50 protein-coding genes, 2 tRNA genes and 1 pseudogene (1 of these 53 cut by a window edge) are annotated in these 50,359 nt (G+C 65.7%); 33 read left to right on the top strand and 20 right to left on the bottom strand.

The annotated features are described in order from the left end of the window. The 7 genes and pseudogenes from N7607_RS16190 to N7607_RS16160 all read left to right on the top strand — a co-directional run. Window positions 1–1,054: pseudogene (locus N7607_RS16190) on the top strand (hypothetical protein); the annotation flags it as partial. Continuing rightward, on the top strand, window positions 1,054–1,290 hold the full coding sequence (locus N7607_RS16185) for a hypothetical protein (RefSeq protein ID WP_279867648.1): 237 nt from the start codon (window positions 1,054–1,056) through the stop codon (window positions 1,288–1,290). The pseudogene N7607_RS16190 and the gene N7607_RS16185, both read left to right, overlap by 1 nt. Window positions 1,291–1,374: 84 nt before the next feature. Next, entirely contained in the window at window positions 1,375–1,920 is a 546-nt protein-coding gene (locus N7607_RS16180) for a glycoside hydrolase family 19 protein (RefSeq protein ID WP_279867646.1), read from the top strand. Continuing rightward, window positions 1,917–2,249 carry a DUF6527 family protein gene (locus tag N7607_RS16175; protein WP_279867643.1) on the top strand — a complete coding sequence of 111 codons (333 nt, stop codon included), beginning with the start codon at window positions 1,917–1,919 and terminating at the stop codon, window positions 2,247–2,249. The genes N7607_RS16180 and N7607_RS16175 overlap by 4 nt, the downstream gene beginning before the upstream one ends. Further along, window positions 2,228–2,752, top strand: a complete 525-nt coding sequence (locus N7607_RS16170; RefSeq protein ID WP_279867640.1) for a DUF2514 family protein — start codon at window positions 2,228–2,230, stop codon at window positions 2,750–2,752. The genes N7607_RS16175 and N7607_RS16170 overlap by 22 nt, the downstream gene beginning before the upstream one ends. Before the next feature lie 146 nt (window positions 2,753–2,898). Beyond that, on the top strand, window positions 2,899–3,702 hold the full coding sequence (locus N7607_RS16165; protein WP_279867637.1) for a DNA adenine methylase: 804 nt from the start codon (window positions 2,899–2,901) through the stop codon (window positions 3,700–3,702). Window positions 3,703–3,768: 66 nt separating this feature from the next. Then, window positions 3,769–3,942, top strand: a complete 174-nt coding sequence (locus tag N7607_RS16160; protein WP_279867635.1) for a hypothetical protein — start codon at window positions 3,769–3,771, stop codon at window positions 3,940–3,942. A gap of 24 nt (window positions 3,943–3,966) precedes the next feature. On the opposite strand, the gene N7607_RS16155 is transcribed toward N7607_RS16160, so the two are convergent. Continuing rightward, window positions 3,967–4,245, bottom strand: a complete 279-nt coding sequence (locus N7607_RS16155) for a hypothetical protein (protein WP_279867633.1) — start codon at window positions 4,243–4,245, stop codon at window positions 3,967–3,969. Between the two features lie 377 nt (window positions 4,246–4,622). Here N7607_RS16155 and N7607_RS16150 point away from each other — a divergent pair, with 377 nt between their 5' ends. Together N7607_RS16150 and N7607_RS16145 are read left to right on the top strand one after the other, a co-directional pair. After that, the gene (locus N7607_RS16150; RefSeq protein ID WP_279867632.1) at window positions 4,623–4,934 is read left to right on the top strand and encodes a hypothetical protein; all 312 of its coding nucleotides are present in this window, start codon (window positions 4,623–4,625) and stop codon (window positions 4,932–4,934) included. Between the two features lie 344 nt (window positions 4,935–5,278). Then, window positions 5,279–7,177, top strand: coding sequence for a potassium transporter Kup (locus tag N7607_RS16145; protein WP_279867631.1), 1,899 nt, complete (start codon window positions 5,279–5,281; stop codon window positions 7,175–7,177). Between the two features lie 254 nt (window positions 7,178–7,431). On the opposite strand, the gene tcyN is transcribed toward N7607_RS16145, so the two are convergent. The 6 genes from tcyN to N7607_RS16115 all read right to left on the bottom strand — a co-directional run bounded on the left by tcyN (window position 7,432) and on the right by N7607_RS16115 (window position 11,134). After that, window positions 7,432–8,181: an L-cystine ABC transporter ATP-binding protein TcyN gene (gene tcyN / locus N7607_RS16140; protein ID WP_279867629.1), complete on the bottom strand. Its 750-nt coding sequence runs from the start codon at window positions 8,179–8,181 to the stop codon at window positions 7,432–7,434. Beyond that, a complete protein-coding gene (gene tcyL / locus N7607_RS16135) occupies window positions 8,181–8,849 on the bottom strand; it encodes a cystine ABC transporter permease (RefSeq protein ID WP_279867628.1) in 669 nt (222 codons plus the stop codon). The genes tcyN and tcyL overlap by 1 nt, the downstream gene beginning before the upstream one ends. Then, on the bottom strand, window positions 8,846–9,643 hold the full coding sequence (gene tcyJ / locus N7607_RS16130; RefSeq protein WP_279867627.1) for a cystine ABC transporter substrate-binding protein: 798 nt from the start codon (window positions 9,641–9,643) through the stop codon (window positions 8,846–8,848). Before tcyJ ends, tcyL begins: the two co-directional genes overlap by 4 nt. 109 nt (window positions 9,644–9,752) lie before the next feature. Further along, window positions 9,753–10,751 (bottom strand): D-cysteine desulfhydrase, encoded by a 999-nt coding sequence (locus N7607_RS16125; protein WP_279867626.1) that lies wholly within the window; start codon window positions 10,749–10,751, stop codon window positions 9,753–9,755. A 116-nt stretch (window positions 10,752–10,867) separates the two neighbouring features. Beyond that, window positions 10,868–10,944 (bottom strand) — tRNA-Met (locus tag N7607_RS16120). Between the two features lie 113 nt (window positions 10,945–11,057). Further along, window positions 11,058–11,134 (bottom strand) — tRNA-Met (locus tag N7607_RS16115). A 127-nt stretch (window positions 11,135–11,261) separates the two neighbouring features. Between N7607_RS16115 and dinB the strand changes: the two genes are divergently transcribed. After that, window positions 11,262–12,314, top strand: coding sequence for a DNA polymerase IV (dinB, locus tag N7607_RS16110; protein ID WP_279867624.1), 1,053 nt, complete (start codon window positions 11,262–11,264; stop codon window positions 12,312–12,314). A gap of 190 nt (window positions 12,315–12,504) precedes the next feature. Here the strand turns inward: dinB and N7607_RS16105 are convergent, their stop codons facing one another. Genes N7607_RS16105 through N7607_RS16090 form a run of 4 tightly spaced genes read right to left on the bottom strand, consistent with a single transcriptional unit; the run spans window position 12,505 to window position 17,130 of the window. Then, on the bottom strand, window positions 12,505–12,909 hold the full coding sequence (locus tag N7607_RS16105) for an META domain-containing protein (RefSeq protein ID WP_279867622.1): 405 nt from the start codon (window positions 12,907–12,909) through the stop codon (window positions 12,505–12,507). Continuing rightward, window positions 12,906–13,343 (bottom strand): hypothetical protein, encoded by a 438-nt coding sequence (locus N7607_RS16100; RefSeq protein WP_279867621.1) that lies wholly within the window; start codon window positions 13,341–13,343, stop codon window positions 12,906–12,908. Before N7607_RS16100 ends, N7607_RS16105 begins: the two co-directional genes overlap by 4 nt. A gap of 25 nt (window positions 13,344–13,368) precedes the next feature. Further along, the gene (locus tag N7607_RS16095) at window positions 13,369–14,367 is read right to left on the bottom strand and encodes a 2-hydroxyacid dehydrogenase (RefSeq protein ID WP_279867620.1); all 999 of its coding nucleotides are present in this window, start codon (window positions 14,365–14,367) and stop codon (window positions 13,369–13,371) included. A gap of 9 nt (window positions 14,368–14,376) precedes the next feature. Continuing rightward, on the bottom strand, window positions 14,377–17,130 hold the full coding sequence (locus tag N7607_RS16090; RefSeq protein WP_279867619.1) for a response regulator: 2,754 nt from the start codon (window positions 17,128–17,130) through the stop codon (window positions 14,377–14,379). Between the two features lie 109 nt (window positions 17,131–17,239). Between N7607_RS16090 and N7607_RS16085 the strand changes: the two genes are divergently transcribed. The 13 genes from N7607_RS16085 to N7607_RS16025 all read left to right on the top strand — a co-directional run bounded on the left by N7607_RS16085 (window position 17,240) and on the right by N7607_RS16025 (window position 32,779). Continuing rightward, entirely contained in the window at window positions 17,240–17,941 is a 702-nt protein-coding gene (locus N7607_RS16085) for a response regulator transcription factor (protein ID WP_279867618.1), read from the top strand. A 3-nt stretch (window positions 17,942–17,944) separates the two neighbouring features. Next, window positions 17,945–19,285, top strand: a complete 1,341-nt coding sequence (locus N7607_RS16080; protein WP_279867617.1) for a histidine kinase sensor domain-containing protein — start codon at window positions 17,945–17,947, stop codon at window positions 19,283–19,285. Window positions 19,286–19,411: 126 nt separating this feature from the next. After that, entirely contained in the window at window positions 19,412–21,661 is a 2,250-nt protein-coding gene (locus tag N7607_RS16075) for a FepA family TonB-dependent siderophore receptor (protein ID WP_279867614.1), read from the top strand. A 75-nt stretch (window positions 21,662–21,736) separates the two neighbouring features. Beyond that, entirely contained in the window at window positions 21,737–22,681 is a 945-nt protein-coding gene (locus tag N7607_RS16070; RefSeq protein WP_279867612.1) for an alpha/beta hydrolase-fold protein, read from the top strand. Next, window positions 22,678–22,947: an iron transporter gene (locus tag N7607_RS16065; protein WP_279867610.1), complete on the top strand. Its 270-nt coding sequence runs from the start codon at window positions 22,678–22,680 to the stop codon at window positions 22,945–22,947. Before N7607_RS16070 ends, N7607_RS16065 begins: the two co-directional genes overlap by 4 nt. Beyond that, window positions 22,944–24,479 (top strand): PepSY-associated TM helix domain-containing protein, encoded by a 1,536-nt coding sequence (locus N7607_RS16060; protein WP_279867609.1) that lies wholly within the window; start codon window positions 22,944–22,946, stop codon window positions 24,477–24,479. Before N7607_RS16065 ends, N7607_RS16060 begins: the two co-directional genes overlap by 4 nt. Before the next feature lies 1 nt (window position 24,480). Then, window positions 24,481–24,819 (top strand): DUF3325 domain-containing protein, encoded by a 339-nt coding sequence (locus tag N7607_RS16055; protein WP_279867606.1) that lies wholly within the window; start codon window positions 24,481–24,483, stop codon window positions 24,817–24,819. 83 nt (window positions 24,820–24,902) lie between these two features. Next, window positions 24,903–25,790: a cysteine synthase CysM gene (gene cysM / locus N7607_RS16050; RefSeq protein ID WP_279867605.1), complete on the top strand. Its 888-nt coding sequence runs from the start codon at window positions 24,903–24,905 to the stop codon at window positions 25,788–25,790. Between the two features lie 2 nt (window positions 25,791–25,792). Next, entirely contained in the window at window positions 25,793–27,142 is a 1,350-nt protein-coding gene (gene rlmD / locus N7607_RS16045) for a 23S rRNA (uracil(1939)-C(5))-methyltransferase RlmD (RefSeq protein ID WP_279867604.1), read from the top strand. A gap of 80 nt (window positions 27,143–27,222) precedes the next feature. Further along, a complete protein-coding gene (gene relA / locus N7607_RS16040; protein WP_279867603.1) occupies window positions 27,223–29,469 on the top strand; it encodes a GTP diphosphokinase in 2,247 nt (748 codons plus the stop codon). Between the two features lie 145 nt (window positions 29,470–29,614). After that, the gene (mazG, locus tag N7607_RS16035) at window positions 29,615–30,454 is read left to right on the top strand and encodes a nucleoside triphosphate pyrophosphohydrolase (RefSeq protein WP_279867602.1); all 840 of its coding nucleotides are present in this window, start codon (window positions 29,615–29,617) and stop codon (window positions 30,452–30,454) included. A gap of 19 nt (window positions 30,455–30,473) precedes the next feature. Further along, complete coding sequence (locus tag N7607_RS16030; RefSeq protein ID WP_279867601.1) at window positions 30,474–31,013, top strand: DUF2058 domain-containing protein; 540 nt, start codon at window positions 30,474–30,476, stop codon at window positions 31,011–31,013. 110 nt (window positions 31,014–31,123) lie between these two features. Further along, complete coding sequence (locus tag N7607_RS16025) at window positions 31,124–32,779, top strand: GGDEF domain-containing protein (RefSeq protein WP_279867600.1); 1,656 nt, start codon at window positions 31,124–31,126, stop codon at window positions 32,777–32,779. 1 nt (window position 32,780) lies between these two features. Here N7607_RS16025 and N7607_RS16020 read toward each other — a convergent pair whose 3' ends face one another. The 4 genes from N7607_RS16020 to purM form a co-directional block, all read right to left on the bottom strand. Next, on the bottom strand, window positions 32,781–33,050 hold the full coding sequence (locus N7607_RS16020; protein ID WP_279867599.1) for a Rho-binding antiterminator: 270 nt from the start codon (window positions 33,048–33,050) through the stop codon (window positions 32,781–32,783). A gap of 93 nt (window positions 33,051–33,143) precedes the next feature. Beyond that, window positions 33,144–33,863 (bottom strand): DUF3108 domain-containing protein, encoded by a 720-nt coding sequence (locus tag N7607_RS16015; protein WP_279867598.1) that lies wholly within the window; start codon window positions 33,861–33,863, stop codon window positions 33,144–33,146. Between the two features lie 8 nt (window positions 33,864–33,871). Continuing rightward, window positions 33,872–34,522: a phosphoribosylglycinamide formyltransferase gene (gene purN, locus N7607_RS16010; protein WP_279867653.1), complete on the bottom strand. Its 651-nt coding sequence runs from the start codon at window positions 34,520–34,522 to the stop codon at window positions 33,872–33,874. After that, window positions 34,519–35,577, bottom strand: coding sequence for a phosphoribosylformylglycinamidine cyclo-ligase (gene purM / locus N7607_RS16005; protein ID WP_279867595.1), 1,059 nt, complete (start codon window positions 35,575–35,577; stop codon window positions 34,519–34,521). Before purM ends, purN begins: the two co-directional genes overlap by 4 nt. Before the next feature lie 198 nt (window positions 35,578–35,775). On the opposite strand from purM, the gene N7607_RS16000 reads away from it, so the two are divergent. From N7607_RS16000 to hda, 3 genes are all read left to right on the top strand, one after another. After that, entirely contained in the window at window positions 35,776–36,801 is a 1,026-nt protein-coding gene (locus N7607_RS16000) for a DUF2066 domain-containing protein (RefSeq protein WP_279867594.1), read from the top strand. An 81-nt stretch (window positions 36,802–36,882) separates the two neighbouring features. Beyond that, on the top strand, window positions 36,883–37,977 hold the full coding sequence (locus tag N7607_RS15995) for an AI-2E family transporter (RefSeq protein WP_279867592.1): 1,095 nt from the start codon (window positions 36,883–36,885) through the stop codon (window positions 37,975–37,977). After that, window positions 37,974–38,678 carry a DnaA regulatory inactivator Hda gene (gene hda / locus N7607_RS15990; RefSeq protein ID WP_192397711.1) on the top strand — a complete coding sequence of 235 codons (705 nt, stop codon included), beginning with the start codon at window positions 37,974–37,976 and terminating at the stop codon, window positions 38,676–38,678. Before N7607_RS15995 ends, hda begins: the two co-directional genes overlap by 4 nt. Before the next feature lie 19 nt (window positions 38,679–38,697). Here hda and N7607_RS15985 read toward each other — a convergent pair whose 3' ends face one another. The 3 genes from N7607_RS15985 to arsC are packed head-to-tail and all read right to left on the bottom strand — an operon-like array spanning window position 38,698 to window position 40,053. Further along, window positions 38,698–39,105: a DUF2069 domain-containing protein gene (locus N7607_RS15985; protein ID WP_279867590.1), complete on the bottom strand. Its 408-nt coding sequence runs from the start codon at window positions 39,103–39,105 to the stop codon at window positions 38,698–38,700. Then, window positions 39,098–39,703, bottom strand: coding sequence for an NAD(P)H:quinone oxidoreductase (wrbA, locus tag N7607_RS15980; RefSeq protein WP_279867587.1), 606 nt, complete (start codon window positions 39,701–39,703; stop codon window positions 39,098–39,100). The genes N7607_RS15985 and wrbA overlap by 8 nt, the downstream gene beginning before the upstream one ends. Further along, a complete protein-coding gene (gene arsC, locus N7607_RS15975; protein WP_279867586.1) occupies window positions 39,700–40,053 on the bottom strand; it encodes an arsenate reductase (glutaredoxin) in 354 nt (117 codons plus the stop codon). The genes wrbA and arsC overlap by 4 nt, the downstream gene beginning before the upstream one ends. Window positions 40,054–40,126: 73 nt before the next feature. Between arsC and N7607_RS15970 the strand changes: the two genes are divergently transcribed. Continuing rightward, complete coding sequence (locus N7607_RS15970; protein WP_279867585.1) at window positions 40,127–41,344, top strand: YihY family inner membrane protein; 1,218 nt, start codon at window positions 40,127–40,129, stop codon at window positions 41,342–41,344. Between the two features lie 179 nt (window positions 41,345–41,523). Continuing rightward, entirely contained in the window at window positions 41,524–41,715 is a 192-nt protein-coding gene (locus tag N7607_RS15965) for a hypothetical protein (RefSeq protein WP_137971374.1), read from the top strand. Window positions 41,716–41,769: 54 nt separating this feature from the next. Here the strand turns inward: N7607_RS15965 and N7607_RS15960 are convergent, their stop codons facing one another. Then, on the bottom strand, window positions 41,770–42,162 hold the full coding sequence (locus N7607_RS15960; protein WP_137971375.1) for a hypothetical protein: 393 nt from the start codon (window positions 42,160–42,162) through the stop codon (window positions 41,770–41,772). A 344-nt stretch (window positions 42,163–42,506) separates the two neighbouring features. On the opposite strand from N7607_RS15960, the gene N7607_RS15955 reads away from it, so the two are divergent. The 4 genes from N7607_RS15955 to N7607_RS15940 are packed head-to-tail and all read left to right on the top strand — an operon-like array spanning window position 42,507 to window position 48,607. Beyond that, complete coding sequence (locus tag N7607_RS15955; RefSeq protein ID WP_279867582.1) at window positions 42,507–42,854, top strand: hypothetical protein; 348 nt, start codon at window positions 42,507–42,509, stop codon at window positions 42,852–42,854. A gap of 51 nt (window positions 42,855–42,905) precedes the next feature. Beyond that, window positions 42,906–44,201, top strand: a complete 1,296-nt coding sequence (locus N7607_RS15950) for a TolC family protein (RefSeq protein ID WP_279867580.1) — start codon at window positions 42,906–42,908, stop codon at window positions 44,199–44,201. 18 nt (window positions 44,202–44,219) lie between these two features. Continuing rightward, the gene (locus N7607_RS15945) at window positions 44,220–45,461 is read left to right on the top strand and encodes an HlyD family efflux transporter periplasmic adaptor subunit (RefSeq protein WP_279867579.1); all 1,242 of its coding nucleotides are present in this window, start codon (window positions 44,220–44,222) and stop codon (window positions 45,459–45,461) included. 11 nt (window positions 45,462–45,472) lie between these two features. After that, window positions 45,473–48,607, top strand: a complete 3,135-nt coding sequence (locus N7607_RS15940; RefSeq protein ID WP_279867576.1) for a CusA/CzcA family heavy metal efflux RND transporter — start codon at window positions 45,473–45,475, stop codon at window positions 48,605–48,607. Window positions 48,608–48,658: 51 nt separating this feature from the next. Here N7607_RS15940 and N7607_RS15935 read toward each other — a convergent pair whose 3' ends face one another. Next, window positions 48,659–50,068 (bottom strand): PilZ domain-containing protein, encoded by a 1,410-nt coding sequence (locus N7607_RS15935; RefSeq protein WP_279867573.1) that lies wholly within the window; start codon window positions 50,066–50,068, stop codon window positions 48,659–48,661. 30 nt (window positions 50,069–50,098) lie between these two features. Between N7607_RS15935 and N7607_RS15930 the strand changes: the two genes are divergently transcribed. Beyond that, window positions 50,099–50,359: the 5' portion of a TlpA disulfide reductase family protein gene (locus tag N7607_RS15930; RefSeq protein ID WP_279867571.1), read on the top strand. 207 nt of this gene lie beyond the right edge of the window; 261 of the gene's 468 nt are visible here — the first part of the coding sequence; it begins with the start codon at window positions 50,099–50,101; its stop codon lies beyond the right edge, outside the window.

Here is a 50,359-nt window from a genome sequence, read left to right as displayed (position 1 = left end):
GACCGAGCCGGACATTCTGGAGACCTACATGATCGCCAACAGCGTCAGCGTGGTGGTGTTGCCCGAGCGCACGCCGCTGGATGCGACCGACATCAAGCTGAGCCTGGACGCCGACAGCTTCGCCTGGAAGTTCAGCTGCACCCTGCACGGGGTGACTTCGCTCAACCTGGTGCGACCCTCGGGCAGTGGCCGTAAGACCATCGAGGTGACCATCAATGGTTGGGTCTGGCTGATCCTGGTTGAGCGCTACAGCCGTTCCGCGCAGTTTCCGGTGGAGCGTTTCAGCGTCAGCGGCGCCAGCCGTACCCAGCTGCTTGCAGCGCCCTATGCGCCTCGGCGCAGCGCGATGAACGCCGTGGACATCAACGCTCGCCAGGCGGCTGAGGATCAGCTGTACCTCACCGGCTTCACCCTGAACTGGGACGCCACCGGTTTCGGCCCGCCGGACTGGACGATCACCGCCGGGGCGTTGAGCTACCAGGATCAGACGCCCATGCAGGTGATCGCCCGTATTGCCGAGGCCGTGGGTGGCATCGTGCGGCCGGATATGGCGGGCGATGGCCTCACTGTGCTGCCGCGCTACCGCGAGGCGGTGTGGTGGTGGGACCAGTCGATCATGGATCGGATCATCCCTGGCGAGCTGATCACCAACATCGAGGGCGAGTGGTCACCGCAGCCGGCGTGGAACGTGGTCTACGTCAGTGGCACCACGCAAGGGGTGGCGGTGGACGTGCGGCGCACCGGCACGGCCGGCGACAACCCGGCACCGGATGTGTTCGATGACCTGATCACTGCCACCGATGCAGCCAGGTCACGGGGCATCTGCGAGCTGAGCAAGGGCGGCGATCAGGAGGTGGTGCCGCTGACCATTCCACTGATGCAGCAGGGCGGCAGTGCGCCTGGCCTAGTTCTACCTGGCCATCTGTGCGAGGTGCGCGAGTCGCCGTGGTGGCGAGGGCTGTGCCTCGGGGTGGACATCAGCGCCACCGGCACCGGGGCTAGCAAGGTCAGTCAGGTGCTGCGGCTGGAGCGGCACTACATGGAGGCAGCCTGATGTCTACGATCAATCCCTGGAAGAAGTTCATTAACCTGCTGCCTGGTGGTCGCCGGGCGGTGGGCGAGGTGATCAGCGTCAGCACCGCCACTGGCAGTAGCGTGGTCGAGCTGCGCAACGGTACGCAGATCCTCGTGCTCGGGGTGAGCGTGCCGGTGGGCAGTCTGGCCTTCGTGCTCGATGGCCAGATCACCGGGCCAGCGCCAAGCCTGCCTCAGTACGACATTGAGGTTTGACCTCGCGAGAGCCGCCTTCCTTGGCGGCAGAAGAATCCTAGACCAAGCCCGCTGCGTGCGGGCTTTTTTGTGCCTGGAGGAATGATGCGACTGACATTGGAGCAACTGCTGCAGATCCTGCCCGAGGCCGGCAGCAAGGCGGCGGCCTACCTGCCGCACCTGCTCACGGCCATGGCCCATCGGCAGATCAATAACCCGCGCCGGATTGCCGCCTTCCTGGCGCAGATCGGCCACGAGTCCGGCTCACTGCGCTACGCCCGCGAGATCTGGGGGCCGACCGAGGCGCAGAAGCGCTACGACACCCGCACCGACCTGGGCAACACACCCGAGCTGGATGGCGACGGCAAGTTGTACCGGGGGCGTGGGCTGATCCAGATCACCGGCCGGCGCAATTACCAGCTGGTGAGCCTGATCCTGTTCGGGGATGAGCGTCTGCTAGCTCAGCCCGAGCTGCTGGAGGAGCCGCAGTGGGCGAGCGAGTCGGCGGCCTGGTACTGGATGAGCCGTGGGCTCAACGAGCTGGCCGATCAGGGCCAGTTCCGCCTGATCACCCAGCGCATCAACGGCGGTCTGAACGGCTACCAGGATCGGCTGAAGCTCTACACCCGGGCGCGGGAGGTGCTGGCATGAGCGGCTATGAGTTCAAGGCGGTTTCCCATTGTTTGGCTGAGTCTGCGCCTGGCGCCTTTTCGTTCTTCTGCCTGGGCTGCGATATGCCACACACCGTCCAGACCGGGGAGGGCAATGGCCCGCGCTGGGGCTACAACGGCAACGCTGCGGCGCCTACGTTCACGCCGTCTGTACTGTGCCGTTACAACTGGAGCGATGGCGAGCGGGTGTGCCATTCGTTCATCACCGATGGGCGTATCCAGTACCTGGGCGACTGCACCCACCACCTGGCTGGCCAGACGATTGATCTGCCGAATTGGGAGGAAGCATGCGAGCGCTGGTGGAGCTAGTTCCTGCTTGGGTGTGGGCCGGGCTTGTAGGGTTGCTGCTGGCGGGCCTGGTAGGTGGCGCGCAGCAGATCCGCTTAGCCGCGGCTCATGCTGATCTTTCCGACGAGAAGGCAGCGCACAGCAGCTACCGGACGGAGGTGGCCGAACGTGATCGGCGTGCAGCGCTGGTGGCCCTGGAGGAAACCAAGCGCCGGCAGGCGCGCAACGAAGAGGTAGAGCGGAATGCAGCTGAACAACTGGAAGTGGCGCAGGCTGATGCTGCTAGCGCTGGTGATGCTCTGCAGCGCCTCGAGCTGCGTTACGCAGAGTCCGAGCGGCGTAGCCGAGCCTGCGGTGATTCCATCACTGCCCAGCTCGGCGAGGCAGCAGAAGCCGAAGCCAGAGTGCGTGCCCACGTGCTCGGCCGGGTTGGAGCGGCTGCTGGACTCTATGCTGCCGCCGCCGACGACAACCGAGTGAGGGGGCAGGCCTGCGAGGCCTCTTACGATTCGCTTACGCAATGAAGAGAGCAACCTGCCTGGGTGCGCGAACACCCGGGCAGGTTGCCGAACCCGCAGACCGTACCTGCAAGCCCAGCCAAGGCTCCCGCCTCGTGCACGAAGCGAGGGTGAGCCTAGCACTGTTTATCCATACAGTAAAAGGTTTGCACATGACCCAGCCTGTTATCCCCTGGATGGGCGGCAAGCGCCGCCTGGCCGACCGTCTTATCCCGCTATTTCCGCCCCATGAGTGCTACGTCGAAGTGTTTGCCGGCGGCGCTGCGCTCTTCTTCCTCCGGCCGCAGCCGGCCCCCGTCGAGGTGTTGAACGATATCAACGGCGACCTGGTGTCGCTTTATCGGGTGATCCAGAACCACGTCGAGGAGTTCGTGCGCCAGTTCAAGTGGGCGCTGTCCAGCCGGCAGCTGTTTGAGTGGCAGAAGATCACCCGGCCGGAAACCCTCACCGATATCCAGCGCGCCGCGCGGTTCTTCTACCTGCAGCACCATGCCTTTGGCGGCAAGGTGACCGGGCAGAACTTCGGCACGGCCACCACCGGACCGGCGCCGAACATCATGCGCATCGAGGAGAACCTCTCCGCGGCGTGGCAGCGTCTGGCTGGTGTGTACGTCGAGAACCTGCCCTGGTTGGAATGCGCCGAACGCTACGACCGCGCCCACACCTTCCTCTACATGGACCCGCCGTACTGGCAGACCGAGGGCTATGGCGTGGACTTCCCCTTCGAGCAGTACTTGGCGATGGCTGACTTCATGCGGCGCTGCAAGGGCAAGGTGATGGTCAGCATCAACGACCACCCCGATATCCGCGAAGCGTTCGCCGGCTTCCACATGGAGCGGATCGATATCCGCTACAGCAACACTAACCAGCGGCAAGGCACGGCCGACCTGACCGGCGAGTTGGTGATCATGAACTGGACGCCGGCCGCTCTCGGCGGCTTGTTCGATGGTCTCTGAAGTGCTTGCTATGGGGCGGCACCAGAGCGTTACTGGCTCCACCGAAACGGCCAAGGAGCCACCCTGATGAATCTGCTCGAGCACCTGCAACCTCTCCCGACTGAACTGCTCAAGGCCATGGCCAGGGGTGAGGTCGACGCGCAGGCGGTGGCTGCCCAGCTGATGGCTGGCCGGGGGCTTGATCGGGATGGGAAATGGGTGGGCTTCGAGAGGGCCGCCAAGGAATGGGGGGCTGAATAGCCTCCCGCTCAGCGGCCTCAGGCTTTACCTGTGCTTGCGGTAGTCCCGCATGATCATCTTCATCTGATCGAACTGCCCCTGCAGGAGCCACAGCAGGTTCCTGATGGTGGGGATGGGCAGGGCGAACTGATCGCGGTCAAGGATATCCTGGGCGAGGACGTCGACCACTGCGGCGTTGCGCTGTAGCGCGCAGAGCATGATGTCGTCGATGCTCTGCGGGTCGGTGGCGGGGTTTAGGATCAGCGCCGATTCAGGGCTGTCGACGAGTAGGGTGGTGTTGCGTTGGTCCGTGCTTTGGTCCATGTGCTTACTTCCGAGATACACGACTGCCAAAGCCCATTACATCGCCCGCGCAGGGCCTTGCGGTTAGGCGCGCGGCCGCCTCTTTCTCCGGCTCTCCAGCGCCTCCTCAATGAGCAAGGTCAATTCAGCATTGAGGCTGCGGCGATTCTTCTCTGCCTCCTGCTCGGCCGCTTGCCGCGTGGTCTCGCTCAGTCGCAATGGGTACGGTGTGATCCGCTTTTGCATAGCGTCCCCCTCGGTGGCGGTCTTCTGTGGACTCAATATGATTCCACGGTTTTTATGATGTCAAGTGGACTCATTGAGTCCAAAGGACTCCACCCTACATACTGAGCGCCTACACGATTCGTGGATTGCACAATCCAACTGTGGAAGCGCACATGTCTGACCGCCACGCCATCTCCCCTTACCCCCTCAGGATGCCGCCGGAGCTGCGGGCTGCACTCGAGCGGGCCTCCGTGGTGGCGGGCCGGTCTTTGCATGCCGAGATCCTGGCGAAGCTGGAAGCGGCACTGCAGGCTGACCGCAATGCCGCCACGGCTGAGTTGGTGGATGCCGTGTCGATGCAAGCCAGCCTCACCCTGGCCCTGGCCAGGGAGCTTGAGGGCATTGGACTAGGCGCCGATCAGCGCCAGGCGCTCGATAGCCTGGTGAAGTTCTCTCGACGGCTGCTTGATCGCCTCGGCGAGTAACCTAGAAACGAAAAGGCCCGGAGCCCCTTATTTCAGGGGCTCCGGGCCTTTTTTGTGTCTGGAATAATCGGTTTAGATAATGTGCTCTATGGGCAACCCAGGGAGACGAATCCGACTTTCGGTGTGGCGGTGGACATCGGGGGCTAACCTCAAACGGGCGCTCGGGAGGGCGCCTCTGATCAAAAAGTGCGCAATTCTAGCGGCAGCTTGCGTGCTTGAACAGCCTGGCCGGACAACTGATCTATGCTCAGCCTGGCCGCCCATAGCGAGCCGCGACGGCCCTGGAACGGGCCGAGTGGCTCGTTTACAGGCCGTACGCCCACTCGTCCGGATGGAAACCGCCCATGAGCGAAGTCGTCGCCGAGCACACCAAGTCCCCTCATGCCTCGTCCGCCATCGGCCTGCTGATTGGCGCGGTGGGCGTGGTTTACGGCGATATCGGTACCAGCCCGTTGTACACCCTCAAGGAGGTGTTCAACGGCGGATACGGCGTGCAGGTCAACCACGAGGGCGTGCTCGGCGTGCTGTCGCTGATCTTCTGGTCGCTGATCTGGGTGGTGTCGATCAAGTACGTGCTGTTCGTGCTGCGCGCCGATAACCAGGGCGAGGGCGGGGTAATGGCGCTGACCGCGCTGGCCCGGCGTGCGGCCGCGCCCTATCCGCGGTTGCGGGTGGTGCTGGTGCTGCTCGGCCTGTTCGGCGCCGGGCTGTTCTATGGCGACAGCATGATCACCCCGGCCATCTCCGTTCTGTCGGCGGTGGAGGGCCTGGAGATCGCCTTCGCCGGGCTGGAGCACTGGGTGGTGCCGCTGGCGCTGATCCTGCTGGTGGGGCTTTTCCTGATCCAGAAGCACGGCACGGCGCGCATCGGCATCCTGTTCGGGCCGGTGATGCTGCTGTGGTTCGTCACCCTGGGCGCCCTGGGCGTGTACGGTATCGTTCATCAGCCGCAGGTGCTGCAGGCGCTCAACCCCTACTGGTGCATCCATTTCTTCATCGCCCATCCGGGCATCGGCGTGGCGATTCTCGGTGCGGTGGTGCTGGCGCTGACCGGAGCCGAGGCGCTGTACGCGGACATGGGCCATTTCGGTCGCCAGCCGATTGCTCGCGCCTGGTTCCTGCTGGTGCTGCCGGGGCTGGTGCTGAACTACTTCGGTCAGGGCGCGATCCTGCTGGACAACCCTGAGGCGGCGCGCAATCCCTTCTATCTATTGGCGCCGGGCTGGGCCTTGCTGCCGCTGGTGGGGCTGGCCACCTTCGCCACCATAGTCGCCTCCCAGGCGGTGATCTCCGGAGCCTTCTCGCTGACCCGCCAGGCCATCCAGCTCGGCTACATTCCGCGCATGCACATCCAGCACACCTCGGATGCGGAGCAGGGGCAGATCTACATCGCCGCGGTGAACTGGGCGCTGATGGTCGCCGTGGTACTGCTGGTGCTGGGCTTCGAGTCGTCCGATGCCCTGGCGGCCGCCTATGGCGTGGCGGTGACCGGCACCATGCTGATCACCACGCTGTTGGCCGCGGCCGTGGTGCTGTTGCTGTGGAAGGCGCCGCGCTGGCTGGCCATTCCGCTGCTGCTGGTGTTCTTCCTGGTGGATGCGCTGTTCTTCGCCGCCAATGTGCCGAAGATCTTCCAGGGCGGCGCGTTCCCGGTGATCGCCGGGCTGGCGGTGTTCACCCTGATGACCACCTGGAAGCGCGGCCGCCACCTGCTGGTGGAGCGCCTGGACGACAACGCCTTACCGCTGCCGATCTTCATCTCCAGCATTCGCAGCCAGCCGCCGCTGCGGGTGCGCGGCACGGCGGTATTCCTCACCGCGCGCTCGGATGCCGTGCCCCACGCGCTGCTGCACAACCTGCTGCACAACCAGGTGCTGCACGAGCAGATCGTGCTGCTCACGGTGGTCAGCGAAGACCTGCCACGGGTGCTGCCGGAGCGGCGCTTCGAGGTGGAGGCCTATGGCGACGGCTTCTTCCGGGTGATCCTGCACTTCGGCTTCATGGAGGAGCCGGACGTGCCGGAGGCGCTGCGCCTGTGCCACCTCAACGAATTGGACTTCAGCCCGATGAGCACCACCTGGTTCCTCAGCCGCGAGACGGTGGTGGCCAGCAAGCGCTTCGGCATGGCGCGCTGGCGCGAGGCGCTGTTCGCCTTCCTGCTGCGCAACGCCAACAGCAACCTGCGCTTCTTCAAGTTGCCGCTGAACCGGGTGATCGAGCTGGGTACCCAGGTGGAGATCTGAAGCGAGACGTCGCCCGAGGGCGCCAGGCGTGTCAATCCCTCTCCCTCCGGGAGAGGTGCCCGTAGGGCGGGTGAGGGTGATTCAGGCGGCTCTGAGTGGCCGATGAGCCCATCACCCCCGGCCCTCTCCCGGCGGGAGAGTGGGCGTCGAGCCCGGCAGACTCGGGGCTGGTAGAGCGCAGCGAAGCCCCGCGCCTTATGCGGCCATTGCCCGACGCGCAGAAGATCGTAGACAGGTGCTTTAGGCGCAGCGGCTCAGGCCGAGCCGAGGAACTTGCTGAGAAACTGCCGCGTGCGTTCCTCCTGCGGCGCGCTGAACAGTTGCTTGGCCTCGCCCTGTTCGACTATCACGCCCTGGTCGATGAAGATCGCCCGGTTGGCCACATCGCGGGCGAAGCTCATTTCGTGGGTGACGATGACCATGGTGCGTTTCTCCTCGGCCAGGCCGCGGATGGTTGCCAGTACTTCGCCGACCAGCTCCGGATCGAGGGCCGAGGTGGGCTCGTCGAACAGGATCACGTCCGGTTGCATGGCCAGGGCGCGGGCGATGGCCACGCGCTGCTGCTGGCCGCCGGAGAGGCGCTTGGGATAGGCGTCTTCCTTGCCGGCCAGGCCGACCTTGGCGAGCAGGGCGCGGGCGCGCTCGGTGGCCTGGGTGCGCGGCTCCTTCTTCACCTGCACCGGGCCCTCGATGACGTTTTCCAGGGCGGTGCGATGCGGGAACAGATTGAAGTTCTGGAACACGAAGCCGACGTGCTGGCGCAGCTTGCGCACCAGGCTCTGCTGGGCCTTGAGCGGCTTGTCTGCATCGATGGCGATGCTGCCGACGGTGATCTGTCCACCGCTGGGCTCTTCCAGCAGGTTGAGGCAGCGCAGCAGGGTGGTCTTGCCCGAGCCGCTGGGGCCGATGATGGCCACCACCTCGCCGGGGGCGACGTCCAGGTCGATGCCCTTGAGCACTTCCTGGCCCTTGAAGGCCTTTCTCAGGTTGCGCACGGAAATCATCAGGAGTCCTGCTCGTGGCGGTTGACCCGCTCTTCAAGGCGCGCCTGGAAGTGCGCCAGGATGCTGGCCAGTATCCAGTAGATCAGCGCGGCGGCCAGGTACATGGTGAAGATCTCGAAGGTACGCGCGGTGATCAGCTGCGCCTGGCGGAACAGCTCCGGCACCTGGATGGTGGCGGCCAGGGCGGTGTCCTTGACCAGCGAGATGAAGCTGTTGCCCAGCGGCGGCAACGCGGTGCGCGCGGCCTGGGGCAGGATGGCGCGGTACAGGGTCTGCGCCCGGCCCATGCCGATGCTCGCCGCCGCTTCCCACTGACCGCGGTCGATGGAGGCGATGGCGGCGCGCAAAATCTCGGAGGTGTACGCGCCCATATTCAGCGAGAAGCCGATCAGCGCGGCAGTCAGCGGCTCCAGCTGGATGCCCAGCTGGGGCAGGCCGTAATAGATCATGAACAGCTGGACCAGCAGCGGCGTGCCGCGGAAGAACGAGACGTAGATCCGCGACAGCCACTGCAGTGGCCAGTAGCCGTACAACCGCAGCAGGGCCAGGGCAAAGCCGAGCAGCAGGCCGAAGAACATGCCACCCAGGCTCAGTACCACCGTCCACAGGGTGCCCTTCAGCAGGAAGGGCAGGGAGTCCAGCGCAAGCTGCAGGCTGGTTTCGATCATTGGGTGACGTCAGCCTTGAACCATTTCTCGGAGAGCTGTTTCAGGGTGCCATCAGCCTTGAGCTTGGCCAGCGCCTTGTCGATGGCGGCCAGCAGCTGCGGGTTGCCCTTGCGCAGGGCGATGCCGGCTTCCTGGCGGGAGAAGGCGTCACCGGCCACGGCCAGGCGGCCACCGGTCTTCTCGACCATCTCGAAGGCGGCCAGGCGGTCGACCAGGATCACGTCGATGCGGCCGACGTTGAGGTCCTGGAACTTGGTCGGGTCATCGTCGTAGGTGCGGATGTCGGCCTGCGGCACATTCTCTTTCAGCCACTGCTCGTAGTTGGTGCCGAGGCCCACGCCGACCTTCTTGCCGGCCAGGTCGGCGGCGCTCTTGATGCTGTCGCCATTGGCCTTGCGGGTCAGCGCCTGGATGCCGGAAACGGTGTAGGGGGCGGAGAAGTCGTACTTCTTCTTGCGCTCGTCGGAGATGGTCACCTGGTTGATCACCACGTCCAGGCGCTTGGACTCCAGCGCAGCGAGGATGCCGTCCCACTTGGTCGGCTGGAACTCGGCGCTGACGCCCAGTTCCTTGGCCAGGGCCTCGGCGAGTTCGACCTCGAAGCCGGTGAGCTTGCCGTTCTCGTCCTGGTAGTTGAACGGTGGATAGGTGCCTTCCAGGCCGACCTTGAGTGCGCCGTTGGCCTTGACCTCGTTCAGCAGGTCGGCGGCGAAGCTCGGGGTGGCCAGGCTGGCGCCGAGCAGCAGACTCAGGCTGCCGAGCAGGAAGTGACGACGCAGAGTAGTGAATTTCATGGAATGCCTCTTATGCAGTGGGCGGAAAGTCGGGCAACTCTAGGGTCAAATTTTTATTCGATAAAATAATTAAAAATTATCTGCTTATTCCTGAGTTAATTTACAGGTTTCAAGCGGCTCCAGCAGGATGATAGGCGAACAGCGCCGGTGCGCCGCCGGTATGCAGGAACAGCAGCGGCTCTTTGCCGGGGAAAACGCCCTGGGCGATGCCGTCGAGCAGGCCGGCGAAGGCCTTTCCGGTGTAGACCGGGTCGAGCAGCACGCCCTCCAGACGGGCCAGCAGTTGGATCGCCTCCAGGGTGCCGGCATTCGGCTCGCCGTAGCGCGGGGCGAAGTACTGGTCCCAGAGTTCGATGCGCAGAGTGTCCGGTACGTTCACTTCGAGCAGTTCGGCAGTGCGCTGCAGCAGGCCTTCGACCTTGGGGCGTTGGGTGGCGTCGGGACGCGACACGGTGACACCGACCACGCGAGTGCCGGGGCGCGCATGTTCCAGTGCCAGGGCCAGGCCGCTGTGGGTGCCGGCGCTGCCGGAGGCCAGCAGCACGGCGGCGAAATCCTGGCTGCTGCGCATCTGTTCGACCAGCTCCAGGCCGGCGCGCACGTAGCCGAGGGCGCCGAGGGCGTTAGAGCCGCCGATGGGCACCAGGTAGGGCTTGCGGCCGGCGGCGCGCAGACGCTCGCAGGCGTCGGCCAGCAACTGGTCGGCATTGTCCAGGTTGGCCACCGGCTCGATTTCGGCGCCGAACAGGTCGAGCAGCAGGCGGTTGCCATTGCTCAGATAGTTGCTGTCGGCGGTGTCGATCGGGTTTTCCAGCAGGGCCAGGCAGCCCAGGCCGAGCCGGGCGGCGGTGGCGGCGGTCTGGCGCACATGGTTGGACTGGATGGCGCCGGCCGTGACCAGCACATCGGCGCCCTGGGCCAGGGCGTCGGCGGCGAGGAATTCCAGCTTGCGTGCCTTGTTGCCGCCCAGGGCCAGCGGGGTGAGGTCGTCGCGCTTGATCCAGATATCGCGCCCCAGGTGCCGGGACAGGCGTGGCAGGTGTTCCAGCGGCGTGGCGGCGGGGATCAGTTCGAGGCGGGGAAAGCGGGCGAGGGCTTGGCGCAGCATGGTGGGAGGACCGGAGTGGAAAGTTGTCACTCTAGTCAGTGGCGAGCGCCGCCGGCAAATACGCCGCACAAAAGAAAACGCCTCGACGGGTTTCCCCATCGAGGCGTTCTTTGATCTGGTTGCGGGAGCCGGATTTGAACCGACGACCTTCGGGTTATGAGCCCGACGAGCTACCAGACTGCTCCATCCCGCGGCGGCCATTCTACTCAGGGATTGGTGTGTGTCAATCGATTTCTGTTTTTTAATCAATTACATAAATCGTAGGCAAAAAAAAGGCCACTCGTTTGAGTGGCCTTCTTCTGAATCTGGTTGCGGGAGCCGGATTTGAACCGACGACCTTCGGGTTATGAGCCCGACGAGCTACCAGACTGCTCCATCCCGCGGCGGCCATTCTAGCGGCGAAAGCTTATGTGTCAACCACTGATTCAGAAAAAGCTGTTTTTTCTCAGATGCTTAGCGCGGGGCGAATGGTAGACTTCGGGTCTCAGGGCAGGCCGTACGGGGCTTGGCGTGCGCAAGATCATCCACATCGACTGCGACTGTTTCTACGCCGCCATCGAGATGCGCGACGATCCGCGCCTGGCCGGCAGGCCGCTGGCGGTGGGCGGGGCGGCGGATCGGCGCGGGGTGGTCGCGACCTGCAACTACGAGGCACGGGCCTGGGGCGTGCGCTCGGCCATGCCCATGGGCCAGGCGCTCAAGCTGTGCCCGGATCTGCAGGTGGTGCGCCCGCGCATGGATGCCTACAAGGCGGTGTCGCGGGAAATCCACGCGATCTTCCGTGACTACACCGAGATCATCGAGCCGCTGTCGCTGGACGAGGCCTACCTAGACGTGTCCGCCAGCCCGCACTGCGACGGCAGCGCCACGCGTATCGCCCAGGATATCCGCCGGCGGGTGTCCCAGGAGCTGCACATCACCGTGTCGGCCGGGGTGGCGCCGAACAAGTTCCTGGCCAAGATCGCCAGCGACTGGCGCAAGCCCAACGGGCTGTTCGTGATCACCCCGGATCAGGTCGAGGAGTTCGTCGCCGCGCTGCCGGTGAGCAAGCTGCACGGGGTGGGCAAGGTCACGGCCAGCAAGATGGAGCGGCTGGGCATCAGCAGCTGCCTGGACCTGCGCGACTGGAGCAAGCTGGCCCTGGCGCGCGAGTTCGGCAGTTTCGGCGAGCGCCTGTGGAATCTGGCGCGCGGCATCGACGAGCGCGTGGTGCAGGTGGACAGCCGGCGTCAGTCGGTGAGCGTGGAGAACACCTTCGACCAGGATCTGCCGGACCTGGCGGCCTGCCTCAAGCAACTGCCGGAGTTGCTGCAGCAGCTCGACACGCGCATGGCGCGCCTGGACGCCAGCTACCGGCCGGACAAGCCCTTCGTGAAGATCAAGTTCCACGACTTTAGCCAGACCACCCTGGAACAGGCCGGCGCGCGTCGCGATCTGGACAGCTATCAGCTGTTGATGAGCGCGGCCTTCGCCCGCGGCAACAAGCCGGTGCGTCTGCTCGGGGTAGGGGTGCGGTTGCTGGATCTGCGCGGGCGGCACGAGCAGCTGGAGCTGTTCGAGTAGGCGGCTCCCCTCTCCCACTTGTGGGAGAGGGGCCGGGGGAGAGGGCGTTGGCTTCGACCCTCTCCCTAGCCCTCTCCCGTAAACGGGAGAGGGGATGTCGCGGAGTCGCCCGGATGTAATCCGGGGCGGAGTTGCCGGTTGTCCCGGATTGCATCCGGGCTACAGCGGCGACAGATCGCGAAAGGGCTACTCAGCCTTCTTCGGGGGACAGGCGAATCGGCTTTCCCTCGGCAGGCCACAGGCGCAGCTGGTCGGTGCCCGATACATCCCAGCGCTGAATCTGGCCCAGGGCTTCGAGGAAGCGCTGCTCCTGCTCCATCAGCTCCGGTGCGCACATCTTGCGGGTGGCGCCGGCCTGGCCGAAGTTCAGCTTGTCGCCGTCGCGGCTGTAGCTGGCGAACCAGTGGTTGCAGCCGGCGTTGCCGTAGGCGCGGCCATCCGCGCCGAGGGTGATGGTCAGGTGGCTGCGCTCGATCAGCGGGCGCTCGCCGAGCCATTCCACCTGGTAGGTCTTGTCGCTTTCCAGCTGTACCGGTTCGCTGGCGCAGCCGCTCAGGGCGGCGGCGAGCAGGGCGGGAGCCAGGGCGTGCTTCATGCGCTTTTCTCCGTGCAGGCGGGGCAGAAGTGTTTGCCGCCGCGGCTCACCCAGCCCAGTTCGAGCAGGCGCGCTTCCGCGGCGGGTTGCTGGGCCTTGGCGCCGAGCGAGGCATCGACGGCGAACTCCAGGTCGATGCGCTTGGCGCAGCCGTCGCAGTCCACCTGCCAGTTGTGGATCGCCAGTTCGCGGAAGGCCGGGCCGCTGGCCACTGCCAGCCATTGGCCGGGCGGGTTGATCAGGTGGCGGACCTTCTCCACCGCCAGGCTCATGGACAGCTCCTTGCTGCCCTTGAGGGTCACCAGCAGGCTGTCGCCGGCCTGGATGGCGCCGCCGTTGCCGGTGACCTGGTAGCGGCCCGGTGCCAGGGCGCGGCACTCGGTGAGGGTGTGTTGCGGGTTGAGCAGGGTGTAGCGGAAATCGTGGGTGGTCATGAAGCCTCCTGAGCTGCACGGGATGCTAGCACGCGGCGGATGTCACCCGGTTGACCGCCGCGCCGGCGGCCCAGGCGGCGATGTTGTCCAAGGTGGTGCCGGCGATGGCGGCCAGGGCCTCGTGGGTGAGGAAGGCCTGGTGCGCGGTGACTATTACGTTGGGGAAGGTCAGCAGGCGCGCCAATACGTCGTCCTGCAGCGGCTGGTCGGAGCGATCCTCGAAGAACAGCTCGGCCTCTTCTTCGTAGACATCCAGGCCCAGGTAACCGAGCTGGCCGCTCTTCAGCGCCTCGATCAGCGCCGGACTGTCCACCAGCGCGCCACGCCCGGTGTTGATCAGCATGGCGCCGCGCTTCATCAGCGCCAGGCGCTCGGTGTCGATCAGGTGGCGGCTGGCCTCGGTCAGCGGGCAGTGCAGGCTGATCACGTCGCTCTCGGCGATCAGCTCGTCCAGTGCCACCTGGCGCGCGCCGAGGACGTCCAGGCCGGTGATGGGGCAGGGGTCGCTGATCAGCAGGCGAGAGCCGAAGCCGGTCATGATCTGGGCGAAGGCCAGGCCGATCTGCCCGCCGCCGATCACGCCGACCGTCTTGCCGTGGAGGTCGAAGCCGGTCAGCCCGTGCAGGCTGAAGTCGCCTTCGCGGGTGCGGTTGAAGGCCCGGTGGATGCGCCGGTTGAGCGCCAGGATCAGCGCCACCGCGTGCTCGGCCACCGCATGCGGCGAATAGGCGGGCACTCGCACCACAACCAGACCCAGGCGTTCGGCGGCCTGCAGGTCGACATGGTTGTAGCCGGCCGAGCGCAGGGCGATCAAGCGTGTGCCGCCGGCGGCCAGGCGTTCCAGCACGGGCGCGCTGAGGTTGTCGTTGATAAAGGCGCAGACCACCTCGCAGCCTGTGGCCAGGGCGGCGGTGTCCGGTGTCAGCAGGCTGTCCTGGAATTGCAGTTGCCAGCCGGCCGGCAGCGGGCAGGCCGCGAAGCTGGCCTGGTCGTAGGGCTTGCTGCTGAACAGGATGATCTTCATCGAGGCTCCTCAGGCGCTGACCGCGGCCTCCTCGGCCAGCCTGGCGATGGCCGCGTCCAGTTCGTCGAGAGCGTGCTGCGCGTTGGGATCGTCCTGCTTGAGCAGGGTCTCGCTGCGCTGGCAGGCGGCGCGCAGCTGCGGCACGCCGCAGTAGCGGGTGGCGCCATGCAGGCGATGGACCCGCTCGATCAGCGCGTTGCGCTCGCCGGCGTCGCGGGCCTGGCGAATGGCCTGGCGGTCGGCGGGCAGGCCGGCCAGCAGCATCGCCAGCATGTCGCTGGCCAGATCGGCCTTGCCGGCGGCCAGGCGCAGGCCTTCCTCGGCGTCGAGCACGCGCAGGCTGGCGCTGATCGCCGGAGCGCTGGACGCGGCCGGCTGTGGATGGTTGCGCAGGGCCAGGCCGGTCCACTTCAGCACCACCTGGGCCAATTGGCGCTCGTTGATCGGCTTGGTCAGGTAGTCGTCCATGCCGCCCTGCAGCAGGGCGCGTTTTTCGTTGGCCAGGGCGTGGGCGGTGAGGGCGACGATGGGCAGCGGGCTGCGCTCGCGCTCCTGCTCCCACAGGCGGATCGCCTCGGTGGCCTGGCGACCGTCCATGCCGGGCATCTGCACGTCCATGAACACCAGGTCGAAGGCCTGCTGCTGCACGGCCTGCACGGCGGCGTAGCCGCTGTCCACGGCGGTGACCTCGGCGCCCATGTCGTCGAGCAGGGTCTGCACCAGCAGCAGGTTGGCCGGGTTGTCGTCGACGCACAGCAGGCGCGGCGGGCGGCTGGTCAGCGGTGCGGGCGCCTCGGCTTTGACCTGGCGCGGGCTGATCAGCTCGCTCAGGGCGCGCAGCAGCTTGCGCGTGCAGGCCGGCTTGGCCTGCAGCTGCAGATGGGTCTCCGGCAATGCCTCGTGGTACAGCGCCTGCTCGGTGGTGGGGCACAGCACCAGGGCCTTGCAGCCGAGGCGGTCGAGGTCCCACAGACGCTGGCCGAGCTGTTCCGGCGGCAGCTCCTGGATATTGACGCCGAGCACGGCCAGGTCGATCGGCTGGCCGGCCTCGCGCTGGCGGGTGACCTGCTCCAGCAACTGGTCGAGGCTGGCGAATTCCAGCACCTGCAGGTTGCAGTCCTCCAGCTGGTGCTGCAGGGCCTGGCGGGTCAGATCGTGGTTTTCCAGCATGGCCACGCGGCGGCCCTGCAGCGGCGCGCGCGGCAGGTCGTCGGCATCGTCGCGGGCCTTGGGCAGGGTCAGGCTGATCCAGAATTCCGAGCCGGTGCCGGGGTTGCTTTCGACGCCGATCTCGCCGCCCATCTGTTCGATCAGGCGCTTGGAGATCACCAGGCCGAGGCCGGTGCCGCCGGCCTGGCGGCTGAGCGAGTTGTCGGCCTGGCTGAAGGCCTGGAACAGGGCGCGCAGATCCTCGTCGGAGAGGCCGACGCCGGTGTCCTGCACGCTGATGCGCAGCTGCGCGCGGTCGTCGCTCTCGTCCTCGACCATGGCGCGCACGGCGATGGTTCCCTCGCGGGTGAACTTGATGGCGTTGCTCACCAGGTTGGTCAGCACCTGCTTGAGGCGCTGCGGGTCGCCCTGCAGCGACAGCGGGGTGTCGCGGTAGATCAGGCTGACCAGCTCCAGCTGCTTCTGGTGGGCGGACGGCGCGAGGATGGTCAGGCAGTCCTGGATCAGGTCGCGCAGGTTGAACGGGATGTTCTCCAGCACCAGCTTGCCGGCCTCGATCTTGGAGAAGTCGAGCACCTCGTTGATGATCCCCAGCAGGCTCTCGGCGGACTTCTCGATGGTGCCCAGGTAGTCCTGCTGGCGCGGGGTCAGGTCGCTCTTCTGCAGCAGGCCGGTGAAGCCGAGGATGCCGTTGAGCGGGGTGCGGATCTCATGGCTCATGTTGGCCAGGAACTCGGACTTGATGCGGCTGGCTTCCAGGGCCTCCTTGCGCGCCAGGTCCAGCTCGATGTTCTGGATCTCGATGGTTTCCAGATTTTGCCGCACGTCCTCCGTGGCCTGGTCGACGCTGTGCTGCAGCTCCTCCTGGGCGTTCTGCAGCGACTCGGCCATGCGGTTGATGCCGGCGGCCAGTTCGTCCATCTCATGGTTGCCCAGCGGCGGCAGGCGGGTCTCCAGCTGGCCGTCCTTGAGCTGGATCACGCCCTGCTTGATGGTGCGCAGCGGATCGTTGATCGCCCGGCTCATGCGCAGGGCGAGCAGGGCGGTGACGGTGAGACCGGCGACGATCAGCAGCAGGCTGGCGAACAGGCTGCGGTAGCCCTGCAGCAGGGTGCGGTGGTGCGACAGTTCCAGCTCGACCCAGCCCAGCAGACGGTCGGCGCTGTCCGCCTCGGCAGGCCCGGCGAGGCTCTGGTGGCGGCCGAAGACCGGCATCAGGAAGCGCGTGGCGTCCTGGCTGCTGCTGGTGGCCAGCGGCTCGACCGTGGCCTGCGGCGGCGGGTTGAGCATGTCCGGCCCGGCCTGGGCCAGGCTCTGCCGCTCGGCGGAGAGGAAGCCGACGGCGCGCACGTCCTGCTGATTCAGCGCTTCCTCGGCCAGACGCTTCAGCTGCGCCGCATCGCCGCGCGCCAGGGCTTGGGCGGCCAGTGGTGCCAGGTGCTGCACCGCCGTTTCGCCACGCTGCTGCAGCTGGCTGCGCAGGTCGGCCAGCTGCATCCAGGTGAAGTAGCCGCCCAATACCAGCGCCAGCAGGCTGGTGGGCAGCAGGGTGAGCAGCAGCACGCGGCCCTTGATGCCGAGGTCCTTGAACACAGTGTTCTCCAGCAGGGTTGATGGGTGCAGTTTAGCGGTCGTCGAGTGGGAATCCGCATGGTTTTTTGGCAGACTTGTCGATATTTATTCTTATTTGAGATTTGTCCGCATGTCTGCCACTTCCGCCCGCATCCTCGCCATCGAGGACGATCCGGTGCTGGCCGCGCACCTGCAGGAGCACCTCGGTCGCCGCGGTTTCGACGTGACTCTGCAGGGCGACGGCGAGGCCGGCCTGGCGCTGGCCTGTAGCGAAACCTTCGACCTGGTGTTGCTGGATATCCTGCTGCCCGGCTGCAACGGCCTGGAGGCGCTGGCCGAGCTGCGCCGCCGGCGCCGGGTGCCGGTCATCCTGATGTCCGCCCTGGGCGCCGAGCAGGATCGCATCGCCGGGTTCAGCCAGGGCGCCGACGACTACCTGCCCAAGCCCTTCGCCATGGCCGAGATGGAGGTGCGCATCGAGGCCATCCTGCGCCGCGTCGCCTACGAGCGGCGTGATCGCGAGCCGGTCGCCAGCGCGCCGCAGCTGGAGCTGGACGAGGTGCGCCTGGATGCCCGCCACGCCGGGCAGTGGGCGCAGCTGACCGGCACCGAGTTCCGCCTGCTGGAAATCTTCGTCCGCCACAGCGGCGAGGTGCTGAGCAAGGCCTTCCTCTATCAGCAGGTGCTGCACCGCCCCTGGTCGCAGCACGACCGCGGCCTGGACATGCACGTCAGCCACATTCGCCGCAAGCTGCAGGCCATCGGCTACCTGGCCGGGCGGGTGGAGACGGCGTGGGGCAAGGGTTACCTGTTCCAGCGCGAGGAGGGGTGAGAGATGCTGACCCGACACTCGGTGTTCTGGCGCCTGGCAGCGTTGCTGCTGGGCTTCTGCCTGCTGATCGTCTGGCTGGTGTGGTATTGGGGCGGCAGTGTCGAGCAGCTCGGCTATCGTCTGCGCCCCGAGGCGCAGCAACAGTTGCAGAGTTATGCCGCCGAGGCCGAGCGGGCGTGGCGCGAGGGTGGTCGTGAGAGCGTGGACCGCTGGCTGGAGGCGATGAAGACCCGTGAGAGCGGCTGGATCGCCGTGCTGGGGCCGGGACTGAACTCGTTGTCCAGCCGCGAACTGAGCGGTGACGAGTTGGAGCGGCTGACCTTCGTGCGGCGCATCGACTGGCCGATGAGTAGGCGCAGCATCGGCCTGCCCAACCTGCTGGTGCCTTTCCCGGGGGCGCCTGACGAAGGCCGCTTGGCCATCGAGTTGCCGGAGCGCCTGCTGCCACCGGGCTTCACCCCCGGCACCCAGCTGCTGGTGCATGGCTTGGTGCCGGGGGTGCTGGCGCTGCTTTTATGTCTGCTGATCTACCGGCAGCTGATTGCGCCGCTGAAACACCTGCGCGAACAGGCCGATGCCCTGCGTGGCGATCGCCTGAGTACCCGCGTGGCACCGCGGGTAAGCCATCGCGACGACGAGCTGGGCGCCCTGGGACGTGCCTTCGACCACATGGCCGAACGCCTCGAGCATACGGTGAGCTACCAGCGCCAGTTATTGCGCGACCTGTCCCACGAGCTGCGCACGCCGCTGTCACGGCTGCGCGTGGCGGGCGAATGCGCCGGCGATCTGGAGGTGCTGCGCCAGCGTCTGGAGCGTGAAGTGCAGTGCATGCAGCAACTGGTGGACGACACCCTGGAACTGGTCTGGATGGATACCGAGCGGCCGCAACTGCCGCTGGAGATCATCGATATCAAGGCGCTGTGGGATGTGCTCGGCGAGAACGCCTGCTTCGAGAGCGGCTGGTCGCGCGAGCGCCTGCGCTGCGAGCTGCCGCCCGACTGCCGGGTGCTGGGCCATCTCAACGGCCTGGCCCAGGCCCTGGAGAACATCCTGCGCAATGCGATCCGCCATTCGCCGGCCGATGGGCTGGTGTGCCTGGTAGGCCGGCGCGAGGGCGCAGGCTGGTTGCTGTGTATCGAGGACCAGGGCGGCGGCGTGGCGAGCGCCGAGCTGGAGACCATTTTCCGTCCCTTCACCCGCCTGTGCGCGGCGCGTCCAGGTGGCGATGGCTTCGGCCTGGGGTTGGCCATCGCTCGCAGCGCCATCCGTTTGCAGGGTGGCGAACTATGGGCGGAGAACGGCGCCAAGGGCCTGCGCCTGAGCATGCGGTTACAAAATGTATAGTTTGTAAACGCGCTTTACTATCAAATGGGAATAAATATCATCTCGCTCGCTTGGCGCAGGCCACTGCGGGCACGGATGACTCTGCCCCTCCTGCGCATCGATCCGCATGCAAAGGAGCAGATGTAGATGCAGCCGCGATTCCGATTCAGCCACCTGACCCTGGCGCTGATGATGGCCACCGTTCCCCAGGCCCTGCAGGCCGCCTCGGACCAGGTGCGGGTGGAGAGCACCGACCTGCCGGTGGCCGGCACCGAGCAGGCGCTGCAGCTGGAGGAGACCCGCGTGCTGGGCACCGCCGAGGAGGAGCTGAAGCAGGCCCCGGGCGTGTCGATCATCACGGCCGAGGACATCCAGAAGCTTCCGCCGACCAACGACCTTTCCGAGGTGATCCGCCGCGAGCCGGGCGTCAACCTGACCGGCAACAGCACCAGCGGCAACCGTGGCAACAACCGCCAGATAGACCTGCGCGGCATGGGCCCGGAAAACACCCTGATCCTCATCGATGGCCAGCCCACCACTTCGCGAAACGCCGTGCGCTATGGCTGGAACGGCGATCGCGATACTCGCGGCGAGACCAACTGGGTGCCGGCCGAACAGGTCGAGCGCATCGAGATCCTGCGTGGTCCGGCCGCGGCACGGTATGGCTCCGGCGCCATGGGCGGGGTGATCAACATCATCACCAAACGCCCGACCGACGAAGTCCGCGGCTCTGTCACCGCCTACACCTCTCTGCCAGAGGATGATGCCGAGGGCATGAGCAAGCGTAGCAACTTCAGCCTCAGCGGCCCGATCAGCGACGCCTTCACCTTCCGTCTGTACGGTGGTGCCAGCACCACCGACGCCGACGATGCGGACATCAACCGCGACCACCAGGCCAGCGCGGACGCCATGGTTGCCGGCCGTGAGGGGGTACGCAACAAGGACATCAACGGCCTGCTCAGCTGGCAGTTGAATCCCGAGCAGACCCTCGATCTGGAGGCCGGCTATAGCCGTCAGGGCAACATCTACGCTGGCGACACCATGAACAACAACGGGGGTGGCAACCCCGCGTTCATCGACAGCCTGTATGGCCAGGAAACCAACGTGATGCAGCGCACCAACTACGCGCTGACCCACAAGGGTGACTTCGACTGGGGTAGCTCCAAGGCCTCGCTGGGTTACGACTACACCCGCAACTGGCGCCTCAACGAGGGCCTGGCCGGCGGCCCCGAAGGCGCGCCGACCGAGGGCGCGGGCGCCTTCATGTCGCGTCTGCGCAACACCCGCGCCAATGCTGAGGTTAGCCTGCCGCTCAGCGCCGGTTTCGAACAGGTACTGACCCTCGGCAGCGAATATCTCTACGAATCGCTTAACGACCCCGGCTCGCTGCGCTCGCAAGCCTCCTGGGACCCGGCTCCGGGTGCCATCCCCGGATTCAGCCGTGGTGAGACCAAGGTCACCGCGCATAGCTATGCGCTGTTCGTCGAGGACAACATAGAGGTTGGCGAGCGCACCATCGTCACCCCAGGCCTGCGCTTCGACGATCACGAGGAGTACGGTGGCAATTGGAGCCCGAGCCTCAACGCCTCTCATGAACTGACCGACGAACTGACTCTGAAGGGCGGTATCGCGCGTGCCTACAAGACGCCGAACATGTACCAGTCCAACCCCCACTATCTGCTGTACAGCCGTGGCTTTGGCTGCAACGCCACCGAGGCCAACACCGGCAACGGTTGTTACCTGGCTGGCAACCCGAACCTGGAGCCGGAAACCAGCATCAACAAGGAAATCGGCCTGTCCTTCGACAAGGGCACTTGGCGTACCAGCGCCACTTACTTCCGTAACGACTATCGCAACAAGATCGTCGGCAGCAACGAATACGTCTTCCGCCTGGCCAATGGTCGCCGGGTGCTGCAGTGGGAAAATACCGACAAGGCGGTGGTCGAGGGTGTGGAAGGCAACCTGTTCGTCGAGCTGAGTCCGCGCCTGGACTGGAACACCAACTTCACCTACATGATCGAGTCCGAGGACAAGGACACCGGCGAGCCGTTGAGCATCATTCCGGAGTACACCCTCAACAGCAGCCTCGACTGGCAGGCCACCGAGAAGCTGTCCTTCCAGCTGAACGGCACCTACTACGGCAAACAAGAGTCGCCGTCGACCAACCCGCGCCGCCAGGAGGCGATCCCGGACGAGGCGCAGAAGGACATCGACCCCTACGGGCTGATGGGCGTCAGCGCCGGCTACGAGTTCAGCGAGAACTACAGCCTGCGCGTCGGCATCAACAACCTGTTCGACAAGCGCATCTACCGCGAGGGCAATGCCACCGAAGCCGGCGCCAACACCTATAACGAGCCGGGTCGCGCCTACTTCGCGTCGGTCACTGCCTCTTTCTGATCGCCCATGCTCCTTGCCCGCCGCGATGGCGGGCCTTCGGCCCCGCTCTGCGGGGCTTTGCCTTGTGAGGTGCCGATGTTGCAACGCATTCTGCCCCGGCTGCTCGGCGTGCTGCTGATCATCCTGGCGCCGCTGGCGCAGGCCCGTCCCGAGCCGGACCAGCGCCTCGGCGAGACCCTGGTCGAGCGCGGTTCCGCGCACTACCGTTTCGAACACTTCGAGCTGGCCTCGGCCGATGGCCAGCGCCACTACCGCGTGCGCCTGGGCATTCCGCGCCAGGCCGCACCTGCTGCCGGCTACCCGGCGCTCTACCTGCTGGATGGCAACGCCGCCCTGGCCGCCCTGCGCGAGGACTGGCTGGCCGAGCTGAGCCAGGGCCAGCCACCGCTGCTGGTGTTGGTCGGCCCGGCCAGCGACAGCCGCCTGGACCTGGACGGGCGCATGCTCGACTACACCCCGGCGCCGTCAGGTGGCCCCGGCACGCCGGACGCCATGCTCGGCAATCGCCCGACAGGTGGCGCGGCGGCCTTCCGCGCGCTGCTGGTGCAGCGGATTCGCCCCGAGGTGCTGCGGCGGGTCGCCGTGGACCAGGACCGCCAGGGGCTGTGGGGGCATTCCCTGGGTGGCCTGTTCGTGCTCGACAGCCTGTTCGTCGCGCCGAGCGACTTCCGCTTCTATATCGCCGCCAGTCCGTCGCTCTGGTGGCAGTCCGGCCTGCTGCTCGAACGCCATCGCGATTTCGCCGGCAGCGATGCCCAGACCCGTCTGCTGATCCTGCGCGGCAGCGCCGAGCGTCCGTCGCGCGGTCAGCTCGCTGCCGACTCGCCGCGGGCGCTGGCCATGGCCGCGCTGCCGGCGGATACGCCGCAGCGCTTGGCCGAACGCCTGGATGCGCTGCCCGGCTTGCACGCCGAGTTTCATGAGTTCGCCGGCCTGGACCACGGTCCGGCGCTGGCCGCCTCGTTGCGCCCGGCGCTGCGCCTACTCGCCGGCCTGGCGCCGTTGGAGGCTGTGCGATGAGCGCCGTGTTCTCCCGCGCCATGGCCGCGCTGCTCGGTGGATATGTCTTCACCTACGCCTTCACCGCCTGCCTGGCGCGGCTGTTGCCGCTGGATCGGGTCGATTCGCTGCTGGTCGCCAGCCTGCCGATGTTCATCATCTATACCCTGGCCGTGCTCTGGGCCTTCGCCGCGCGCGACGCCTGGCGCGCCTGGCTTGGCGTGCCGCTGGCGATCCCGCTGGCGCTGATCGGCTTCTGGCCACAACTGCTGGAGCGCCTGGGATGAAGAAACAGACATTCACCCAGGCCATGGCCTGGCTGCACACCTGGGGCGGCCTGCTGTTCGGCTGGCCGCTGTTCGCCATCTTCCTCACCGGCAGCCTGGCGGTGTTCGATCAGGAGATCGACCACTGGATGCAGCCGGAGATCCAGCGCCAGGACGTGCCCATCGCCCAGGCCGCCGCCCATGGCCTGGCCTACCTGCAGCGCCACCATGCCGACGCCGGGGCCTGGAGCATTGCCCTGCCCAGCGAGCGCATGCCCGGCCTGGCGGTCACCGCCGGTGATCGGCGCAACGGCATCACCACCCATCTCGACCCGCGCAGTGGCGAGCCGTTGAAGGTGCGCGAGGCCGCTGGCGGCAGTTTCTTCTTCCACTTCCACTACACCCTCAACCTGCCGCGCCAGGTCGGTATCTGGGTGGTCGGCCTGGTGGCGCTGGCGACCCTGGCCGCCCTGGTCAGCGGCATCGTCATCCACAAGAAGCTGTTCAAGGAGTTCTTCACTTTCCGCCCGAACAAGGGCCAGCGCTCCTGGCTGGATGCGCACAACGCCGCCGGCGTGCTGCTGATGCCGTTCCACCTGATGATCGTCTACACCGGGCTGATCATCTTCGGCCTGATCTACCTGCCGGCGGCGCTGCAGGCGCTGTACGACGGCGACTTCGAGGCCTTCTACCAGGAGCATATCGAGGAGCCGCCGCACCACCACGGGCCGAGCCGCGCGCCGGCGGCGCAACTGGTCGCCCTCGGCCCGCTGCTGGAACAGGCCGAGCAGCGCATGGGGCCGCTGGCCGCGGTGAGCATCAGCCATCCCGGCCAGGCCGATGCGCTGGTCGAGGTGCGGCGCGTGCTGGGCAACCGCATCGCCCTGAGCAAGGGCCACAACATGGTGTTCGACGGCGTCAGCGGCGAGCTGCTCGCCGGTCCGCCGGAGCTGCGCCCGAGCGTGCTGACCCAGCGGGTGATGTTCGGCCTGCACTTCGCCCAGTTCGGTGGCTACCCGATGCGCTGGCTGTACTTCTTCTGCGGCCTGGTGGGCAGCGCGATGATCGCCAGCGGCCTGGTGCTGTTCACCGTCAAGCGCCGGCGCAAGTACCTGCAGGAGGGCAGGGCGCAGGGCTTCGGCAATCGCCTGATTGAGAGCCTGAACATCGCGGTGATCGCCGGCCTGGCCCTGGCCTGCATCGGCCTGTTCTGGATCAATCGCCTGTTGCCGGTGGAACTGGCCCAGCGCGCTGGCTGGGAGCTGCGCCTGTTCTTCGCCATCTGGGCGCTGAGCCTGCTGCATGGCTGGTGCCGCCCGCACCTGCAGGCCTGGCGCGAGCAACTGGGCCTGGCCGCGCTGCTCTGCCTGGGGTTGCCGCTGCTCAGCGCGCTGACCCTGGAGTGGCCGTGGGTCGACCAGGGTCGCCTGCTGCTGGAACTCGCCGTGCTGGCCTGCGGCGCGCTGCTGGCCTGGACCGCGCTGCGCGTCGGGCGCAAGGGCGAGCAGCCGGCGCCACGGCGCGCTGCGCGAACCACGCTGGAGGTGAACTGAGATGCTGAGTGCCTTCTTCGGCGGATTGTTGCTCGCGTATGCCGGCATGGTCGGCCTGTGCCAGGGCCTGGAGCGCCACCACAAGCAGGTCTGGCAGCGCGTGCCTACGCCCAGGCTGCGGCGTGGCCTGCGCCTGGCCGGCTGGGTTCTGCTCGCGGCCAGCTTCGCTGCCTGCGTAGCCGCCTGGGGTTGGGCCATGGGTCCGGTCGGCTGGTTCGGCCAGATCTGCCTGGCCGGCTTCACCCTGGTCCTGCTGTTGCCCTACTGGCCGCGCCTGGCGCTGTTCTGGCCGCTGCCGGCTAGCCTCGTGCTGGGCATCGCCTGGGTTGTGGGTGGCTGAGGCGAATAGCGCCGCCGATATGGTCGGCGGCGGTTTGCCGGTATCATGGCGCACCTGTTTCGTGAACGGATAGCCGTCTCGCCATGACCCTGCAGTTTCCCACCATCGCCGACTGCATCGGCAACACTCCGCTGGTCCGCCTGCAACGCCTGCCCGGCAACACCTCCAATACCTTGCTGGTGAAGCTGGAGGGCAACAACCCGGCCGGTTCGGTGAAGGACCGCCCGGCGCTGTCGATGATCACCCGCGCCGAGCAGCGTGGCGACATCCAGCCCGGCGACATCCTAATCGAGGCCACCAGCGGTAACACCGGCATCGCCCTGGCGATGGCGGCGGCGATCAAGGGTTACCAGATGGTCCTGATCATGCCGGACAACTCCACCGACGAACGCAAGGCGGCCATGACCGCCTACGGTGCCGAGCTGATTCTGGTGGACAACATGGAAGTGGCGCGTGACCTGGCCCTGGCCATGCAGGCCGAGGGCAAGGGCAAGGTGCTCGACCAGTTCGCCAACGGTGACAACCCCGAGGCCCACTACCGCGGCACCGGCCCGGAGATCTGGCAGCAGACCGGCGGCGGCATCACCCATTTCATCAGCTCCATGGGTACCACCGGCACCATCATGGGCACCTCGCGCTACCTCAAGGAGCAGAATCCGGCCATCGAGATCATCGGCCTGCAGCCGCAGGACGGCTCGGCCATCCCCGGCATCCGCCGCTGGCCCCAGGAATACCTGCCGAGCATCTACGACGCCAGCCGCGTGGATCGCGTGCTGGATATCACCCAGGCCGAGGCCGAAGAAATGATGCGGCGAATGGCGCGCGAAGAGGGCATCTTCTGCGGCGTTTCCTCCGGCGGTGCGGTGGCGGCCATGCTCAAGCTGGCGCAGGAAGTGGAGAACGCGGTGATGGTGGCGATCATCTGTGACCGTGGCGACCGCTACCTGTCGTCCGGCCTGTTCAACCGCTGACCATGAGCAAGCACAGATCGCTGCGCTTTCAGCCCGCCGGTGGCGAGCGCAAAGCGCAGGTGCCGGTAGGCAAGAAGCAGAAGCTGCTGATCGAGCGCCTGTCCAACGATGGTCGCGGTATCGCCTTTATCGACGGCCGTAGCTGGTTCGTCGCCGGCAGCCTGCCGGGCGAGGAAGTGGAAGCCCGCGTACTCAACGCCCGCAGCCAGGTGGTGGAGGCGCGCACCGAGCGCGTGCTGCGCGCCGTGGAACTGCGCCGCGAAGCGCCCTGCGCGCATGCCGGCAGCTGCGGCGGCTGCACCCTGCAGCACCTGCCCCATACCGAGCAGCTTGCCCTGAAACAGCGCACCCTGGCCGAACAGCTGCAGCGCCTCGCTGGCGTGCAGCCGGATGAATGGGTGGCGCCGCTCAGCGGCCCCGAGTTGGCCTATCGCCGCCGCGCGCGCATCGCCGTGCGCTGGGACGTCAAGGCCAAGCGCCTGGACGTCGGCTTCCGTGCCGCCGCCAGCCAGGACATCGTCGCCATCGCCGATTGCCCGGTGCTGGTACAGCCCTTGCAATCGATCATGCGTGCTTTGCCGGCGCTGTTGCGCAGCCTGGATAAGCCCCAGGCTCTGGGCCATGTCGAACTGTTCCACGGCACCCAGACGGCCGTGTTGCTGCGCCATACGGCGCCACTGGGCGAGACCGATCTGCAACGCCTGCGCGCGTTCTGCGCCGAGCATGAGGCGCAGCTGTGGCTGCACGGTACCGGCGAGCCGGAGGCCGATCTGCCCGGGCAGAGCCTGGGCTATCGTCTGGAGCCCTGGAACCTGGAGCTGCAGTACCGGCCTGGGGATTTCGTCCAGGTCAACGGCGCGGTCAATCAGGCGATGGTCGAACAGGCGCTAGACTGGTTGGCGCCGCACACTGGCGAGCGCGTGCTGGACCTGTTCTGCGGCCTGGGCAATTTCGCCCTGCCGCTGGCGCAGCAGGTGCGCGAGGTGGTGGCGGTGGAAGGTGTGCAGGCCATGGTCGAGCGGGCGCGGGCCAATGCCGCGGCCAACGGCCTGGGCAATCTGCACTTTTTCCAGGCCGACCTGTCGAAGCCGCTGGCCGCTGAGCCCTGGGTCGCCCAGGGCTTCGACGCGATCCTGCTGGACCCGCCGCGCGATGGCGCCTTCGAGGTGGTCAAGCAGATCGGCGAGCTGGGCGCGCGGCGCCTGGTATATGTTTCGTGCAACCCGGCGACCCTGGCGCGCGACACCGCCGAACTGGTCAGGCAGGGCTTCCGGCTGAAACGGGCCGGGATTCTCGACATGTTCCCGCAGACGGCGCATGTGGAGGCGATGGCGTTATTCGAGGCTGGCTAGGATGCCGGCGCAATCCGACCGGCTCACAGAAGGCCGGCGATAGTCCGGTGGGCTGCGACCCGCCGTAGGGAAGGCAGAAGATGGTACAGGTGAGAGCACACCAGCCGATCAACCTCGACGGCAGCATCAACCTCGAGGCCTGGCTGGACCACACGCTGAGCGTCGACCCGGCGCTGGATCGTGAAGCCCTGAAGGCGGCCTGCGAGTTCGCCCGCGAGGTGGAGCAGCAGGCCAACGCCGCGCAGAACCTGTGGGCGGAAGGCAACTCCAGCTTCCAGACCGGCCTGGAGATCGCCGAGATCCTCGCCGACCTCAAGCTGGACCAGGACAGCCTGGTGGCCGCGGTGATCTACCGCGCCGTGCGCGAGGGCAAGATCAGCCTCAAGGCGGTGCAGGACAAGTTCGGCCCGGTGGTGGCCAAGCTGATCGAGGGCGTGCTGCGCATGGCCGCCATCAGCGCCTCGCTCAACCCGCGCGACTCCCTGGTGCTCGGCTCCCAGGCCCAGGTGGAAAACCTGCGCAAGATGCTGGTGGCCATGGTCGACGACGTGCGCGTGGCCCTGATCAAGCTGGCCGAGCGCACCTGCGCGATCCGCGCGGTCAAGCATGCCGATGACGAGAAGCGCCTGCGCGTGGCCCGCGAGGTGTTCGACATCTATGCGCCGCTGGCCCACCGCCTGGGCATCGGCCATATCAAGTGGGAGCTGGAGGACATCTCCTTCCGCTACCTGGAACCCGAGCAGTACAAGCAGATCGCCAAGCTGCTGCACGAGCGTCGTCTCGATCGCGAGCAGTACATCGCCGAGGTGATGCAGCAGCTGCGCGACGAACTCACCGCCACCGGCATCAAGCCGGACATCAGCGGCCGCGCCAAACACATCTATTCGATCTGGCGGAAGATGCAGCGCAAGGGCCTGCAGTTCAGCCAGATCTACGACGTGCGCGCGGTGCGCGTGCTGGTGCCGGAAGTGCGCGACTGCTACACCGCGCTGGGCATCGTGCACAGCCTGTGGCGGCACATCCCCAAGGAATTCGACGACTACATCGCCAACCCCAAGGAGAACGGCTATCGCTCCCTGCACACGGCGGTGATCGGCCCGGACGGCAAGGTGCTGGAGGTGCAGATCCGCACCCACGCCATGCACGAGGAGGCCGAGCTGGGCGTGTGCGCCCACTGGAAGTACAAGGGCACCGACGTCAAGGGCGGCTCCGACCACTACGAGGAGAAGATGGCCTGGCTGCGCCAGGTGCTCGAGTGGCACGAGGAACTGGGCGACATCGGCGGCCTGGCCGAGCAGTTGCGCGTGGATATCGAGCCGGACCGGGTCTACGTGTTCACCCCGGACGGCCACGCCATCGACCTGCCCAAGGGCGCCACGCCGCTGGACTTCGCCTACCGCGTGCACACCCAGATCGGCCACAACTGCCGGGGCTCCAAGGTCAACGGGCGCATCGTGCCGCTGACCTATAGCCTGCAGACCGGCGAGCAGGTGGAGATCATCACCTCCAAGCAGGGCGCGCCGAGCCGCGACTGGCTCAACCCCAACCTGGGCTACATCACCACCTCGCGGGCGCGGGCGAAGATCGTCCACTGGTTCAAGCTGCAGGACCGCGAACAGAACGTCGCCGCCGGCAAGGTCATGCTCGAACGCGACCTGTCGCGCCTGGCGCTGCCGGCCGTGGACTTCGCCAAGCTGGCCGAGAAGTGCAACCTGAAGACGGTCGAGGACATGTACGCGGCCCTCGGCGCCGGCGACCTGCGCCTGGCCCATGCGGTCAACCTGGCTCAGCAGCAGGTGGAGCCGGAGCGTGGCAACGAGCAGCTGGAACTGATCCCGCGGCGCGCGACTTCGCCACGCCCGGGGCGGCGCGGCGACATCCAGATCGAGGGTGTCGGCAACCTGCTGACGCAGATGGCCGGCTGCTGCCAGCCGCTGCCGGGCGATCCGATCGTCGGCTACATCACGGTCGGTCGTGGTGTCAGCATCCATCGCCAGGACTGCGCCTCGGTGCTGCAGCTGGCCGGGCGCGAGCCGGAGCGGATCATCCAGGTCAGCTGGGGCCCGGTGCCGGTGCAGACCTATCCGGTGGATATCGTTATCCGCGCCTACGACCGCTCCGGCCTGCTGCGCGACGTGACCCAGGTGCTGCTCAACGACCGCATCAACGTGCTGGCGGTGAACACCCGCTCGAACAAGGAGGACAACACCGCCTCCATGCTGCTGACCATCGAGATTCCCGGCCTGGACGCCCTGGCCCGGCTGCTGGCGCGGATCAGCCAGCTGCCCAATATCATTGAGGCGCGGCGCAATCGCAGCGGTAGTTGATTTCCCCCTCTCCCTCTGGGAGAGGGTCGGGCGGCCCGCGTAGGGTGAGGGGGCCATAGGCGACCCGGAGTTGCGTGATCCCTCACCCCCGGCCCCTCTCCCGGAGGGAGAGGGGAGTGCGTAGCCCAATCCTAGAGACTGACTCATGCAAGACCGTTATTCCCTCGACGATCTGCTGCACCTGATGGCCCGCCTGCGCGACCCGCAGCACGGCTGCCCCTGGGACCTCAAGCAGAGCTACGCGACCATCGTTCCCTACACCCTCGAAGAAGCCTACGAGGTGGCCGACGCCATCGAGCGCGGCGACTTCGACCACCTGCCCGGCGAGCTGGGCGACCTGCTGTTCCAAGTCGTCTACTACAGCCAGCTGGCCAAGGAGGAGGGGCGCTTCGAGTTCGCTGCGGTGGTCGATGGCATCACCCGCAAGCTGGTGCGCCGCCATCCCCACGTGTTCCCCGATGGCGACCTGTATGGCGCGCCGGACATGGCGCGACTGGAAGAGGCGGCGATCAAGCAGCGCTGGGAAGAGATCAAGGCCGAAGAACGTGCCGAGAAGGCCGCCGCGCCGGAGCAGCTGTCGCTGCTCGACGATGTGCCCCACGCGCTGCCGGCCCTGAGCCGTGCGGCCAAGCTGCAGAAGCGTGCGGCCCAGGTCGGTTTCGACTGGCCGGAAGCGCTGCCGGTGGTGGACAAGCTGCGCGAGGAGCTGGACGAAGTGCTGGAGGCCATGAGCGAAAACGATGCTGAGGCCATCGCCGAAGAGGTCGGCGACCTGTTGTTCGTCGCAGTGAATCTGGCGCGGCACCTCAAGGTCGATCCGGAAACGGCCCTGCGTGCGGCCAACAACAAGTTCGAGCGGCGCTTCCACTACATCGAACAGGCATTGCGCGACGCCGGTCGCCCCATCGAGAATTGCAGCCTGGAAGAGCTGGACGCCCTGTGGGGCGAAGCCAAGAAACTGGAAAAGCAGTCCCCGGGCTGCTGATGATCAAGAGCGAGTATCCATGAGCCTTTCCCTCCGCGACCAGCTGCTGAAAGCCGGCCTGGTCAATGAAAAGCAGGCCAAGCAGGCCGGCAAGCAGAAGCAGAAGCAGCAACGCCTGGAGAAGAAGAACCAGGTCGAGGTGGACGACTCGCAAAGGCAGGCCGCCCTGCAGGCCAAGGCCGAGAAGGCCGCCAAGGACCAGGAGCTGAATCGCCAGCAGCAGGAGAAGGCCGAGCAGAAGGCGATCGCCGCGCAGATCAAGCAGCTGATCGAGACCAGCCGCCTGCCCAAGCTGACCACCGAGGACTACTACAACTTCATCGACGAAAAGAAGGTCAAGCGCCTCTCGGTCAACGCCCTGATGCGCGACAAGCTCAGCCGCGGGTCGCTGGCCATCGTCCGCCTCGGCGGCGCCTACGAGGTGATCCCGCGCGAAGCGGCGCTGAAGATCCAGGAGCGCGACCCGGCCCGCGTGCTGCTGCTAAACACCCAAACCGAGGCGCCGGACGCCGACGACCCGTACGCCGCCTACCAGGTGCCGGACGATCTGATGTGGTGATCACCCGCCACGCCTGAACAGACGCCGCCTTCCGCCGGAATGCGGCGTTTTTCATCCCGCTGCGCTTCTGCTAGACCTACAGGAGCGATCTCGCGCGAGGTTCCGCCTCCTTGTCCCATATTCACCCTGCACCGCGCCGCGGCTTTTGCCGCGGCCTCCTGAGCGGCATCTGGCTGATCTGCCTGGCGCTGGTGCTGCCAGCCCAGGCCGAGGAGTTGCGCCCGGTCAGTCTGCAGCTGAAGTGGCGCCACCAGTTCCAGTTCGCCGGCTATTATCTGGCGCTGGAGCGCGGCTACTACCGCGATGCCGGCATCGACCTGCGCATCCTGCCTTGGCGGCCGGGTATTGATGCCATGGACGAGGTGCAGGCCGAGCGCGCCGACTTCGGCATTGCCGGTTCGGAGTTGGTCCTGGCCCATGTGCAGGGTCGTCCGCTGGTGAGCCTGGCGGTGATCTTCCAGCATTCGCCGGCCGTGCTGTTCGCCCGGCGTGCCGCCGGTATCGGCAGCGTGCACGATCTACCAGGCAAGCGCGTGGTGCTGCACGATGCCGAGGCCGAGCCGTTCGCCTACCTGCAACACGAAGGCATCGCCCGCGACAGCCTGGTGCGCGTGCCGCCCATGGACGATCAGCTGCAGGCCCTGCTGGAGGGCCGGGTCGATGTGATTTCCGGTTACTCCACCGACGAGGCCTATGTACTGCAGCAGCAGGGCCTCGACTACATCGAGATGACGCCGCGGGCGGCGGGCATCGATTTCTACGGCGACGCGCTTTTCGCCAGCGAGCGCCTGCTGCGTGGCGATCCGGCGCTGGTCGAGGCCTTCCGCGCCGCCAGTCTGCACGGCTGGCGCGAGGCGTTTGCCGATGTCGAGGGCAGCATTGCGTTGATTCGCCAGCGTTACGCCCCTGAGCTGAGCGAGGGCAAGCTGCGTTTCGAGGCCGAGCAGATGCGCCGCCTGGTGTTTCCCGACCTGATCGAGATGGGTTACCAGCATCAGGGGCGCTGGCAGAGCATCGCCGCGGTGTACCAGGAGCTGGGCATGCTGCCGCCGGGGACGGGCGTTGACGGTCTGATCTATCAGGTGCCGCAACCCCTGGGCAGCCGCATGCTCAACTGGGTCAGCCTGGTGATTCTCGGCGGCCTGCTGTTGCTGGCCTGGGTCGCGCAGCGCTTCTATCGCCTGAGCCGGTCCCTGCGCCTGAGCAACCAGGCGCTGACCGAGCGGCTGCGCGAGAACCAGCAGCTGCAGGACCAGCTGCGTTTCGCCGCCGAGCGCGACCCGCTGACCAACCTGTACAACCGCCGCTATCTCTACGCCAGCCTGCCGCTGGAGATCGCCCGCGCCGAGCGCGAGGGCTATGGCGTGGGACTGGTGTTGATCGACGCCGACTACTTCAAGCTGGTCAACGACACCTACGGTCACACGGCCGGTGACCAGGTGCTACTGGCCCTGGCCGACCTGCTGCGCGGCCATGCGCGGGCCGGCGACATTCTCTGTCGCTGGGGCGGCGAGGAATTTCTGCTGGTGCTGCCGCGCATCAGTCAGATGGCGTTGGCCCAGCGCGTGGAGCAGTTGCGCCAGGACTTCAGCGCACTGGCGCCGCTGGATGTGGCGCCGCAACGCCACTTCAGCTTTTCCGCCGGTTATGCCCTGTATCCGGACGACGGGCGCGACAGCGAGAGCCTGATCCTGTGCGCCGACAATGCGCTGTACGCGGCGAAGAAGGCCGGTCGCAATCAGGTGATGGCGGCGGGGCAGGGCTGATTCAACAGCGCGGGCCCGGTTCGATGCGGTCGAAGCGGGCGTTGTCGGTGAGTGGCGTGATCGCCAATAGGTGATCCAGGCGCAGCCTGTGCAGGCCCCGAGCGTCGCGCACCACGAGAAATTCCCGCTTCTGTTCATCGGTCTCGGTGGTGATCGCCTCGGCCTCTAGGCGGGTGCCGTCGCGCAGCTCGATGGCCAGGCGGTAGTGCTGCAGGCAGGCCACTTCGAGGTGATCGTAGAGGCTGCAGGAAACCGGCTGATAGTCGTTCATGGCGCTTTCCCCCTGGGGCGATGAGTACAGGCTAGGCCGGTTGCCGGGCAGAAAAAAGCCGGGCAGTGCCCGGCTTCTTCGTGTACGCGAGTGTTACTCGGCGATGCCCTCGACGGTACGGCCGTCGACTTGGCCGTCCTTGAGCATGATCTGGTATTCCTTGCCGTCCTTCTCCACCTGGTGCAGACGTACCAGCAGGTAATTCCAGTCCTTGGCGAACCACAGCACGGTCTTGCGGCTGCTCTGGGTGGGGTCGCGCACGCGCTCGACCTTGATCGCCTCGATCAGCCCGGCCTTGGTGCGCACCCGCTCGCTACCCAGCACGCGGAAGTCGTAGGTCTCGACCTCGTCGCCGTCGATCACCTGGTAGCTCATGCTCTGCTTGCCGGCGGCAACGTCGTGCTGCAGTACCAGCTGGTAGGTCGACTTGTCCTGGATGCCGCGGTTGAGCGGGAAGCGCACCGGCTCGCCGCGGTCGTTGCCCAGCACCTGCTTCTCGGTCCAGTCGAAGTCCAGTTCGATTTGCTTGGCCTTGCCCAGGCCGCTGCGGTCGAAGCGATAAGTCAGCGGCAGGAAGGCATCGTTCTCCATGCGGAAGGTGCTGGTCTCGCTGAGACTGGCCACCAGCATCGAGGCCTCGAATTTCAGCTCCCAGCGGCCGTTGTCCAGGGCCTCCAGGCTGCGGCTGGCAGTGCCGCTGATCGGCACCTGCTTCCAGTCGGCGGTGTAGCTGGCAGAGAAGGGCTTGAGCTCCAGGGCGGCCTGTACTGGCAGGGCCAGGAGGGCGAGCAGCATCAGCAGAACGCGGGGCATGGAATCTCCTATGTGCGGATCAGGTGTCCGGTGGCCGGCAGGTCCTTGCCGTCCAGTTGAGCGCCGCTGGCGCCCAGTTGCAGGCGACCCTCGGCGAACCAGCGCATCGCCAGAGGATAGATGTGGTGCTCCTGGGAATGCACGCGCTGGGCCAGGCTTTCCGGCGTATCGCCAGACTCTACCGGCACCACCGCCTGTACGACCAGAGGCCCGCCATCGAGTTCCTCGGTGACGAAGTGCACGCTGCAGCCATGCTCGCTGTCACCGGCCTCCAGCGCACGCTGGTGGGTGTGCAGGCCCTTGTACTTGGGCAGCAGCGAGGGATGGATGTTCAGTAAACGACCGGTGTAGTGATTGACGAACCCAGGCGTGAGGATGCGCATAAAGCCGGCCAGCACCACCAGCTGCGGGTCGAAGCCGTCGATGGCCTCGACCAGCGCGGCGTCGAAGGCCTCGCGGCCGTCGAACTGCTTGTGGTCCAGCACCCGGGTGGTGATACCTGCCTGCTTGGCCCGCTCCAGGCCGTAGGCATCGGCGCGGTTGGAAATCACCGCGGCGATGCGCGCCGGATTGCCGTCTTTGGCGATGCTGTCGATCAGGGCCTGCAGGTTGCTGCCGGACCCCGAAATCAACACCACGACATTGCAGTCGGCCATCAGTGGGCTTTCAGGTTGTTCAGCACGACCAGCTCGGCACCTTCGGCGGCCTGGGCGATCTGGCCGATCACCCACGGAGTTTCACCCGAGGCGCGCAGGCTGGCCAGGGTGGCCTCGACCTGATCCTGGGCGACGCAGATGACCATGCCGACGCCGCAGTTCAGTACGCGGTGCATTTCGTGCTCGTCGACGTTGCCTTTTTCCTGCAGGAAGTCGAACACGGCCGGGCGGTTCCAGCTGGCCACGTCGATCACCGCCTGGGCGCCTTCCGGCAGTACGCGCGGGATGTTGTCGAGCAGGCCGCCGCCGGTGATGTGGGCCATGGCTTTGACTGCGCCGGTGTCCTTGATCAGTTTCAGCAGCGGCTTGACGTAGATGCGGGTCGGCGCCATCAGCAGGTCGGCCAGCTTGCTACCGTTCAGCTCGGTGGCTTCGATATCGGTGCCACTGACTTCAAGAATTTTGCGGATCAGCGAGTAGCCGTTGGAGTGCGGGCCGGAGGAGGGCAGGGCGATCAGTGCGTCGCCGGTGACCACTTTCGAGCCGTCGATGATCTCGGCCTTTTCCACCACGCCGACGCAGAAGCCGGCCAGGTCGTAGTCTTCGCCTTCGTACATGCCCGGCATCTCGGCGGTTTCACCACCGACCAGGGAGCAGCCGGCCAGTTCGCAACCGGCGCCGATGCCGGTGACCACGGTGGCAGCCACGTCGACGTTCAGCTTGCCGGTGGCGTAATAGTCGAGGAAGAACAGCGGCTCGGCGCCGCACACCACCAGGTCGTTGACGCACATGGCGACCAGGTCCTGGCCGATGCTGTCGTGCTTGTTCAGGTTCAGCGCCAGGCGCAGCTTGGTGCCGACGCCGTCGGTGCCGGACACCAGTACCGGCTGCTTGTAGCCGGCAGGAATTTCGCAAAGGGCGCCGAAACCACCCAGGCCACCCATGACTTCCGGACGCGCGGTACGCTTGGCCACGCCTTTGATGCGCTCGACCAGGGCTTCGCCGGCGTCGATGTCGACACCTGCATCCTTGTAGCTGATGGAGGGTTGCTTGCTCATGGGTTCAGGCCTTTAGAAGGGGGGAATGCTGTGGGCGACCGGCATTGGCGCGGGCCGGTCCGCGAAGGCGCGCGATTTTATCAGGCTTGCCCGCCAGCGGCCACCTGGCGCGACGGTTGCCGGGGGACAGGCGGCTGTTTAAGGTATAGCCCTTCGAGTGCCGCCCAGGCACATCCTCCCCAACCGAGACCCTAATCGATGCGCCTGTCCGCCCGCCTGTTTGCACTTTGCCTCTCGCTGCTCAGCCTGCCGGCCCTGGCCGAGACGGTCAGCGGCCTCTACCAGGTGCGCGAGCCGGTCTCCAGCCAGCAGCCGGAGGAGCGCACCGCCGCCCTCAATCGCGCCCTGGAGACCCTGGTGCTGCGCCTGACCGGCGACGCCAAGGCGGTGCAGAGCCCGGCGCTGGAAGGAGTGCGCCACGACCCGCAACAGCTGGTTAGCCAATACGTCTATGAAGGCGAGACCCTGGTGGTGGACTTCGATCCTGTGACCACCGAGAACAAGCTGCGCCAGGCCGGCCTGGCGCTGTGGGGCGCCAATCGCCCGGCCATTCTGGCCTGGTGGCTGAACAGCGGCGCCGAAGGTGTCAGCCTGATCGGCGATGGCCAGGAAGCGGCCGCGCCGCTGCAACAGGCCGCCCAGCATCGCGGCTTGCCGCTACGCCTGCCGCTGGCCGATCTAGAGGAACAGCTGGTCGCTACTCCGGAAAACCTCGCCGCCAGTCAGCCGGACGCGCTGCAACCGGCCTCCGAGCGCTACGGCGCCGATGCCTTGCTGGCCGTGCAGGCCCGTGAAGAGGGTGGCCAGTGGCAGGCCGAGTGGCGCCTGTGGCTGGGCGACGCCCGTGAGCAGGGCAAGGCCCAGGGCGCTGACCAGAAGGCGCTGGCCGATGCCGTGCTGCTGGCCGTGAGCGAGCGTCTGGCCCCTCGCTTCCTGGTCAAGCCGGGCGCCGCCAGCGCCCTGACCTTGGAAATCCAGGGCGCCGACCTGGGTCGCTACGCCGAGCTGGAGCGTCTGCTCGAACCCTTCGCCGCGCGCCTGGTGCGGATCAAGGGTGATCAGATGGTCTGGCAGGTCAACGCCAGCGCCGAACAGCTGCGCGCCCAGTTGGGTCTGGCTGGCCTGCAGGAAGTGCCGGCCGATGCCGCGCCGCTGGATGCCAGCAGCGATCCGCAGGCTGCACCCGCTCCGGCGCCGGCCAATCTCATGCGCTTCCGCTGGTAACCGCGGTTAGCCGTTCAAGGACTGATAGGTGCACTGCCCGGTGGGCGTGCAGGTTCCATCACCAGAGGCGGAGTGCCTGAGATGACCGATTCGCGGCGTTGGCTATGGCTGGCCGGACTGTTCCTGTGTGGCTGGCTTATCTACCTGCTCACCCCGATCCTCTCGCCGTTTCTGGTGGCGATGCTGCTGGCCTACATGGGCGATCCGCTGGTGGATCGCCTGGAGAAGCGTGGCCTGTCCCGTACCTGGAGCGTGGTCATCGTCTTCGGGCTGTTCAGCCTGCTGTTGCTGATCATGCTGTTGGTGCTGATTCCCATGCTCGGCCGCCAGTTGGTGCGTCTCTACGAGCTGGCGCCGCAGGGCCTGGATTGGGCCCAGCACCATGCGCTGCCGTGGGTGCAGGCGCAACTCGGTCTGGCCGAGGGCTTCTGGCGCTTCGAACAGGTCAAGCAGGCGCTGTCCGGGCACCTGGGCAAGACCACCGACATCGTCGGCGGCCTGCTGGCCCAGGCCACCGCGTCGAGCCTGGCGCTGCTCGGCTGGCTGGGCAACCTGTTCCTGATCCCGGTGGTGGCCTTCTACCTGCTACGCGACTGGGACCTGATGATGGCCAAGCTGCAGAACCTGCTGCCGCGGGCCCGTGAAGGTCTAGTCGTGCGCCTGGTCGGCGAATGCCATGAAGTGCTCGGTGCCTTCATGCGCGGTCAGTTGCTGGTGATGCTGGCCCTGGCCGCCATCTATTCGATTGGCCTGATGACAGTCGGCCTGGAGCTGGGTCTGCTGATAGGCCTGCTTGCTGGCCTGGCCAGCATCGTGCCGTACATGGGCTTCATCGTCGGCTTCGGCGCCGCCGTGGTGGCCGCCCTGTTCCAGTACGCCGGCTTCGATCTGTACCCGCTGATCGGCATCGCCGTGGTGTTCAGCATCGGCCAACTGCTCGAAGGCATGGTGCTGACGCCCATGCTGGTCGGCGATCGTATCGGCCTGCACCCGGTTGCCGTGATCTTCGCCATACTCGCCGGCGGTCAGCTATTCGGCTTCACCGGCGTACTGCTGGCCCTGCCGGTGGCGGCGGTGATCATGGTATTGCTGCGCCATGCGCATGATTTCTATAAACTTTCCGCACTTTACGGAGAGTCTTCCGGCGATTCGCAAGAACCGCCGTCCAGCGCATGAAACCTGTACAGCTGCCCCTTGGTGTGCGTCTGCGTGACGATGCCACCTTCGCCAACTACTACCCCGGCGCCAACGCGGCCGCCCTTGGCTATGTCGAGCGCCTGTGCGAGGCCGATGCCGGCTGGACCGAGAGCCTGATCTATCTCTGGGGAGGTGAGGGCGTTGGGCGCAGCCATCTGCTGCAGGCGGCCTGCCTGCGCTTTGAGCAGCGTGGCGAGCAGGCCGTGTACCTGCCGTTGGCCGAAGTGGCGGATTACGGCCCCGAGTTGCTGGATGGTCTGGATCAGGCCGAACTGGTGTGCCTGGACGATCTCGACGCCGTGGCCGGTCGTTCTGACTGGGAAGAGGCGCTGTTCCACCTGTTCAATCGCCTGCGTGATTCCGGCCGCCGCCTGCTGCTGGCGGCCACCGTGTCGCCGCGCGAACTGCCGATCCAGCTGCCCGACCTGCAATCGCGCCTGACCCTGGCGCTGGTGTTTCAGCTGCATTCGCTTTCCGACGAAGACAAGCTGCGTGCCCTGCAGCTGCGTGCCTCGCGTCGCGGCCTGCACCTCACCGACGAAGTCGGTCGCTTCATCCTTACCCGCGGTGAGCGCAGCATGAGCGCGCTGTTCGAGCTGCTGGAACGCCTCGACCAGGCCTCGCTGCAGGCTCAGCGCAAGCTGACCATCCCGTTCCTCAAGGAAACCCTGGGCTGGTAAGGCCCAAGATGTACTTCCCTTATTCTCCTGCCACTTTGCGGTCGTACTGAAACTTCCAGCGCACGTAGAGCAGGGCGCTGCAGAACAGCAGCAGGCTGATCACCGTCTCCAGGGCGCCGAACAGGGCGCGGTTCGGGTCGATGGCGGCCAGCACGCCCTGGATGAAGTAGATGTTCACCACGAAACAGATCCAGGCGTGGGCTCGGGCGTTGCCCAGCAGCAGTCCGGGGGCGAGCAGCAACAGCGGCAGCAACTGAATGCTCAGCACCACCCAGGTACGCGCACCGTGCAGGTCGGCGAAGGCCAGGTTCCACACCAGCAGCAGGACCAGCATGGCGAAGAAGCTGAACAGGCTGAGGGCGCGGCTGATCTTCAGGCGCGGGGCCAGCCAGTCGAGGTGTGGCAGGGGCTTGGGCGTTTTAGCCACGGGTGGTCTCCAGTTTCGCGGCGGTGTTCGCCAGGCGCTGGCCGAGTGCGCGGCACAGGGCGATTTCGTGTTCGTCGAGGCTGCGTTTGCCGTCGGCACCCGCATGGTGGCTGGGGCCGTAAGGCGTGCCGCCGCCGCGGGTGTCGAGCAGGGCGCCTTCGCTGTAGGGCAGGCCGCAGACCAGCATGCCGTGGTGCAGCAGCGGCAGCATCATCGACAGCAGGGTGCTTTCCTGGCCGCCATGCAGGCTGGAGGTGGAGGTGAACACGCCGGCTGGTTTGCCGACCAGTTCGCCGGTCAGCCACAGGCTGCTGGTGCCGTCGATGAAGTACTTCATCGGCGCGGCCATGTTGCCGAAGCGGGTCGGGCTACCCAAGGCCAGGCCGGAGCATTGTTTGAGATCGTCGATGCTGACGTACAGTGCGCCTTCGTCGGGGATGGCCGGGGCCACGGCCTCGCATTCGCTGGACACTGCCGGCACAGTGCGCAGGCGCGCCTCCAGGCCGCCCAGTTCGACGCCGCGGGCAATCTGCCGGGCCATCTCGGCGGTGGCGCCGTGGCGGCTGTAGTAGAGCACGAGGATGTAGGGCGAACTCATGCCAGCAGCTCCAGCACCTTCTCCGGCGGGCGACCGATCACGGCGCGTTTGCCAGCGACCAGGATCGGCCGCTCGATCAGCTTGGGATGGGCGGCCATGGCGGCGATCAGCTGTTCATCGCTGAGGCTGGCATCGGTCAGGCCGAGCTCCTTGTATTCATCCTCGCCACTGCGCAGCAGCGCGCGGGCGCCGATGCCCAGCTTGCTCAGCAGTTCGCGCAGTTCGGCGGCGCTGGGCGGCGTTTCCAGGTAGCGCACCACCTGCGGTGTGAGGCCGCGGGCTTCGAGCAGCTCCAGCGCGCCGCGGGACTTGGAACAGCGCGGGTTGTGGTAGAGGGTCAGATCGGTCATGGCGGGTGCCCATTGGCGAATGAGGGCGCTATTCTAGCCGCGTCGAGCAAGAAACGGGTTCTAAGGAGTGGGCATGCGACAGCGGCTGGATGATGTGGTGGAGTTCTGGCGTTTCCTGTTGCAACGTTTCCTCGCCGACCGCGCCATCAACAGCGCTGCCGCGCTGACCTACACCACGCTGTTCGCCGTGGTGCCGGTGATGACCGTGACCTTCGCCACGCTCTCGGCCGTGCCGGCGTTTCAGGACACCGGCGAACAGATCCAGAGTTTCATCTTCCGCAACTTCGTGCCGTCGTCCGGCGAGACGGTGCAGCAGTACTTGCGCGAGTTCACCACCCAGGCGCGTCACCTGACCTGGGTAGGCGTGGCGCTGTTGGCGGTCACCGCGTTCTTCATGCTGGTGACCATCGAGAAGACCTTCAACGCGATCTGGCGGGTGCGCCAGCCGCGCCGCGGTATCTCCAGCTTCCTGTTGTACTGGGCGATCCTCAGTCTGGGGCCGTTGCTGCTGGGCGCCGGTTTCGCCGTGACCACCTACATCGCTTCGCTGTCGCTGCTGTCCGGGCCGGATGCGCTGATCGGCGCCAAGACCCTGCTGGGTTTCGCGCCGCTGCTGTTCAGCACGGCGGCCTTCACCCTGATCTATTCGGCGGTGCCAAATGCCCGCGTGCCCCTGGCGCATGCGCTGACCGGCGGGCTGTTCGCCGCGGTGCTGGTGGAAATAGCCAAGGGCATCTTCGGCCTGTTCGTCAGCCTGTTCCCCGGTTATCAGCTGATTTACGGCGCTTTCGCCACCGTGCCGTTGTTCTTGCTGTGGGTCTATTTGTCCTGGCTGATCGTGCTATTCGGTGCCGAACTGGTATGCAACCTGTCGTCCTCGCGCATCTGGCGTCGCCGCGCGTTACCACGCCTGCTGGTGCTGCTCGGTGTACTGCGGGTATTCCATGATCGTCAGCAGCGGGGGCGGCCGGTGCGCCATCTCGATGTGCAGCGCGAAGGCTGGTTGCTGCCGGAGGACGAGTGGGAGGAAATCCTCGACTTCCTCGAGCGCGAACAGCTGATCTGTCGCACCAGCGGCGGGGGCTGGGTGCTGTGTCGCGATCTGGAGCATTACAGCCTGCATCGCCTGCTCGGTCATAGCCCGTGGCCGCTGCCGCGTCCGGGGCAGTTGCCGGAGCAGCTGGACGAGGCCTGGTATCCGGCGTTACGCCAGGCTTTGGTGCAACTGCATGAGCAGCAGGCGACGCTGTTCGAAGGCAGCCTCGCGCAGTGGCTAAGGGCCAAGGAATAGGCTTGCCAGAAGTGACGAAAAAAGTCAGTTTAAGGCGAGGTGCAGTCTGTCGCATGAGACTGCAGGTGCGCTGAGGCGCAGAAACCACCGGCCCAGGAAGGCTGGCACGCTTCTGGCAACTACCCAGCTATATGCTGGCACACTGCTAGCGGCCTGAATGACTCAGGGAAGTCGAGTGAATGAGCAGTAGCAAGAACAAGATAGTGCCGTTGCAGCCCCGGGACTCGGAGGAGGCGCTGGAGCGGCTCAATCGCATCACCGGCCTGCGCTTCTCGCGCTGGCCCGAGTCGCTGGCGGCACTGGCCCGCCAGGCGGCGGAAGAGGCCGAGCCGCCGAAACCCAGCAGCGTGGTGCGCTTCGGGGTTTTCTGAGTCCCCTAAAAACAAAACCCCCGCCGAGGCGGGGGTGGGGAAGAGCCGGAAGTGTCAGGCCAGCGCCTGGCGGGAAGCGGCGTCCAGCATCTCCACGGCTTGCACGAACAGTTCCTCGACGATCAGCGTCTGCGCCGGTACCGCCGAGCGCAGGCGCACCTGCATGTCCTCGATCTTCTGCTTCATCGGCAGGCGGGCGATGCCGGAGAGCATGACCTTGTTGTGCCCGTTGACCTTGCCATGATCCACCGCCACTTCGCGCACCTGGCTGCCGTCACGGTAGCGCACCATCAGCGATACCGGGAGGTTGGCCAGCCCCGGCAGATGCAGCCAGACCGCCACGTTGAACTCCCCGACCCGGCCCTCATAGGGCGTAACGCTTAGGCGTGCGCTATTGACGATGCTGGCAGGGACTGGGCCGATCAGCTTGTCGTTGGCTTGGGACATGGGAGGGCTCCGGCAGAACTCGTTGGTATAGGAATGGGCGGATTATAGGCGTGGGGTCCCCGGCGAAACTGTGCACTGAGGCTCCGGCGGCTGAGACTTCCGTCGCAGAACCTGGCTGAAGGATCAGGCCTGGTGCAGGACTTTTGGGTCGGATTGGGCAGCAACTTTCTCGAGAAATCCCTGGCTTTCCCTTGCGTGGCTCTGGATATCGTGGGGTATCATTGCCGCAAGGCTTGGGGCTGCGCATTTCTGACACCCGAGCCTTTCTCTTGAGTGGGTAAGCAGAAATAGGGTGTCTGGGCTCCGTGAGCATTTCTACGCATGTGGACGGCTGGAACAAAAAGATGGTGATTGTCGCTGTTCTGGCGGCGGTTTTCTTCTTGCAGCTTTTCATAGTGGGTGCCAAGGATACCTCTCATGTGGCTGGAGTGGCCGGCGGTGCTTGTACCGTTGCCGTTAACGATTCATGGGCTGCAGCAGATTCCGACTTCGTCTACACGGATCTGTCCGATATGGATGCAGGAGCCTTCTGTGATATCGGTTGTGGATGTCATGGACACTCGTCGCATTTTGGTTTGACTTCAGCAGGTTTTGACTTTTCCCTTAGCCGTGGCCGGATTCATAGTCCTGCCCCTCTCTTTGGGGCTCGCTCGCGGCTGCCTCTCGATATCTATAGGCCTCCCATCGTTTGATTTCCCCAAGGTTTTGGACGGAATTCATTTGATGATCAAAGAGGTCTATTTATGTCTACTCAGGTTGCAGCGCGCCTGCACTTTGCGCGACGAGCGCGTCTGCTTATAGCTTTAATATTGCTACCGGCAGGCTTTTCTCATGCCGCCCCAGAAGCATCCCTGACGCTTGGCGATGCCACGCTTCGCACCATGCAACGTAATCCGGAACTACAAGTGTTTCGCTGGCGTTTCCAGGCTCTGGATGGGCAGCGCTATACGGCGGATCAGGCTCCCGCCTGGTCGGTCGGTTTGGATAGCGAGAATATGCTCGGCAGCGGCGACTATTCAAAGTTCGATAGTGCCGAATTCACCCTTTCGTTGTCTTCCGTGATCGAGTTGGGCGGCAAGCGCGGGCAGCGCTTAGCGGTCGCCGATTCCAACTATGCCCTGGCGGAGGCGGAGCAGCGTGCTCAGGCCTTGGATCTGCTGGGGCGGGTGACTCAGGACTTCATTACGACTCTGGTTCTGCAGGAGAAGCTCAAGATTGCTTCGGAGGCCGTGCGTCTGGCCGAGGAGAATCAGCGTCTGGTTCTTCAACGGGTGCGCCAAGGGGCGGCTCCGGAGGCAGAGTCGCTGCGCGCCAAGGCCGCGCTGTCCAATGCCCAGATGGAGCAGGAGGCGCTATCCGCCGAGTATTCGGGCCGCAAGATGGTTCTGGCTACTGCGTGGGGCGGGCAAAGCCCCGACTTTGCGAAACTCAGTGGCGATCTGTTCAAGTTCGATGCGGTTTCCGACTTTGAGAGCCTGTATCAGCGGGTTGCCGCCGGTCCGACGATTGAGGTCTATGCCGGTGAGGCGCGGTTGCGCGAGGCCGAGCTGCAATTGGCGCAAAGCCAGTCGGTCGCCGACGTGGGTTGGCAAGTTGGCGTACGCCGTTTCGAGGATGTGAACGAGTCCGCGCTGACTGCGGGTATCTCGGTTCCACTGTTTTCCGGTACGCGCAATCGCGGCGAGGTCCAGTCGGCGATGGCTGCCCGTGACGAGGTGCAGTACCGCAGGGAGGCCTCGTTGCTGGCCTTGCGCGCGCGGCTGTTCGAGGCCTGGCAGGCCCATCGCAGCAGCGTGAAGGCTGTCGAGCAGATCAGGGTCGAGGTCCTGCCGGCGCTGGACAAAGCCCTGGTACAGACCCGCGATGCCTATCAGCGCGGTCGTTACAGCTATATCGACTGGATCGCGGCCCAGAAGGAATTACTGGATGCCCGCTTCGCGCTGATCGATGCCGCCAGTACGGCGCTGCTCAATCAGGCACTGATCGAACAACTGACTGCGGAGCCGCTGGCGGAAGTCCAGTCGCTGCTGCCTCGCTGACCCTATTCGGAAATCAATATGAAGATTGTCAAAAGCATCTTGTTGCTGTTGGTGTTGCAGCTTTTCCTGCCGCAGGCGTTATTGGCTGGTGGAGGGGATGAACATGGAGAGCATGGCGAGGCTGAGGGGCACGAAGAGGAGGCTCGAACCGGCCCGAATGGCGGCAGATTACTTGAGGCGGATGGTGCCGCCGTCGAGCTGTCGATCTTCGAGAGCGGCGTGCCTCCGGAGTTCCGCGCCTGGATCACCGATGACGGCAAGCCTGTGGCCGATGGTCGCGCGCGCCTGGTGGTCGAGCTGACTCGCCTGGGTGGCCAGGTCGATCGCTTCGATTTCAGCCGTAGCGGCGACTTTTGGCGGGGTAATGGCACGGTGGAGGAGCCGCATTCCTTTGACGTAAGGGTCGAGCTGACCTTGGACGGCAAGAAGCAGCACTGGGAATGGGACTCCCATGAGGGGCGAGTCGAGATTTCGGCAGAGATGGCGAAGAGTTCCGGTATCCGTGCCGAGGCGGCCCAGGCACGCACTATCGAGCGTCAGGTGCGTGCTTTCGGCGTGCTGGTCATACCGCCGGAGCAGGTGGCTCAGGTCGGGGCGCGTTTCTCGGGCCTGGTGACTGGCGTAAATGTGCGGGTGGGCGACAAGGTCGGCAAGGGCGATGCACTGGCCCAGGTCGAGTCCAACGAGAGTCTGCAGCAGTACAGCGTTCGGGCCCCTATTGCTGGTGTGGTGCAGAACCGCATGACCAATGTGGGCGGGGTGGTTGCCGAGGCGCCGCTATTCACGCTGGTCAACGATTCACGACTGCTGGCCGAACTGAAGATTTTCCCCGGCCAGCGCGAGCAGGTGCGGGTCGGTCAGGCAGTGCATGTCGGGGTTGGTGAGCGCCAGTACCAGGGGCGCATCGAGCACCTGATTCCATCCACCGACGGTAAGCCCTATGTGGTGGCGCAGGTGCTCCTGGATAACGCCGATGGCCGTCTGGCCGCGGGCGATATGGCCAATGCCGCGATTGTCGTGGAGCAGACGCAAGTCCCGGTGGCGGTGAACAATCTGGCGCTGCAGAGCTTCCGCGATTGGACGGTGGCTTTTATCCAGGTCGGCGACAGTTATGAGATTCGTCCCCTCGAACTGGGTCGTAGCGACGGGGTGTATAGCGAAGTGCTGAGCGGCCTGAAGGCCGGCGATAGCTATGTGGTGGATAACAGCTACCTGATCAAAGCCGATATCGAGAAGGCCGGCGCCTCGCACGATCACTGAGAGAGAACGACATGATTGAAGCACTCGTGCGTCTCTCCATCGAGAGACGCTATCTAATGCTGAGCCTGATTCTGGTCCTGCTGGGGGTGGGGTTCTGGAGCTATCAGCGCCTTCCCATCGACGCAGTACCCGATATCACCAACGTCCAGGTGCAGATCAACACCGAGGCGCCTGGCTATTCTCCGCTGGAGGCGGAGCAGCGCATCACCTTCCCGGTGGAGACGGCGCTCTACGGTCTGCCCGACCTGGAGTACACCCGTTCCCTCTCGCGCTACGGGTTGTCGCAGGTGACGGTGGTCTTCAAGGAAGGCACCGATATCTTCTTCGCCCGCAATCTGATCGATGAGCGCTTGAGTTCGATCAAGGGGGCTCTACCACCCGGGCTGGAACCGGAGATGGGGCCGATCGCCACGGGGCTCGGCGAAATCTTCATGTATACGGTTGAGGCGGAACCGGGCGCTAAGCAAGCCAATGGCTTGCCCTATGACGCCACCGCCCTGCGCGAGGTGCAGGACTGGATCATCAAGCCGCAGTTGGCACAAGTCGCGGGTGTGGTGGAGGTCAACACCATCGGTGGCTTCGACAAGCAATACCATGTCACCCCCGATCCCGTGCGCCTGCTGCAGTTCGGTATCAGCATGGAGGATGTGGTCCAGTCTCTGAATGCCAACAACAACAACCGTGGCGCGGGATACATCGAGCGCAATGGTCAGCAGTTGCTGGTGCGCTCACCGGGGCAGCTGGAGTCCATCGCCGATATCGAAGCGGTTGTGGTGGGGCGGCAGGGTGTCGACCCGGTGCTGCTGCGCGATGTGGCCGAGGTGGCGATTGGCAAGGAGCTGCGCACGGGTGCTGCGACGCGCGATGGCCGGGAGACTGTGCTAGGTACCGCCATGATGCTGGTGGGCGGCAACTCGCGCACGGTTTCTCGGGATGTGGCGCAGAAGCTGGAGGCGACCAAGGCTTCCCTGCCCGATGGCATCAAGGTGGAGGCTGTCTACGATCGCACCACGCTGGTGGACAAGACCATCGCCACCGTGCAGAAGAATCTGCTGGAGGGCGCCCTGCTGGTCATCGTCGTACTGTTCATGCTGCTGGGTAATTTCCGCGCGGCGTTGATCACCGCGGCGATCATTCCGCTGTCGATGCTGGCGACCATCGCCGGCATGGTAAAGACCGGCGTCTCCGCCAACCTCATGAGCCTAGGGGCCTTGGACTTCGGCCTGATCGTCGACGGTGCGGTGATCATCGTGGAGAACTGCATTCGCCAGTTGGCCCAGGCGCAGCACACCAACGGCGGCTTGCTGCCGTTGCGGGAGAGGTTGCAGCTGGTCTACGAGGCCACTATCGAAGTGGTACGTCCCAGCCTGTTTGGCGTGGCCATCATCACCGTTGTTTACATTCCGATCTTTACCCTCTCCGGGGTCGAAGGAAAGATGTTCCACCCGATGGCGGCGACCGTCGTCATGGCCCTGCTCGCGGCCATGGTGTTTTCGCTGACTCTGGTTCCGGCTGCGGTGGCCTTGTTTATGAGCGGCAAGGTCAGTGAGAAGGAAAGCCGCGTTATTACGGCTGGCAAGTCGCTGTACCGGCCTCTGCTGGAAAAGGCCATCAAGTGGCCTTGGCTGGTGCTGTCTTCGGCCATGGGGCTGGTAGTGTTGTCCGTCTGGCTGGTCAGTACCCTGGGCTCGGAGTTCATTCCGCAACTGGACGAGGGCGACATCGCCCTGCATGCCTTGCGGATTCCTGGTACGGGGCTGGAGCAGTCGGTCGTCCTGCAGGAGCAGCTAGAAGCGCGCATCAAGGCATTTCCAGAGGTCGACAAGGTGTTTGCCAAGATCGGCACACCCGAGGTGGCAACCGACCCGATGCCGCCGAACGTGGCGGACAATTTCGTGATGCTCAAGCCTCGGGAGCAGTGGCCCAATCCGGAAAAGACCAAGGCCGAGCTGGTGGCCGAGATGGAAGAGGCCGTCGCCAAGCTGCCGGGCAACAACTACGAGTTCACCCAGCCGATCCAGATGCGCTTCAACGAATTGATCTCCGGGGTGCGCTCCGATCTCGGGATCAAGGTCTTCGGCGACGATCTGCAGCAGCTTGAGGCTACCGCCAACGCGATCTCGGAAGTGGTCGAGGGCATCGATGGGGCCGCAGATGTGCGGGTCGAGCAGGTCAGTGGGCTGCCGATGCTGACCGTCACGCCCAAGCGCCTGGTGTTGGCCCGCTACGGAGTCAGCGTCGAAGTGCTGCAGGACCTGGTGGCCACTGCTATTGGTGGCGAGGAGGCCGGTTTGATCTATGAGGGTGATCGTCGTTTCGATCTGGTGGTGCGGCTGCCAGAGCGCCTGCGCAACGATATCGACGGTCTGTCCCAGCTGCCCGTTCCGTTACCCGACGGTGGTTATGTTCCGTTGGGCGAGGTGGCCAGTATCGAGTTGAGCCCCGCGCCGGCGCAGATCAGCCGGGAGAACGGTAAGCGTCGCGTGGTCGTGACTGCCAACGTCAGGGAGCGCGACCTCGGTGGCTTCGTGATGGAGGTCAAGCAGCGGGTGGCCGCCGAGGTCGATCTGCCGGCCGGTTACTGGCTGGACTACGGCGGTACTTTCGAGCAGCTGGAGTCTGCCAGTCAGCGTCTGATGATCGTGGTGCCGGTGACTCTGCTCATCATCATCGGTCTGCTGGTGATGGCCTTCGGCTCACTCAAGGACTCCATGATCATCTTCACGGGAGTGCCGTTGGCTCTGACCGGTGGGGTGTTTGCCCTGTGGATGCGCGACCTGCCGTTGTCAATTTCGGCCGGGGTGGGCTTCATTGCCCTTTCCGGTGTGGCGGTGCTGAACGGTCTGGTGATGCTGGCCTTCATTCGTGATCTCTGGCACGAGAAGGGTGACTTGCTCACAGCGGTAATCGAGGGGGCTCTGGTCCGTCTACGGCCAGTCCTGATGACGGCCCTGGTCGCCAGCTTGGGCTTCGTGCCCATGGCCCTCAACACCGGTACTGGTGCAGAAGTGCAGCGTCCGCTCGCCACTGTGGTTATCGGTGGCATCGTTTCCTCCACCTTGCTGACGCTGTTGGTATTGCCTGTACTCTATTACCTGCTTCACCGTCGCGATGTGTTGCTGCATAAGCTGCAGAAACAACATTGACCCCTAAGACCGCCCTCACCTGAATAAGTCGGGTGGGGCGGTCTCTCTTCTTTAGGCTAATTTCAGCGGATGGCGGACCACAGTCGGCGTGCTGAGATTGGCCGCCGGTAGCGGCAGCACGGCCTGGTTGTTGACGTTGGCCAGCTGCAGCCAGACGTTCTCGCCCTCGACGAATTGCCCACACGGCAGCCACAGGCCGTGGTGCCAGCCGGCGCCGGGTTCCGGGGTGCTCTGTAGCACTCCGGGGTGGGTCTGGGCACTGGGTGCGCGGCGCAGCCAGACCGGGCGGGGCAAGCCCTTGAGATAGCGCAGCCCGAGATGCAGACCTTGCTGATTGAGGTGGCGCCAACGTACCAGAGCCAGGGTCGGCGTGCCGCTGTGGGTCAGCACCAGCGCCAGTTGCCCGACTGGCAGCTGCACCGCCTGGTCGGCATGGCAGAGCAGGCGCGCGCCGCCAGGGCTGGCGTCAAGCATCTGCGCGGCGCAGCTGGTGGGACGCTTCTCCAGCAGCTGCGCGTGGATGGCCGGCAGGCCGATCACCAGGCTGCAATCGGCGCTGAAATCGGCGCGCGGATGGCGGCGCTGCTGGCGGCCGAGCCAGTTCTGCCGAACCCGCTCCAGCAGTTCGCGCTCGCGCGGGCTCTGCAGCGGTGCCGGCTCATGCAGCGCTACCAGCAGGGCGCCGAGCTCCAGGCGGCGCAGATATTCGGGCGCGCCTCGCACTTCGGCGTCGTAGGGCAGGCAGGGTTGGGCCTGGCTGAGGTCGATCAGCGGGCCTTCGCCTTCTTCGTCTTCGTCCCATGGCAGCAGGCGAGCCAGGTCGGCCAGGGGGGTGAGGGCGCCGAACAGCACAGCGCACTCGCCTTCGGCCAGGTGGAAGGGATTGCTCAGGGCCAGCACCAGCATTTGCTGGTATAGGCCGCGCAACGATCCGGCCGGGGCGGGCTGGAATGGAGCGGCGACATGTTCGTCGAGGCAGCCCTGGTGCTCGCCAATCCAGTACAGCAGGTGGCTGTCGCTCCACAGCGAGGCCGGTGGCTCCTGGTACAGCTGGTAATGGCGCAGCAGGCTCTGGGCGAGGAAGTGCTCGGCCATGTACAGGCACCAGGCCAGGTGCGGGCGCGAGGGCTGGCGGCCCTGGAGTATCTGCAGCAGCAGGCGTTTGAAGCCGGCAGCCAGCTCGTCGCACAGGTGGACGAACAGCGCGCTGGGCATGGCGCCGTCGCGCAGCGGCTGGCAGTAGTGGCGGTACTCTTCGCAGAAGCTTTGCAGGGCCCGCTGCCTTTCCAGTAAGGTCATGGCGCAGCGATTGAGGCGGAACAGCAGGCTCAGCACTTGCTGCAGGCCATCCTCACGGGGCTGCTGGCGTGCGCCGGCGAGCTCGGACATGAGGTCGGCGAGTGGCGTGGCATCCTCTTCGAGGATGTCCGGCACTTCCAGGTGCAGAGCATCCAGCGTCATATCAACCCCGCGTGCACGAGGAGCGAATGCATGGGAAGGCCACTCCAGATGGTGATAGGTGTCGTTGCCGGGCTTCTTCTGGCCGGCTGCGCCGAGGACTGGGGCGTCGATCAGCATGGACGAAAGGTAACGGCTGAACAACTGGAAGGCCAGTGGTTGGTGATCAATTACTGGGCCGAGTGGTGCAAGCCCTGTCGCACCGAGATTCCGGAGCTGAACAAGCTCAACGAGAGTTTGCGCGACAAGGGTGCCCAGGTGCTCGGCGTCAACTTCGATGCGCTGCAGGGCGAG

Origin of the sequence: Pseudomonas sp. GD04019 (genome assembly GCF_029837695.1) — a bacterium.
GTDB lineage: Bacteria > Pseudomonadota > Gammaproteobacteria > Pseudomonadales > Pseudomonadaceae > Aquipseudomonas.
This window is presented reverse-complemented; position numbering and strand designations above follow the sequence as displayed.

Excerpts from the sequence above, each read along its gene's own strand:
- N7607_RS16185 (WP_279867648.1), top strand. The coding sequence starts at position 1,054 with ATGTCTACGATCAATCCCTGGAAGAAGTTCATTAACCTGCTGCCTGGT.
- N7607_RS16180 (WP_279867646.1), top strand. The coding sequence starts at position 1,375 with ATGCGACTGACATTGGAGCAACTGCTGCAGATCCTGCCCGAGGCCGGC.
- N7607_RS16175 (WP_279867643.1), top strand. The coding sequence starts at position 1,917 with ATGAGCGGCTATGAGTTCAAGGCGGTTTCCCATTGTTTGGCTGAGTCT.
- N7607_RS16170 (WP_279867640.1), top strand. The coding sequence starts at position 2,228 with ATGCGAGCGCTGGTGGAGCTAGTTCCTGCTTGGGTGTGGGCCGGGCTT.
- N7607_RS16165 (WP_279867637.1), top strand. The coding sequence starts at position 2,899 with ATGACCCAGCCTGTTATCCCCTGGATGGGCGGCAAGCGCCGCCTGGCC.
- N7607_RS16160 (WP_279867635.1), top strand. The coding sequence starts at position 3,769 with ATGAATCTGCTCGAGCACCTGCAACCTCTCCCGACTGAACTGCTCAAG.
- N7607_RS16155 (WP_279867633.1), bottom strand. The coding sequence starts at position 4,245 with ATGGACCAAAGCACGGACCAACGCAACACCACCCTACTCGTCGACAGC.
- N7607_RS16150 (WP_279867632.1), top strand. The coding sequence starts at position 4,623 with ATGTCTGACCGCCACGCCATCTCCCCTTACCCCCTCAGGATGCCGCCG.
- N7607_RS16145 (WP_279867631.1), top strand. The coding sequence starts at position 5,279 with ATGAGCGAAGTCGTCGCCGAGCACACCAAGTCCCCTCATGCCTCGTCC.
- tcyN (WP_279867629.1), bottom strand. The coding sequence starts at position 8,181 with ATGATTTCCGTGCGCAACCTGAGAAAGGCCTTCAAGGGCCAGGAAGTG.
- tcyL (WP_279867628.1), bottom strand. The coding sequence starts at position 8,849 with ATGATCGAAACCAGCCTGCAGCTTGCGCTGGACTCCCTGCCCTTCCTG.
- tcyJ (WP_279867627.1), bottom strand. The coding sequence starts at position 9,643 with ATGAAATTCACTACTCTGCGTCGTCACTTCCTGCTCGGCAGCCTGAGT.
- N7607_RS16125 (WP_279867626.1), bottom strand. The coding sequence starts at position 10,751 with ATGCTGCGCCAAGCCCTCGCCCGCTTTCCCCGCCTCGAACTGATCCCC.
- N7607_RS16105 (WP_279867622.1), bottom strand. The coding sequence starts at position 12,909 with ATGAAGCACGCCCTGGCTCCCGCCCTGCTCGCCGCCGCCCTGAGCGGC.
- N7607_RS16100 (WP_279867621.1), bottom strand. The coding sequence starts at position 13,343 with ATGACCACCCACGATTTCCGCTACACCCTGCTCAACCCGCAACACACC.
- N7607_RS16095 (WP_279867620.1), bottom strand. The coding sequence starts at position 14,367 with ATGAAGATCATCCTGTTCAGCAGCAAGCCCTACGACCAGGCCAGCTTC.
- N7607_RS16085 (WP_279867618.1), top strand. The coding sequence starts at position 17,240 with ATGTCTGCCACTTCCGCCCGCATCCTCGCCATCGAGGACGATCCGGTG.
- N7607_RS16080 (WP_279867617.1), top strand. The coding sequence starts at position 17,945 with ATGCTGACCCGACACTCGGTGTTCTGGCGCCTGGCAGCGTTGCTGCTG.
- N7607_RS16075 (WP_279867614.1), top strand. The coding sequence starts at position 19,412 with ATGCAGCCGCGATTCCGATTCAGCCACCTGACCCTGGCGCTGATGATG.
- N7607_RS16070 (WP_279867612.1), top strand. The coding sequence starts at position 21,737 with ATGTTGCAACGCATTCTGCCCCGGCTGCTCGGCGTGCTGCTGATCATC.
- N7607_RS16065 (WP_279867610.1), top strand. The coding sequence starts at position 22,678 with ATGAGCGCCGTGTTCTCCCGCGCCATGGCCGCGCTGCTCGGTGGATAT.
- N7607_RS16060 (WP_279867609.1), top strand. The coding sequence starts at position 22,944 with ATGAAGAAACAGACATTCACCCAGGCCATGGCCTGGCTGCACACCTGG.
- N7607_RS16055 (WP_279867606.1), top strand. The coding sequence starts at position 24,481 with ATGCTGAGTGCCTTCTTCGGCGGATTGTTGCTCGCGTATGCCGGCATG.
- cysM (WP_279867605.1), top strand. The coding sequence starts at position 24,903 with ATGACCCTGCAGTTTCCCACCATCGCCGACTGCATCGGCAACACTCCG.
- rlmD (WP_279867604.1), top strand. The coding sequence starts at position 25,793 with ATGAGCAAGCACAGATCGCTGCGCTTTCAGCCCGCCGGTGGCGAGCGC.
- relA (WP_279867603.1), top strand. The coding sequence starts at position 27,223 with ATGGTACAGGTGAGAGCACACCAGCCGATCAACCTCGACGGCAGCATC.
- mazG (WP_279867602.1), top strand. The coding sequence starts at position 29,615 with ATGCAAGACCGTTATTCCCTCGACGATCTGCTGCACCTGATGGCCCGC.
- N7607_RS16030 (WP_279867601.1), top strand. The coding sequence starts at position 30,474 with ATGAGCCTTTCCCTCCGCGACCAGCTGCTGAAAGCCGGCCTGGTCAAT.
- N7607_RS16020 (WP_279867599.1), bottom strand. The coding sequence starts at position 33,050 with ATGAACGACTATCAGCCGGTTTCCTGCAGCCTCTACGATCACCTCGAA.
- N7607_RS16015 (WP_279867598.1), bottom strand. The coding sequence starts at position 33,863 with ATGCCCCGCGTTCTGCTGATGCTGCTCGCCCTCCTGGCCCTGCCAGTA.
- purM (WP_279867595.1), bottom strand. The coding sequence starts at position 35,577 with ATGAGCAAGCAACCCTCCATCAGCTACAAGGATGCAGGTGTCGACATC.
- N7607_RS16000 (WP_279867594.1), top strand. The coding sequence starts at position 35,776 with ATGCGCCTGTCCGCCCGCCTGTTTGCACTTTGCCTCTCGCTGCTCAGC.
- N7607_RS15995 (WP_279867592.1), top strand. The coding sequence starts at position 36,883 with ATGACCGATTCGCGGCGTTGGCTATGGCTGGCCGGACTGTTCCTGTGT.
- hda (WP_192397711.1), top strand. The coding sequence starts at position 37,974 with ATGAAACCTGTACAGCTGCCCCTTGGTGTGCGTCTGCGTGACGATGCC.
- wrbA (WP_279867587.1), bottom strand. The coding sequence starts at position 39,703 with ATGAGTTCGCCCTACATCCTCGTGCTCTACTACAGCCGCCACGGCGCC.
- arsC (WP_279867586.1), bottom strand. The coding sequence starts at position 40,053 with ATGACCGATCTGACCCTCTACCACAACCCGCGCTGTTCCAAGTCCCGC.
- N7607_RS15970 (WP_279867585.1), top strand. The coding sequence starts at position 40,127 with ATGCGACAGCGGCTGGATGATGTGGTGGAGTTCTGGCGTTTCCTGTTG.
- N7607_RS15965 (WP_137971374.1), top strand. The coding sequence starts at position 41,524 with ATGAGCAGTAGCAAGAACAAGATAGTGCCGTTGCAGCCCCGGGACTCG.
- N7607_RS15960 (WP_137971375.1), bottom strand. The coding sequence starts at position 42,162 with ATGTCCCAAGCCAACGACAAGCTGATCGGCCCAGTCCCTGCCAGCATC.
- N7607_RS15955 (WP_279867582.1), top strand. The coding sequence starts at position 42,507 with ATGGTGATTGTCGCTGTTCTGGCGGCGGTTTTCTTCTTGCAGCTTTTC.
- N7607_RS15950 (WP_279867580.1), top strand. The coding sequence starts at position 42,906 with ATGTCTACTCAGGTTGCAGCGCGCCTGCACTTTGCGCGACGAGCGCGT.
- N7607_RS15945 (WP_279867579.1), top strand. The coding sequence starts at position 44,220 with ATGAAGATTGTCAAAAGCATCTTGTTGCTGTTGGTGTTGCAGCTTTTC.
- N7607_RS15940 (WP_279867576.1), top strand. The coding sequence starts at position 45,473 with ATGATTGAAGCACTCGTGCGTCTCTCCATCGAGAGACGCTATCTAATG.
- N7607_RS15935 (WP_279867573.1), bottom strand. The coding sequence starts at position 50,068 with ATGACGCTGGATGCTCTGCACCTGGAAGTGCCGGACATCCTCGAAGAG.